General features: G+C 63.2%; 55 protein-coding genes (1 of these 55 running past the window's edge). 38 read left to right on the top strand and 17 right to left on the bottom strand.

Annotated features, from left to right (window positions below; translation table 11 throughout):
• Positions 1–253: 253 nt before the first annotated feature.
• The 3 genes from WA070_RS14045 to WA070_RS14055 form a co-directional block, all read right to left on the bottom strand.
• Complete coding sequence (locus WA070_RS14045; protein ID WP_422634552.1) at positions 254–505, bottom strand: hypothetical protein; 252 nt, start codon at positions 503–505, stop codon at positions 254–256.
• A gap of 67 nt (positions 506–572) precedes the next feature.
• Positions 573–1019, bottom strand: a complete 447-nt coding sequence (locus WA070_RS14050) for a hypothetical protein (protein WP_422634553.1) — start codon at positions 1017–1019, stop codon at positions 573–575.
• A 587-nt stretch (positions 1020–1606) separates the two neighbouring features.
• Positions 1607–2968: a cation:proton antiporter gene (locus tag WA070_RS14055; RefSeq protein ID WP_422634554.1), complete on the bottom strand. Its 1362-nt coding sequence runs from the start codon at positions 2966–2968 to the stop codon at positions 1607–1609.
• A 231-nt stretch (positions 2969–3199) separates the two neighbouring features.
• Here WA070_RS14055 and WA070_RS14060 point away from each other — a divergent pair, with 231 nt between their 5' ends.
• The 4 genes from WA070_RS14060 to WA070_RS14075 all read left to right on the top strand — a co-directional run bounded on the left by WA070_RS14060 (position 3200) and on the right by WA070_RS14075 (position 10577).
• The gene (locus WA070_RS14060) at positions 3200–4120 is read left to right on the top strand and encodes a glucokinase (protein WP_422634555.1); all 921 of its coding nucleotides are present in this window, start codon (positions 3200–3202) and stop codon (positions 4118–4120) included.
• Positions 4121–4183: 63 nt separating this feature from the next.
• Positions 4184–6070, top strand: coding sequence for a molecular chaperone HtpG (gene htpG / locus WA070_RS14065; protein ID WP_422634626.1), 1887 nt, complete (start codon positions 4184–4186; stop codon positions 6068–6070).
• Positions 6071–6255: 185 nt separating this feature from the next.
• Positions 6256–7662 (top strand): glycoside hydrolase family 43 protein, encoded by a 1407-nt coding sequence (locus WA070_RS14070; protein ID WP_422634556.1) that lies wholly within the window; start codon positions 6256–6258, stop codon positions 7660–7662.
• Positions 7663–7670: 8 nt separating this feature from the next.
• Entirely contained in the window at positions 7671–10577 is a 2907-nt protein-coding gene (locus WA070_RS14075) for a TIM-barrel domain-containing protein (RefSeq protein ID WP_422634557.1), read from the top strand.
• Between the two features lies 1 nt (position 10578).
• Here WA070_RS14075 and WA070_RS14080 read toward each other — a convergent pair whose 3' ends face one another.
• The 5 genes from WA070_RS14080 to WA070_RS14100 form a co-directional block, all read right to left on the bottom strand.
• On the bottom strand, positions 10579–11328 hold the full coding sequence (locus WA070_RS14080; protein ID WP_422634558.1) for a spermidine synthase: 750 nt from the start codon (positions 11326–11328) through the stop codon (positions 10579–10581).
• On the bottom strand, positions 11325–11654 hold the full coding sequence (locus WA070_RS14085) for a DUF6481 family protein (protein ID WP_422634559.1): 330 nt from the start codon (positions 11652–11654) through the stop codon (positions 11325–11327). The genes WA070_RS14080 and WA070_RS14085 overlap by 4 nt, the downstream gene beginning before the upstream one ends.
• Before the next feature lie 307 nt (positions 11655–11961).
• Positions 11962–12309, bottom strand: a complete 348-nt coding sequence (locus WA070_RS14090) for a BA14K family protein (protein ID WP_422634560.1) — start codon at positions 12307–12309, stop codon at positions 11962–11964.
• Positions 12310–12338: 29 nt separating this feature from the next.
• Positions 12339–13106: an EF-hand domain-containing protein gene (locus WA070_RS14095; protein ID WP_422634561.1), complete on the bottom strand. Its 768-nt coding sequence runs from the start codon at positions 13104–13106 to the stop codon at positions 12339–12341.
• Between the two features lie 73 nt (positions 13107–13179).
• The gene (locus tag WA070_RS14100) at positions 13180–14052 is read right to left on the bottom strand and encodes a LysR family transcriptional regulator (protein WP_422634562.1); all 873 of its coding nucleotides are present in this window, start codon (positions 14050–14052) and stop codon (positions 13180–13182) included.
• Between the two features lie 95 nt (positions 14053–14147).
• Here WA070_RS14100 and WA070_RS14105 point away from each other — a divergent pair, with 95 nt between their 5' ends.
• The 6 genes from WA070_RS14105 (at position 14148) to WA070_RS14130 (ending at position 20447) form a co-directional block, all read left to right on the top strand.
• Positions 14148–15293, top strand: a complete 1146-nt coding sequence (locus WA070_RS14105) for an isovaleryl-CoA dehydrogenase (RefSeq protein WP_422634563.1) — start codon at positions 14148–14150, stop codon at positions 15291–15293.
• Positions 15290–16891, top strand: a complete 1602-nt coding sequence (locus tag WA070_RS14110) for a carboxyl transferase domain-containing protein (protein ID WP_422634564.1) — start codon at positions 15290–15292, stop codon at positions 16889–16891. Before WA070_RS14105 ends, WA070_RS14110 begins: the two co-directional genes overlap by 4 nt.
• A 72-nt stretch (positions 16892–16963) precedes the next feature.
• Entirely contained in the window at positions 16964–17281 is a 318-nt protein-coding gene (locus WA070_RS14115) for a GIY-YIG nuclease family protein (protein ID WP_422634627.1), read from the top strand.
• A gap of 33 nt (positions 17282–17314) precedes the next feature.
• The gene (locus WA070_RS14120; RefSeq protein WP_422634565.1) at positions 17315–19162 is read left to right on the top strand and encodes an acetyl/propionyl/methylcrotonyl-CoA carboxylase subunit alpha; all 1848 of its coding nucleotides are present in this window, start codon (positions 17315–17317) and stop codon (positions 19160–19162) included.
• Positions 19162–19614, top strand: a complete 453-nt coding sequence (locus WA070_RS14125) for a MaoC family dehydratase (protein ID WP_422634566.1) — start codon at positions 19162–19164, stop codon at positions 19612–19614. Before WA070_RS14120 ends, WA070_RS14125 begins: the two co-directional genes overlap by 1 nt.
• Positions 19611–20447 carry an HpcH/HpaI aldolase/citrate lyase family protein gene (locus WA070_RS14130; RefSeq protein ID WP_422634567.1) on the top strand — a complete coding sequence of 279 codons (837 nt, stop codon included), beginning with the start codon at positions 19611–19613 and terminating at the stop codon, positions 20445–20447. Before WA070_RS14125 ends, WA070_RS14130 begins: the two co-directional genes overlap by 4 nt.
• A gap of 44 nt (positions 20448–20491) precedes the next feature.
• Here the strand turns inward: WA070_RS14130 and WA070_RS14135 are convergent, their stop codons facing one another.
• Positions 20492–21484, bottom strand: coding sequence for a glycosyltransferase (locus tag WA070_RS14135; RefSeq protein ID WP_422634568.1), 993 nt, complete (start codon positions 21482–21484; stop codon positions 20492–20494).
• A 357-nt stretch (positions 21485–21841) separates the two neighbouring features.
• Here WA070_RS14135 and WA070_RS14140 point away from each other — a divergent pair, with 357 nt between their 5' ends.
• Both WA070_RS14140 and WA070_RS14145 read left to right on the top strand, forming a co-directional pair.
• Positions 21842–22009 (top strand): hypothetical protein, encoded by a 168-nt coding sequence (locus tag WA070_RS14140; RefSeq protein WP_422634569.1) that lies wholly within the window; start codon positions 21842–21844, stop codon positions 22007–22009.
• Positions 22010–22285: 276 nt separating this feature from the next.
• Complete coding sequence (locus WA070_RS14145) at positions 22286–23614, top strand: sugar transferase (protein ID WP_422634570.1); 1329 nt, start codon at positions 22286–22288, stop codon at positions 23612–23614.
• A gap of 50 nt (positions 23615–23664) precedes the next feature.
• Here WA070_RS14145 and WA070_RS14150 read toward each other — a convergent pair whose 3' ends face one another.
• Positions 23665–23973: a hypothetical protein gene (locus WA070_RS14150; protein WP_422634571.1), complete on the bottom strand. Its 309-nt coding sequence runs from the start codon at positions 23971–23973 to the stop codon at positions 23665–23667.
• 122 nt (positions 23974–24095) lie between these two features.
• Entirely contained in the window at positions 24096–25064 is a 969-nt protein-coding gene (locus WA070_RS14155) for a magnesium and cobalt transport protein CorA (RefSeq protein ID WP_422634572.1), read from the bottom strand.
• Positions 25065–25325: 261 nt separating this feature from the next.
• Here WA070_RS14155 and WA070_RS14160 point away from each other — a divergent pair, with 261 nt between their 5' ends.
• From WA070_RS14160 to epsC, 8 genes are all read left to right on the top strand, one after another.
• Entirely contained in the window at positions 25326–25856 is a 531-nt protein-coding gene (locus tag WA070_RS14160) for a hypothetical protein (RefSeq protein WP_422634573.1), read from the top strand.
• Positions 25857–26064: 208 nt separating this feature from the next.
• The gene (locus WA070_RS14165) at positions 26065–26775 is read left to right on the top strand and encodes a response regulator transcription factor (protein WP_422634574.1); all 711 of its coding nucleotides are present in this window, start codon (positions 26065–26067) and stop codon (positions 26773–26775) included.
• Positions 26776–26952: 177 nt separating this feature from the next.
• Positions 26953–27651, top strand: a complete 699-nt coding sequence (locus tag WA070_RS14170) for a carbonic anhydrase (RefSeq protein WP_422634575.1) — start codon at positions 26953–26955, stop codon at positions 27649–27651.
• Between the two features lie 5 nt (positions 27652–27656).
• A complete protein-coding gene (locus WA070_RS14175; RefSeq protein ID WP_422634576.1) occupies positions 27657–29153 on the top strand; it encodes a SulP family inorganic anion transporter in 1497 nt (498 codons plus the stop codon).
• Positions 29154–29416: 263 nt separating this feature from the next.
• Positions 29417–30262: a TorF family putative porin gene (locus WA070_RS14180; RefSeq protein WP_422634577.1), complete on the top strand. Its 846-nt coding sequence runs from the start codon at positions 29417–29419 to the stop codon at positions 30260–30262.
• Positions 30263–30450: 188 nt separating this feature from the next.
• Positions 30451–31161 (top strand): response regulator, encoded by a 711-nt coding sequence (locus WA070_RS14185; protein ID WP_422634578.1) that lies wholly within the window; start codon positions 30451–30453, stop codon positions 31159–31161.
• Positions 31162–31169: 8 nt separating this feature from the next.
• Positions 31170–32489: an ATP-binding protein gene (locus WA070_RS14190; RefSeq protein WP_422634579.1), complete on the top strand. Its 1320-nt coding sequence runs from the start codon at positions 31170–31172 to the stop codon at positions 32487–32489.
• A 101-nt stretch (positions 32490–32590) separates the two neighbouring features.
• Positions 32591–33586 (top strand): serine O-acetyltransferase EpsC, encoded by a 996-nt coding sequence (gene epsC / locus WA070_RS14195; protein ID WP_422634580.1) that lies wholly within the window; start codon positions 32591–32593, stop codon positions 33584–33586.
• A gap of 83 nt (positions 33587–33669) precedes the next feature.
• Here epsC and WA070_RS14200 read toward each other — a convergent pair whose 3' ends face one another.
• On the bottom strand, positions 33670–35331 hold the full coding sequence (locus tag WA070_RS14200) for an alkaline phosphatase family protein (RefSeq protein WP_422634581.1): 1662 nt from the start codon (positions 35329–35331) through the stop codon (positions 33670–33672).
• 76 nt (positions 35332–35407) lie between these two features.
• On the opposite strand from WA070_RS14200, the gene WA070_RS14205 reads away from it, so the two are divergent.
• The 10 genes from WA070_RS14205 (at position 35408) to uraH (ending at position 45723) form a co-directional block, all read left to right on the top strand.
• Positions 35408–37450 (top strand): protein-disulfide reductase DsbD family protein, encoded by a 2043-nt coding sequence (locus tag WA070_RS14205; RefSeq protein WP_422634582.1) that lies wholly within the window; start codon positions 35408–35410, stop codon positions 37448–37450.
• Complete coding sequence (locus WA070_RS14210; protein WP_422634583.1) at positions 37450–38187, top strand: TlyA family RNA methyltransferase; 738 nt, start codon at positions 37450–37452, stop codon at positions 38185–38187. Before WA070_RS14205 ends, WA070_RS14210 begins: the two co-directional genes overlap by 1 nt.
• Before the next feature lie 89 nt (positions 38188–38276).
• On the top strand, positions 38277–39323 hold the full coding sequence (locus WA070_RS14215; protein WP_422634584.1) for an efflux RND transporter periplasmic adaptor subunit: 1047 nt from the start codon (positions 38277–38279) through the stop codon (positions 39321–39323).
• Between the two features lie 10 nt (positions 39324–39333).
• The gene (locus tag WA070_RS14220; protein ID WP_422634585.1) at positions 39334–42438 is read left to right on the top strand and encodes an efflux RND transporter permease subunit; all 3105 of its coding nucleotides are present in this window, start codon (positions 39334–39336) and stop codon (positions 42436–42438) included.
• A gap of 25 nt (positions 42439–42463) precedes the next feature.
• Positions 42464–43012 carry a TspO/MBR family protein gene (locus WA070_RS14225; protein WP_422634586.1) on the top strand — a complete coding sequence of 183 codons (549 nt, stop codon included), beginning with the start codon at positions 42464–42466 and terminating at the stop codon, positions 43010–43012.
• 41 nt (positions 43013–43053) lie between these two features.
• Positions 43054–43344, top strand: coding sequence for an accessory factor UbiK family protein (locus tag WA070_RS14230; RefSeq protein WP_422634587.1), 291 nt, complete (start codon positions 43054–43056; stop codon positions 43342–43344).
• Positions 43345–43386: 42 nt separating this feature from the next.
• Positions 43387–43893 (top strand): YbjN domain-containing protein, encoded by a 507-nt coding sequence (locus tag WA070_RS14235; RefSeq protein WP_422634588.1) that lies wholly within the window; start codon positions 43387–43389, stop codon positions 43891–43893.
• An 8-nt stretch (positions 43894–43901) separates the two neighbouring features.
• Positions 43902–44714 carry a pyrroline-5-carboxylate reductase family protein gene (locus WA070_RS14240; protein WP_422634589.1) on the top strand — a complete coding sequence of 271 codons (813 nt, stop codon included), beginning with the start codon at positions 43902–43904 and terminating at the stop codon, positions 44712–44714.
• 36 nt (positions 44715–44750) lie between these two features.
• Complete coding sequence (locus WA070_RS14245; RefSeq protein ID WP_422634590.1) at positions 44751–45254, top strand: asparaginase domain-containing protein; 504 nt, start codon at positions 44751–44753, stop codon at positions 45252–45254.
• Between the two features lie 67 nt (positions 45255–45321).
• The gene (gene uraH / locus WA070_RS14250; protein WP_422634591.1) at positions 45322–45723 is read left to right on the top strand and encodes a hydroxyisourate hydrolase; all 402 of its coding nucleotides are present in this window, start codon (positions 45322–45324) and stop codon (positions 45721–45723) included.
• Between the two features lie 98 nt (positions 45724–45821).
• On the opposite strand, the gene WA070_RS14255 is transcribed toward uraH, so the two are convergent.
• The 4 genes from WA070_RS14255 to WA070_RS14270 all read right to left on the bottom strand — a co-directional run bounded on the left by WA070_RS14255 (position 45822) and on the right by WA070_RS14270 (position 49996).
• The gene (locus tag WA070_RS14255) at positions 45822–46349 is read right to left on the bottom strand and encodes a CarD family transcriptional regulator (protein WP_422634592.1); all 528 of its coding nucleotides are present in this window, start codon (positions 46347–46349) and stop codon (positions 45822–45824) included.
• A 242-nt stretch (positions 46350–46591) separates the two neighbouring features.
• Positions 46592–46930 (bottom strand): ferredoxin FdxA, encoded by a 339-nt coding sequence (gene fdxA, locus WA070_RS14260; protein WP_422634593.1) that lies wholly within the window; start codon positions 46928–46930, stop codon positions 46592–46594.
• 116 nt (positions 46931–47046) lie between these two features.
• Positions 47047–47343: an RNA-binding S4 domain-containing protein gene (locus WA070_RS14265; protein WP_422634594.1), complete on the bottom strand. Its 297-nt coding sequence runs from the start codon at positions 47341–47343 to the stop codon at positions 47047–47049.
• Positions 47336–49996, bottom strand: coding sequence for a helicase-related protein (locus tag WA070_RS14270; protein ID WP_422634595.1), 2661 nt, complete (start codon positions 49994–49996; stop codon positions 47336–47338). The genes WA070_RS14265 and WA070_RS14270 overlap by 8 nt, the downstream gene beginning before the upstream one ends.
• 224 nt (positions 49997–50220) lie before the next feature.
• Between WA070_RS14270 and WA070_RS14275 the strand changes: the two genes are divergently transcribed.
• From WA070_RS14275 to WA070_RS14310, 8 genes are all read left to right on the top strand, one after another.
• Positions 50221–51741 (top strand): M23 family metallopeptidase, encoded by a 1521-nt coding sequence (locus WA070_RS14275; protein ID WP_422634628.1) that lies wholly within the window; start codon positions 50221–50223, stop codon positions 51739–51741.
• Between the two features lie 180 nt (positions 51742–51921).
• On the top strand, positions 51922–52710 hold the full coding sequence (locus WA070_RS14280) for a nucleotidyltransferase family protein (RefSeq protein WP_422634596.1): 789 nt from the start codon (positions 51922–51924) through the stop codon (positions 52708–52710).
• Positions 52711–52791: 81 nt separating this feature from the next.
• Positions 52792–52974, top strand: a complete 183-nt coding sequence (locus WA070_RS14285) for a CsbD family protein (protein ID WP_422634597.1) — start codon at positions 52792–52794, stop codon at positions 52972–52974.
• A 154-nt stretch (positions 52975–53128) separates the two neighbouring features.
• Positions 53129–54469 (top strand): phosphoglucosamine mutase, encoded by a 1341-nt coding sequence (glmM, locus tag WA070_RS14290; protein ID WP_422634629.1) that lies wholly within the window; start codon positions 53129–53131, stop codon positions 54467–54469.
• A gap of 12 nt (positions 54470–54481) precedes the next feature.
• Positions 54482–54706, top strand: coding sequence for a DUF1272 domain-containing protein (locus WA070_RS14295; RefSeq protein WP_422634598.1), 225 nt, complete (start codon positions 54482–54484; stop codon positions 54704–54706).
• Positions 54703–55464, top strand: coding sequence for a bifunctional hydroxymethylpyrimidine kinase/phosphomethylpyrimidine kinase (gene thiD, locus WA070_RS14300; RefSeq protein WP_422634599.1), 762 nt, complete (start codon positions 54703–54705; stop codon positions 55462–55464). Before WA070_RS14295 ends, thiD begins: the two co-directional genes overlap by 4 nt.
• Complete coding sequence (locus WA070_RS14305; RefSeq protein ID WP_422634600.1) at positions 55457–56056, top strand: ribonuclease HII; 600 nt, start codon at positions 55457–55459, stop codon at positions 56054–56056. Before thiD ends, WA070_RS14305 begins: the two co-directional genes overlap by 8 nt.
• A 206-nt stretch (positions 56057–56262) precedes the next feature.
• The gene (locus WA070_RS14310; RefSeq protein ID WP_422634601.1) at positions 56263–56925 is read left to right on the top strand and encodes a L,D-transpeptidase family protein; all 663 of its coding nucleotides are present in this window, start codon (positions 56263–56265) and stop codon (positions 56923–56925) included.
• Positions 56926–57098: 173 nt separating this feature from the next.
• Here WA070_RS14310 and WA070_RS14315 read toward each other — a convergent pair whose 3' ends face one another.
• Positions 57099–57671, bottom strand: partial view of a DUF4198 domain-containing protein gene (locus WA070_RS14315; protein WP_422634602.1) — the 3' portion only. Its footprint extends 57 nt past the window's final position; 573 of the gene's 630 nt are visible here — the last part of the coding sequence; the start codon falls outside the window, past its right edge — the gene reads right to left on this strand; it ends in the stop codon at positions 57099–57101.

Genomic DNA, 57671 nt, shown 5'->3' on the forward strand with positions numbered 1-57671 from the left:
TCGGGCTACGCCCTCCCTACGCCGCGCGCAGCGCAAGGAAGCCCGTCACATCAACGCTCCGCCATCCTGACAGGGGGTCCCTTTTGCGCGCCGATAAGGGGTCCCGTTTGCACGCCGATTGACAGCCAATCATAACAAGAACCCCAACAAGAAGGACAAAAGAAACGCTCTCGAAAATACTGCACGCTGGCAGACTGAACCCCTTTGCCCCCCGTATAGGCACGATCGCCTGGAAGGACCCAAAGGGGGGGCATCAATGCGGGCGCGGCTGATCGCCCGCCTGCCATTCGGCCAAGGTCGGGCCGATCAGCGCGACAAGCAGGCCCGGTGCAGCCAAGCGACCCACTTCCCGCTCAATGAGTACCGTCGCGGCCGTCATCATCGCTCCGATTTGCTCTGCCGCGTCCGGCGACACAAGATGAGCTTGGCGTAGCATATCCTCGGCGAGGGCCTTGTTCCGCTCGACTTGAGCCAGCAGGCCTGCACGTTCATTTATCTGTTTCATACCTTAGTCGCCTAGCTTGTTGGAAGGATGGAGCGGCGAGCGCCGACGTTGGATTGATGATGCAGGATCATGATCGACCGGACCCTTTCGGGGACAGCGCAAGTTTGATGCGAGCCATGCGAGCGCGCATCCCTTGCAGTTCAGTGATGATCTGATCGAGGTCGTCCAGCGTGACGCTTACAGCTTCGCGCACCTTGCGCCCGTCGGTTACTGGCATCGAGCGCGCAGGCACCGGCTGGCCCGCGAAGTCACCTAGCACTGCATCGCGGTAGAATACTGTGCTGGACTTCGAGTGGCGATGCCCGTTCGCTTCCATGAACGATCGGATGACACGCGGCGAACTGGTCGCGACGTCGTGCTTATCGGCCCAGACTTCATAGGCAGCCTTCAGCTGGTCAGCTGCGAGGCGAGCGCCCGGCGAATGACGGACATGATCGCGATAGAAGTCGGCGAAGGTATCCGATGGCGAGCCGGTCAAAAGCAGGCCTTCAAACTGCATTTGGGAGCTTATCATTTCTTCTTCCCTTTCAAGGGAGGGATAATGGGAGGATAGAAAGTAATAATATCAATAAGTTGATTGATGGAGGGAGCATGGGAGGAAGAAAGTAAGCTCCTACGTGCGCGCGCCTGTGCGTGCGTATGGGCGCGCACGCATGTGTGCGGACTTCTTGCTATTTGCCTCCCGCACGCTCCCACGCTCCCGCAACCGCAGATTTACGTGCTTCCCGCGTTGTCTGATCCTCCCGCGCAACGGTTGCGCGCGGGAGTGAGGGAGGATCGCCCGCGATCCAATTGGATTGAAGTATTCAAAAGGGGGTGAGGGGGTGCGCCGTGTTAGGACGCAATCTGGCGCAAGGAGAGCCGATGACAGGTTAGCCATCACATACTGAACCCCGCAGAAAAGCGTGGGTCGCTTTGACCGGGTTAGCCGACGTAAGTCTTTGAAATGACGAAGCTCAAGAAGCCCCGTCGGGTGCACCATTATTTGCCTCAAGCGTCGGCGCGGGCATCCGCTATCTTGGCTTTTTTCGCATAAGCTCGGGCGGCCGTTCGGCCTTGCGAACCCTTGCGGGTTCGAGCGCCCATTTGCGACAAGGGCCGTCAGGCGGCGACCAGCTCCGCGTCGCGTGCTTCCAGTTCGCCGGTCTGGCGGGCTTTGCGGCCATAGACGGCTTCGAACAGCGGGGTCGCCATCACGGTCGTCACGATCGCCATCAACACCAGCATCGAAAATAGCGTGGGGCCGATAATGCCCTTTTGCAGGCCAATGTTGATGATGATGAGTTCCATCAGTCCTCGCGAATTCATCAGTGCGCCGATGCCGAGCGCGGTCCGGTTGTCCTCCCCCGTTAGCCGCGCTGCGGCATAGCAGGCACCGAATTTGGCGAGGATGGAGGCAGTCAGGATCAGGCCAGCGGTCAGCAGCAGCACGACCGAGTTGACCATGTCCATGCGGGTATTGAGGCCCGAATAGGTGAAGAACATCGGCAGCAGCAGGACGACGGCGATCGGCTCCACCTTCTGCTTCAATTCCTCCACGAACCGCCCGCGCGGCATGCATACGCCCATCAGAAAGCCGCCAAAGATGGCGTGAATGCCGATCGCGTCCATCAGGAAAGCGGACAGGCAGAACAGCAGCATGGTGATGGCGAGGATATTCATGCTCATGGCCCCGCGCCTTTCGACGGCGCGACCCAGCGGCGCAAGCAGCTTGCGGCCAAAGAGCAGCATGAAAGCGGTGTAGAGTATCGCCCCGCCGATCGCGATCACCGCGACGCCCGCGCCCGCGCCAAAGGTTGCGAGCACGATGGCCAGCACGCACCAGGATGCGGCGTCGTCGAAAGCGCCCGCCGTCAGCGTCAATGTGCCTAGCGCCGAGTTGGACAGGCCGTTTTCGTTGATGATGCGCGCCAGCATCGGGAAGGCCGTCAACGCGATGCAGGCACCCATGAACAGGGTCGCGTTCGACTGGCTGATCCCCGGCGTGAAAAGGCCCGGCACGGTGATGAGCATCGGCGTGATGAGCGCTGCCAGAAGGAAGGGGGCGATTATGCCTGCGGCCGACACGGCGGCGGCGCTCTTCGCCTTGGATCGGAAATGATCGAGGCGCAGCGTCAGGCCGACCATGAACATGTAGAGGCCAACGCCCAGTTGCGCGCCGACATAAAGCATATTGCGCGTATCTTTGGGGAAGATCGCATTTTGCAGATCGGGGAAGATCAGGCCGAGCAGCGAGGGGCCAAGCAGAACGCCCGCGATCATTTCACCCACGACCTGCGGCTGTTTCAGCAGCCTTTGCCCCAGCCAGCCGACGATGCGGCAGGTGGCGATGATGATGGCGAGTTGCAGGAAGAAGTGGATGCTGAAATCGGACGGGGTGTAGCTTTGGCCCGTGTTGACGACAGGACCATGGGGGTTGAGCACGTCGGTCAATACCCGCCAGGCTTCGCTGAGCCAATTCATCCGCCATCCCCCCAAAAAATAAGCATCGGGCGCATCTGCGCGCGCCTTGTTCCGAAACCATGACCCCATTCGTTGCACGAACCACGAGCGATGACGAGTGGAAATAAGATAGCGCAATCATTTTCATGATGACGCGGGTTGGAATACCACCTTTCGCGCATTGCCTTCCGACGTAATATCGTTACGCAACCCTAAAGGCAAAAATGCCGACGGACAGAGAGGATGGGCAGAATGCGGCCGCTGTTGGCTTCTATCGAGCAGGATGAAGCGGCTATTTTGGCCTGCGTAGGATCGGACGGCGTGGAATTTGCGCTGCCTTCATCCACGCCGGGTGAAGTGCATGGCGTCGAATATATCGATGCCGCCGATTGTCCGACATTTACCGATGCCTTGATGCGCTTTGCTTCGGCCCATCGGCTGGTGCTCAGGGATTGTCGGCTGATCATGTCAGTCGCCGGAGCGGTCAACGGGGCGACGGTGCGCACGACCAATGGACGCTGGTTCATATCCCTGTCGGGCCTGCGCGCGGTGACGGGGGTCGAGCCGCTGATCCTCAACGATGTGGCGGCCATGGCATGGGCGACGGCGGAGCGGCCCAGGGCGGCACCCTATGGCGTCGCCGCCGATCATGGCCGACCGCAAAAGGGGCGGCACGCCGTCATCTCCGCTTGGCGGGGCGGTCTGGGCGCGGCCTGCGTCGACCGGTGCGACGGATTTCTGAAAATCGTCGAAAGCGAGGCGGGGCATATGCCTTTTGCCGCGCAGACGGAGGATCAATGGTTGATGGCGAAGGCGTGTATCGCCCGCCATGGCGATGCGTCATATGAGCGCATCCTGTTCGCCCTGATGGATGGGCAGGCGCTGCACCGGCCGATCGTCGGCAGCGAACTCAACGACCTGTTCGTCACCCTGCTGGGCCACTATAGCGCCGCCGTCACCCTGACCTATACGGCGTGGGATGGTCTGTATCTGTGCGGGTCGGTGTTCGAACGGATCGCGTCGCCCGCCTATGCCGGCGCATTCCGCACCGCGTTCGAGGGGCAGGGCAAGTTGCGCGCGATGTTGCAGCAGACGCCCAGCCAGATGTTTCAAATGCGCAACGGGTCGCTCAGCGGATTGTCGATCCTTTACAGCCGGACCCGCAAAGGCTGACTTGCAAAAAGCGCGTCGTCCCGCCATTTCCCCGCCATCGACCATTGCATGGGGCATAGCATGATGACGACAGAGACACAGACGACTGCCGCGACTCACGCTTTCGAAGCGGATGTTTCGAAGCTGCTGCACATGATGGTGCATTCGGTCTATTCCGATAAAGACGTGTTCCTGCGCGAGCTGATTTCCAATGCGGCCGACGCCTGCGAAAAGCTGCGCTATGAAGGCATCGCAAAACCGTCGTTGCTGGGTGACGATCCGCAGCCGCGTATCAGCATCATCCTTGACGCCGATCAGGGTCGCCTGACGATCGAAGATAATGGCATCGGCATGAGCGCCGCTGACATGGGCGAGACGCTTGGCACGATCGCGCGGTCGGGGACCAAGGCGTTCATGGACAAGCTGGCAGCCGAAGCGGGCAAGGAAGGGTCGCAGCTGATCGGCCAGTTCGGGGTCGGATTTTATTCCGCCTTCATGGTGGCTACTCAAGTGGAAGTGTTTTCCCGCAAGGCGGGGACGGACGAGGCGGCAAGCTGGACGTCCGACGGGTTGGGCACTTACACGATCGCGCCGGTCGATCTGGATCAGGCGCCCAAGCGCGGGACGCGGGTAGTGCTGCACCTGATGGATGACGCCAAAAGCTATGCCGAGCGATATACGGTCGAGCGGATCGTCAAGGCGCAGTCGGGCCATGTGCCGGTGCCAATCATCCTGTTCGAAAAGCCCGATGCGGAGGGCGCGGACATTGCCGATGGCGCGGCGCTGTGGCTGAAACCCAAGGCGGAGATCAGCGAAGAGGATTATGCCGATTTCTATCGTAGCGTCGCGGGGCAATATGACAGCCCGGCGCATACGATCCATTACCGGGCCGAGGGGCGGTATGAATATTCGGTCCTGACATTCATCCCGCAGACCAAGCCGTTCGACCTGTTCGATCCCGACCGCAAGGGGCATATCAAGCTATATGTCCGCCGGGTGTTCATCACCGACGAGGCGCAGATATTGCCGCGCTACCTGCGCTTCGTGCGGGGGCTGGTGGACTCGGCCGACCTGCCGCTCAACATGTCGCGTGAGATGATACAGGACAGCCCGGTGCTGGCCGCGATCCAGAAGGGTGTGACGGGGCGGTTGCTGACCGAACTGGAGAAGCTGGCTGCCAATGATGCCGACGCTTATCTCAAGATCTGGGACAATTTCGGCGCGGTCCTGAAGGAAGGGCTGTATGAGGATTTCGAGCGGCGTGAGGCGCTGCTGGGCCTTGCCCGGTTCCGCACCACGAGCGCGCAGGACAGCTGGCGTTCGCTCAAGGACTATGTCGCGGACTTCAAGGAAAACCAGACCGCCATCTATTATGCGACCGGCAGCGACCTGGATCGGCTGTCGACATCGCCGCAGTTGGAGGGGTTCCGGGCGCGCGGGATCGAGGTGCTGCTATTGCCCGATCAGGTGGACAATTTCTGGACCACGGTTGGCGTCGATTATGAGGGCAAGCCGTTCAAGTCGGTGACGCAGGGCGGCGCTGACCTCAGCCTCATTCCGCTGGCTGAAGGGGCGGACAAGCCTGCCGCTGCGGAGAGCGGGGCGGTCGATGGGTTCCTGGCTTTTGCGAAGGAAGCGCTGGCCGATGCGGTGTCGGACGTGCGGGTTTCGGATCGGTTGACGAGCAGCGCGGTGTGTCTGGTCGCGCCGGAAAGCGGGATGGACCGGCAGTTGGAGAAGCTGTTGGCGGGCGCGGGGCAGTTGCCGCAGGCGGCCAAGCCGGTGCTGGAAATCAACCCGGCCCATGCCCTGATCCAGAAGCTGGCGGCGAGCGATGACGCCGATGGGATGAAGTCGGATCTGGCGCATTTGCTGCTGGATCAGGCGCGAATTGCCGATGGCGAGCAGCCCCATGACGCGCGGGCCTTTGCCGAGCGGCTGGACCGGTTGATGAGCAAGGCTGTCGGGTAAAATCAGTCAGCATTAAGGGGCGACTGGACCGGTCGCCCCTTTTGCAATTTCCAGAGTGAGGACCACAGCTTTTGCGCATTGGTGGCGTAGGGCGTTCCTACATATGTCGGAGTAATTCGGCTGGCATGATCGGATCGATCATGTTACCGTTAACATACTGACGTCTGTAGGAGAGATTGCCAGCCATGCCGTTTACGCGCTCGTTTCTGGTTGCCGCTTGTCTGGCGGCCAGCCTGTCCATGACTGTTTCGATTCCGGCCGCGCGGGCCGACAATCCGATCATCCAGACCCGCTTTACCGCCGATCCCGCGCCGTTCGTGCATGATGGCGTGGTGTATCTCTACACCAGTCATGACGAGGACGACACGCAAAGCGGGTTCAAGATGCTGGACTGGCGGCTGTATAGTTCGACGGACATGGTGAACTGGACGGACAAGGGCGTCGTGGCATCGCTCAAGACATTTCCATGGGCCGTGCAGAGCAACGACGCCTGGGCACCGCAGGTGATCGAACGCGACGGCAAATTCTATCTTTATGCACCGATCAGCGTCGCGGGATCGCCCAAGAATGTGATCGCCGTCGCGGTGGCGGACAAGCCGGAGGGGCCATTCAGGGATGCGATCGGCAAGCCGCTGATCGCGCCGGGCAATGGCTATATCGACCCGACCGTGTGGATCGACGATGACGGTCAGGCCTATCTCTACTGGGGCAATCCCAGCCTGTGGTACGTCAAGCTGAACAGGGACATGATTTCCTATTCCGGCCCGATCCAGAAGGTCGTCCAGCCATCCGATTATCAGGAAGGGCCGTGGTTCTATAAACGGGCGGGCCATTATTACATGGCCTATGCATCGACCTGCTGCCCCGAAGGGATAGGCTATGCGATGAGCAAGGGGCCGACCGGGCCGTGGGTTCACAAGGGCAAGATCATGGACCCCAGCCCGCGTTCCACCGGCAACCATCCCGGCATCATCGACTATAAGGGCAAATCCTATCTGTTCGGATTTCACTATGAACTGAATTTCGACATGACGCCGATCCACCATGAGCGGCGGTCGATCAACGTCACCAGCTTCACCTATAATGCCGACGGCACCATCCCCAATCAGCCCTGGTGGGACACGAAGGGCGCGGCGCAGATCGCACCCGTCGATCCGTACAAGCGGGTAGAAGCGGAGACGATCGCCTGGACGTCGCGGATCAAGCGCGACCGGGACCGGCCCTATGACTGGGCACCGGGCGTGCTGACGGCGGCGGATGACGCGCGTGGAATGATTGTCACGCGCACCACGAACCGCAGCTATATCAAGGTGGCGGGGGTCGATTTCGGCAAGGACGGGGCCAGGACGTTCGTGGCCAATGTCGCCAACGCGCTGCCCGGTGCGCAAATCGAATTGCGGGTCGATGGCCTGACCGGGCCTGTGATCGGCACGCTGGCAGTTGGCGCGACCGGCGCGGCGGGGCAGTGGCGGGAGCAATCGACCAAAGTGTCCGGCGCGCGCGGGGTGCGCGACCTGTTCATCCTGTTCAAGGGGAAGGGGGACGACGAACGCTCGCTGCTCGATTTCGACTATTGGCGTTTTGCACGATGAGCCGCCGCATGATGACCCCTTTTGGCATGAGCGCGCTGGCGTTCGTTCTGGCCTTGACGCCTGCATGGGCGCAAGCTGCGCCGCCGACCGGGTTAGACAGGCTGGGGCAGATTCAGGCGCTGGTCCCGGCGGGGGACGCAGCGTTCCATTTTCAAAAGCTGCGCAGCGGGGTGCAGTTCCGGCTGAACGGCATCACCAAGTCAGTCATCTTCTATTCGCCCACGGTCGTGCGGGTGAATGCCAATCTGGGCGCGTCATACTGGACCCAGCACAGCCTGGTCGTCATTCGCGAACCTGAGGCGGTGCCTTTTACCGTACGCGAAAGTGCCGATACGCTGGAACTGGTCGGGCAGAAACTGCGCGTGAGCATCGACAAGGCAACCGGGGCGCTGACCTATCATGATCCGTCCGGGCGACTACTGACGCGCGAGAAGGCGGAGGCTCCGCAGTCGATCGAGAAGCGCACTATCTCTGACGCGCCTACCTATGAAGTGGAGAACAGCTTCACGTTGCAACCCGATGAAGGGATTTACGGGTTCGGCTTTACCGCCGATGATGCGGTCAATCGGCGGAACAAGGAATTGCTGCTGGTCCAGACCAATGTCGGCATCATCATCCCGGTGATGGTATCGACGCAACGTTACGGCATATTGTGGGACACATATTCCCAGATGCGGTTCAAGGATGATGCGCAGGGCGCGCGGTTGTGGGCCGAAAGCGCGCCGGGCGGGGTCGATTATTATTTCATGGCAGGCGATACGATGGATGGCGTCGTGGGCGCCTGTCGCTGGCTGACCGGGGACGCGCCGATGGTGCCCAAACAGGCGTTCGGCCTGTTCATGAGCAAGGAGCGTTACCCCACGCAGGACCGCATCGTCGAGGTCGCCCGGACGTTTCGCAAGGAAGGCTTCCCGCTCGATTATATCGTGCAGGACTGGCAATATTGGGGCAGCGACCGCGACGGCACATGGTCGGGCATGATATGGAACCCCGAACGCTTTCCCGATCCTGTGGGGATGAGCCGGGCGATCCACGACCTGCACATGAAGCTGATGGTGTCGATCTGGCCATCGGTGGGCAATGATACAGCGTTGGCGCGCGAACTGGACCAATATGGCCTGCGCTTCAAGCCGCTGCACTGGATTTCCAAAAAGGCGCGGGTTTACGACGCCTATAGCGCCAAGGGCCGGGAGATATATTTCAAGCATATCAAGTCCGGCCTGCTCGACAAGGGCGTGGACGCCTTGTGGATGGACGGGACGGAGGTCGAGGTGAGTTCTGCCATGTGGAACCCCGTCGACAATGTGCGTGACACCAAAGCGCTGGGGCATAATGCGATGGGCGATTTCACCCGTTATCTGAACCCCTATTCGCTGCTGACGACCCAGGGCACCTATGATGGCCAGCGTGCGACCAGCGACAAGCGGGTGTTCACGTTGACGCGATCAGCTTGGGCCGGGGCGCAGCGCACAGGCGCGGTGTCATGGTCGGGCGATATCTACGCCAGTTGGAAAACATTCGCACAGCAGGTGGCCGGTGGCGTCAATGTGACGGTGACGGGCAATCCCTACTGGACGCAGGATACCGGCGGATTCTTCGTCAGCGATTTTCCCGGCGGGGAAAAGAACCCGGCATGGCGCGAACTGTTCGCGCGCTGGTTTCAATATGCCGCGTTCAACCCGATCATGCGCGTGCATGGGACGAGTGTGGAGCGCGAACCCTATATCTTCAAGACGCTCGACCCGCCGGTGTATAAGACGCTGCTGGACACGGTGAAGCTGCGCTATCGGTTGCTGCCCTATATCTATAGTCTGAGTGCGCAGGTGACGGCGGATCGCTCCACGTTGATGCGGCCGCTGGCGATGGATTTCCCCGATGATGTGGCAGTGCGCAACATCAATGACAGTTTCATGTTTGGATCATCGTTGCTGGTGCATCCGGTGACGCGGGCGATGTATAATATCCTGCCATCCCTGCCGACGATGGTGCCCGCGCAGCATTTGCGCACGGCGGACGGGAAGCCGGGGCTGGATGTGCAATATTTCGCGGGTGAGAATTTCGAGACGCCGCGTGGCAAGGGCGTGGACGCGAAGATCGACCATACATGGCCCGATCCGCCACTGGCCGAAATGCCGCCGGGGCTGACCTCGCTCAGCCATTTTTCCGCGCGGTGGGACGGCACACTGATCGCGCCGGAGGATGGCGAATATGAGATCGGGCTGAACGGCAATGACGGGATGCGGATGTCGCTGGGCGGGACGGTCGCGATCGACGAATGGACCCGTAGCGCGACGCGTACGCGCACGGTGAAGCGGACGTTGAAGAAGGGCGAGGCGTTGCCGGTGCGGCTGGAGTTTTCCCATCCCGAAGGCGGGCGGGTGTTCCGCTTCGTATGGCGGACGCCGACCGAGTTGCAGCGGGATAAGGCTGCGATCAATGCGCCGCGCGACCTGACGATGCGGACCTATCTGCCGGTAGGGTCCGACTGGTATGATTATTGGACCAACCAGCGGTTGCATGGCGGCGAGACGGTCGCGCGGGAAGCGCCGCTCGACATCATGCCGCTTTATGTGCGGGCCGGGTCGATCGTGCCGATGGGACCGGTTATGCAATATGCGACGGAAAAGCCGGACGCGCCCTACGACGTGCGTGTCTATGCGGGTGCGGACGGGCGTTTCACGCTCTATGAGGATGACAACGAGACCTATGCCTATGAAAAGGGGCAGTCGGCGCGCTATGATTTGGCATGGGATGACGCGAAGCGGACGCTGACCATTGGCGCGCGGCGTGGCACGTTTCCGGGGCTGGTCAGGCAGCGGACGCTCAACATTCAGGTCATCGGTGCGGCCAATGGCTTGGCCGAGCGCAGTCTGACTTATGACGGGCGGGCGCAGACCGTGCGCTTTGGCGGCTGAATTATTGCAGGATGGAGAGGCGCAGTTCCGCGTCGATGCGGCGGGTGGCGAACCAGATGATGTGGGTCGCGTCTTCGCCGTCGATGACGACCGGGACGGTGACTTCATCGACATCGAACCCGGCTGTTTCAAGGCGGGTGACGAAATCGGCGTCGCCATAGGCGGACCAGATGGCGAGGATGCCCTGCGGGCGCAGGGCTGCATGGGCCGCGCGCAGGCCCCAGTTGCAGTAGAGCCGTTCGTTGGCGATGTGGATCAGCCCGTCCGGGCCATTGTCGACATCGAGCAGGATGGCGTCATAGCCGGTCGTTTCGCGCATGATGACATCGTGGACGTCGGCCATGACGAGCGAGACGCGGGCGTCGGTCAGATAATCGTGGAACAGATGTTCCAGCGGTCCCTTTGCCCATTTCACGATGCGCGGGATGAGTTCCGACACGGTCACGCTGGCAGTGGCGGGGAGCGCGCGTAGCGCGGCACCCAGCGTGAAACCCATGCCAAGACCACCGATGAGAATCCGGTCCTGACCATCGGTCAGCCGCTGGCAGGCGAGCGTGGCGAGCGCTTCTTCCGATCCACGTACCTGATTGCCCATCAGTTCGGTGTCGCGAAAACGGATCGAATAATCATCGCCCCGCCGCATCAACCGCAGGCGTCCGCCGTCAGGCAGATCGGCGGTGTCGAGGAGTTCGACGGGGATGTCGGCGCGGACGGTGATCGTGGTGAGAGTGTCGCTCGCCTGTTCGATCATCCCCGGTTTTTTCGCGCGAGATAACGCGCGTCGCGGGCGGCCTTGCGTTCTTCTTCGGTCAGCACTGGCTTTTGCTTGGCAGCCGCGGCGGCTTCCTTTTCGGCGGCCAATGCGCGCTTGGCCAGCTTTTCCTCTTTGGCGGCCTGCAATGCGGCCTGACGCTTTTCACGGGCGGCGGCTTCCTTGGCGAGGCGGCGTTCGGCGCGCTTTGCTGCTTCGGCATCGTCCACCTGTGGTTTGTCGCGCAGCTTTTCCAGAACCTCCGTCCTAGCGCGCGCTGCCGCAGCAATGCGATCTTGAAACTGTGGTTCTTTATATCTTTTCATACGGAGCAATTTCCTGTCTAAAATATGGTCGTAATAGTGCGCGGGTGGTCGCCGCGCGCATGAATTTTCGACTGGTGTCGCACGATCACCGGCACGCGCGGTAACCCGTGCATCCCGGCTTTGAGAGGCAGATATGGGATAAAGAAGAGCCTGAGGGCGGCCCAATATCCGTCACGCGCGACGTTCAGCAGGTCGCCCCTAGCACGGACCGGCGCAGTTTCAAAATCCGCCGTCGATCGGGCGGCGGCAGCGCCTGTTTCGGCGGCGGAAAGGCAGGCGGCGGCATAGTGCCACCGCCCTTTCCACATCAGAGCGTGCAGTGGCGACGGATGTTGCTGCGTACCACATACATGTCGGTCCGGCGGTCATAGCTGCGATAGCGGGCGGCGCAGCGATCGGCATGGCTGGATCGGCCAGGCCTGTTCGATGCCATGCCGCCGGACTGAGGGCGACGGGCATCGGGTTTGTTGCGATCAGCACCGCGATTGGCGGAGGGCATGGGTCGGGCGTCTTGTTGGCGGTCAGGCTGACGATCTCTTGCCTGTTCGGCAGTCGTTCTGTTCGATGAAGGACGCGCGCTGCGGTCCTGCGCATTGGCGGCGCCAGTTGCCAGTAGTGCGGCGAGCGTAAGCGTAAGGAAGGTGTAGTTCCGCAAGGTTGAAACTCCGGTTTCAGGGACGATATTTAACAGGTTTGTCCCGTTGGGCAGGGCATGGGTCGGGCGTCTTGCGGTCCGGGCCTCGGCCCTCGCCCTGGCCCTGCTCCCGGTCCACGTCGGGGGAGGGGGCGCAGTTCGTCCAGGGTCAGCCAGCCGTCATGGTTGGCGTCGGCGGCATCGAACCGCTTGCCTTCATAGTCGAGCAGTTCCTGAAGCGAGAGGCCCGCGTCATAATTGACGTTGGCCTGCGCGATCAGCGTGACGCTGAGCGGTTCGATGAAGGCGGCGAGGCTTTGCTGTGCCGGATCGTCGCCAGCGTCCGGCATGATGGCTTCGGCGATGGGACCGTTGCGATCGCCCAGCGCCTGCACTTCCGACGAGGCGACCGATCCCATCTGCGTTTGCCAGGCGATGAATTCGTCCTGGCTGATCGCGCCGTTTCGGTTGGTGTCGATCCGGGCGAAGCGGGCGCGGATGGCGTCGGCGCGGCGCGTTTCGAACAGGGTGCGCAGTTCGTCGATCGTCACCATGCCGTCGCGATTGACGTCGGCGGTGCGGAACATATCGGTGACCATCTTGTCGAAGCGATCGCGTTTGATCGGCTTGGGTAGAGCAGGACGGCGGGGGCCGCCCATTCCTCCGGGCGGGCCACCACCACCACCACCGGGTCGCCCGCCGCCGCCTTGCATGCCGCCGCTATCCATTCCACCCATTCCGCCCATACTGTCCTGCGCGAGGGCAGGGACCGAGCAGAACAGCAGGAGCGGGAATAGTCCCAAAGACAGTCCGCGCATCGATATTCACCCCTTAGACCAAGACACTGCTGTTCGAAGACGCTGTCAGCGGTTCAATCCAGTATATATGATCTCAAGGCTGCATAAGGGCGGCGCCAAGGGCGTTCAGCAGGGGCGGCGGTTCGGACTCCAGCCCTTCCTGTTTATGGGCGAAGGCGAATCCGATCGTGCGTTGGAGCGTGAAACCCGCAAGGCGCGGTCGGGCGACGCCGGGATAGTGGTAGCTGGACGGCATGACCGTGATGCCAAGGCCCGCCGCGACCATTTGCAATATGCGTTCGTCATTGGTGGTGCGCATGGCGAAATGGGGGCGGACGCCGCGTTCCGTGAAATAGCGGCTGGTTTCCGACAGGGCTTCGCAATGGCGGCGGATCATCATGACATTGTCGGACAGGTCTTCGGCGGCGATTTCCGCGCGCGCCGCAAGGGGGTGATGATCGGGGGCGGCCAGCGCATAGCCCTCCTGCATCAGCGGCTGTTCGAGGAAGCGGTCGCCGCCCCGGTCCACCAGCGTCAGTGCGACGTCGATGCGGCCGCGCGCCAGATGAGCGATCAGTTCGCGTTCGGTGGCGTAGATGATTTCGACCGGGGATGCGCGGTCGGCGGCGTGGGTCGCGGCGACGGCCGATGCGATGATGGCGCCCGATATGCTGTGCAATATGCCGATGCGAAGGGTGGGCGCGGTCGCGACGCTGGTCATCGCCTGCTGCGCCAGATTGAACTCCGTTTCGATGCGACGGGCGTGCGTCAGGAAGCGGGTGCCGTCGCTGGTCAGTTGCACGCGCTGGCTGGATCGGAAGAAAAGGGCGGTGCCGAGCGAGCGTTCCAGCTTTGCGATGCCCACGGACAGAGTGGGTTGCGACACGTTACATTGCACGGCGGCGCGGGAGAAGGTGCCATGATCGACCACAGCGAGAAAATAGCGAAGCAGATAGCGGTCCAGCATAGACGCCATCTATACAGTGCTTAGCCATCTTTCAATTTTTCTATTGGCGGCGACAAGGGTAGGATGCGGGCAAGGCCAAGGCCAGGGAGAGAGATATGAGCCATTTCGATTTTGCGCTGGGCGACAATGCGGACATGATCCGGGAGAGCGCGGCGCGCTTCGCCGACGACCGGATCGCGCCGCTGGCCGCCAGAATTGATGCGGACGACTGGTTCCCCCGCGACCTGTGGCGGGAAATGGGCGCGCTGGGCCTGCACGGCATAACAGTCGAAGAGGAATGGGGCGGGCTTGGCCTGGGCTATCTGGAACATGTGGTCGCGCAGGAAGAGGTGGCGCGGGCGTCTGCTTCGGTGGGGCTGAGCTATGGCGCGCATTCCAATCTGTGCGTCAATCAGGTGCGGCGCTGGGGCAATGCCGCGCAGAAGGCCAAATATCTGCCCAAGCTGATTTCGGGCGAGCATGTCGGCAGTCTGGCCATGTCGGAAGCGGGCGCGGGGTCGGACGTCGTGGGCATGAAGCTGAAAGCCGAAAAGCGCGGCGATCATTATGTTCTGAACGGCACGAAATATTGGATCACCAACGCGCCCTATGCCGACACGCTGGTCGTCTATGCTCGGACGGGCGAGGGGTCGCGGGGCATCACGACCTTCATCATCGAAAAGGACATGGCCGGATTTTCGATCGGGCAGAAGATCGACAAGATGGGGATGCGCGGGTCGCCCACGGCGGAACTGGTGTTCGACGATTGCGCGGTGCCGGAAGCCAATGTCATGGGCGATGTCGGCGGGGGCGTGGGCATATTGATGTCCGGGCTGGACTATGAGCGCACGGTGCTGGCGGGCATCCAGTTGGGCATCATGCAGGCGTGTCTGGACGTGGTGCTGCCCTATATTCGCGAGCGCAGGCAGTTCGGCAAGCCCATCGGCGCGTTCCAGTTGATGCAGGCGAAGGTGGCGGACATGTATGTCGCGCTCAATTCGGCGCGCGCCTATGTCTATGCGGTGGCCAAGGCGTGCGATGCGGGGCGCACGACGCGCTTCGATGCGGCCGGGGCGATATTGCTGGCCAGCGAAAATGCGGTGCGCGTGGCGCTGGAGGCGGTGCAGGCGCTGGGCGGGGCTGGCTATACGAAGGACTGGCCGGTGGAGCGGTTCGTGCGAGACGCCAAGTTGCTGGACATCGGCGCTGGCACCAATGAGATCAGGCGGATGCTGATCGGGCGGGAGTTGATCGGGGCATGAGCGCGCCGGTGATCGAGAGCAAGGTCGCGGTCGGTAGCGAAGGCTATGTCAAGGCCTATGCCCATAATCGCGCGCTGGCGCAGGGTTTGCGCGATCGCGTCGCGGCAGCGGCGCTGGGCGGGACGCAGGGCGCGCGCGACAAGCATGTGGCGCGGGGCAAGCTGTTGCCGCGTGAGCGGGTCGAGCGGCTGCTCGATCCGGGGTCGCCCTTTCTGGAGATCGGTCAACTGGCGGCCAATGGGCTGTATGGCGATGAGGTGCCGGGGGCCGGTATCATTGCGGGGATCGGGCGCGTTGCGGGGCGGCAGGTCATGATCGGGTGCAACGACGCGACGGTGAAGGGCGGCACCTATTATCCGCTGACGGTGAAAAAGCATCTGCGCGCGCAGGAGATCGCGCTGGAGAACCGCCTGCCGTGCATCTATCTGGTGGACAGCGGCGGCGCGAACCTGCCCAATCAGGCGGAGGTGTTTCCCGACAAGGAGCATTTCGGCCGCATCTTCTTTAATCAGGCGAACCTGTCCGCGCGCGGCATCCCGCAGGTCGCCTGCGTCATGGGTAGCTGCACGGCGGGCGGTGCTTATGTCCCGGCCATGTCGGACGAGACGGTGATCGTGCGCAATCAGGGGACGATATTCCTGGCCGGGCCGCCGCTGGTACAGGCGGCGACGGGCGAGGTCATCACTGCCGAAGCGCTGGGCGGGGGCGATCTGCATGGGCGCACGTCGGGCGTGGTCGATCATGTCGCGGACGATGACGACCATGCATTGACGATCGTGCGGGACATCGTGTCGACATTCCAGCCGGATCTGAAGGCCGACATCAATGTGCGCGATCCCATGCCGCCCCGCTATGCGGCAGAGGAGTTATACGGCCTGATCCCCGACGATGTGCGTGCGCCCTATGACGTGCGCGAAGTGATCGCGCGGATCGTGGATGGCAGCGAGTTCCACGAGTTCAAGGCGCTCTATGGCACGACATTGGTGTGCGGTTTTGCGCATATCTGGGGCATGCCGGTGGCCATTTTGGCCAATAATGGCGTGTTGTTCAGCGAGAGCGCGGTCAAGGGCGCGCACTTCATCGAACTGGCGTGCCAGCGGCGCATCCCGCTGCTGTTCCTGCAAAATATCTCCGGCTTCATGGTGGGGGGTAAATATGAGGCGGAGGGGATCGCCAAGAATGGCGCGAAGCTGGTGACGGCGGTCGCCACGGCGCAAGTGCCCAAGATCACCGTGCTGATCGGCGGGAGTTTCGGGGCGGGCAATTACGGCATGTGCGGGCGCGCCTATAGCCCGCGATTCCTGTTCACATGGCCCAATGCACGCATTTCCGTGATGGGCGGGGAGCAGGCGGCAAGCGTGCTGACGACGGTGCATCGCGATGCGGCGCACTGGACGCCCGAACAGGCCGAAGCGTTCAAGGCGCCGGTGCGGCAGAAATATGAGGAAGAGGGCAACCCCTATTACGCCACGGCGCGCCTGTGGGACGATGGCGTCATCGACCCCGCACAGACGCGCGACGTGCTGGGCCTCGCCTTCGCCGCGACGCTGAATGCGCCGATCGGGGATCGGGCGCAATTTGGCGTGTTTCGGATGTGATGGGGGTGGATTATATTCCTCGTCATGCTGAACTTGTTTCAGCATCCATTTGGCGGCACGCTCTGCCCCGCGATGGAAAAGCAACCGTGCGTCTATATTCTCAGCAGCGCGCCCTATGGTACGCTCTATATTGGCGTAACGTCCAACCTGATTGCACGCCTTTACCAACATCGCACCGGCAGCGTTCCGGGGTTTACCAGTCTCTATGCAGTTCATCGTCTGGTCCGGTTCGAGATGTTCGGCGATATGGAGGGCGCGATCCTGCGGGAAAAGCAGCTCAAGCGCTGGCATCGCCAGTGGAAAATCAACCTGATCGAGAGCGAGAATGTTCATTGGGTGGACCTTGCGCCGTCGATCGGGCTTCCGCCCTTGCTGCGCGATGGATGCTGAAACAAGTTCAGCATGACGGTTTGAGAGGTGTCGGTGCTTAAGTCTCTGCTCATCGCTAATCGTGGCGAAATCGCCTGTCGGATCATTCGCACGGCGCGGGCGATGGGTATTCGCACTATCGCGGTCTATTCCGATGCCGATGCGCAGGCGCTGCATGTGCGGCAGGCGGACGAATCGGTGCATATCGGGCCGTCGCCTGCGCGGGACAGCTATCTGGTGGGGGAGCGGATCATTGCCGCCGCGCGGACAAGCGGGGCGGAGGCGATCCATCCGGGCTATGGTTTCCTGTCGGAGAACGCCGCCTTTGCGCGGGCGGTACTGGACGCGGGGTTGATCTGGGTCGGTCCCGGCCCGGACTCCATCACCGCGATGGGCATGAAGGATGCGGCCAAGAGCCTGATGCAGGCGGCGGGCGTGCCGACGACGCCCGGCTATCTGGGCGAGGATCAGGGCGCGGAGCGGCTGGCGTGGGAGGCCGATGCGATCGGCTATCCGGTGCTCATCAAGGCAGTGGCCGGTGGCGGCGGCAAGGGGATGCGCAAGGTCGAGACGGCGGCCGACTTTGCCGATGCGCTGGCGTCCTGCCGCCGCGAGGCGCTGAGCGCGTTTGGCAACGACCATGTGCTGCTGGAAAAATGGGTGACGAACCCGCGCCATATCGAAGTGCAGATATTTGGCGATCATCATGGCAATGTCGTCCACCTGTTCGAACGCGACTGTTCGATGCAGCGGCGGCACCAGAAGGTGATCGAGGAAGCGCCTGCGCCCGGCATGGACGAGGCAACCCGGCAGGCGATCTGCGCAGCGGCGGTGCGGGCCGCCAAGGCGGTCGATTATGTCGGCGCTGGGACGATCGAGTTCATTGCGGATGGTAGCGAAGGGCTGCGCGCGGATCGCATCTGGTTCATGGAAATGAACACGCGGTTGCAGGTCGAACATCCCGTGACGGAGGAGATTACCGGGCAGGATCTGGTCGAATGGCAGTTGCGGGTCGCGTCGGGCGAGGCGTTGCCCAGGCGGCAGGACGAACTGGCTATCAACGGCTGGGCGATGGAGGCGCGGCTTTATGCCGAAGACCCGGCGAAGGGTTTCCTGCCGTCAACGGGCATGCTGGAGACATTCGATCTGGGCGATGCCTATCGCATCGATACCGGCGTGGAGCAGGGGGCGGCAATTTCGCCCTATTATGACCCGATGATCGCCAAGGTCATTGCGCATGGGGCGGATCGGGACACGGCGCGGGCATCGCTGGCGGGTAGTCTTGCGGATGCGGCGGTGTGGCCGGTGCGGACCAATGCGGGCTTTCTGGTCAAGCTGCTGGAGCATCCCGATTTCGTGGCGGCCAATCTGGATACCGGGCTGATCGGGCGGGAGGGGGATGGCCTGTTGCCGCCGTCTGCCCCGTCGGTCGAGGCTATGGAGGATGCGGCGGCTGTGCTGGCGCCTGCCGGGCCTATGGCGGGGTTTCGATTGAACGCGGTGGCGAAGCGGGACGCGCTGTTCCTGCTGGATGGCGCGCCGGTGTCCGTCATGCTGAGCGGGGACGACGAAGTGCGCGAGGCAATGTCGTCCGTACTGATCGCCGAGGGCGGGCAGGTGTGGGAATTGTCGTGCTGGCGGCATGCGGGCGGCGGGGCCGGCGCGGCGGGGGATGGTGCAATCATTTCGCCGATGCCCGGCCGGATCATCGCCGTTGCCGTGGCAGAGGGTGAGGCGGTGACGAAGGGGCAGAAGCTGATTACGCTGGAGGCGATGAAGATGGAGCATAGCCTGATCGCGCCCTTCGACGGGGTGGTGCGCGACCTGAACGTCGTGGAAGGCGGACAGGTCAGCGAAGGCCATGTTCTGGTCAAAATCGAAGCCGCGCCGGAGGACAAATAATGGCCGGGCGCTGGTTCGAGGATTGGGCCGTGGGCGACCGGATCGTCCATGACATTCGCCGCACCGTCACGGAAACCGACAATCTGCTGTTTTCCACGATGACGCATAATCCGCAGCCATTGCATATCGATGCGGAGGCGGCGCGGGCGTCCGAATTTGGCCAGATCCTCGTCAACGGCACCTTTACGTTCGCGCTGATGGTCGGGCTGTCGGTGGGGGATACGACATTGGGGACGCTGGTCGCCAATCTGGGCTATGACAGGCTGATCATGCCCAACCCGGTATTCATCGGCGATACGATGCGGGCGGAAACGCAGGTCGATGCGGTGAAAGAGAGCCGGTCGCGGCCGGGGGCGGGGATCGTCACCTTCGCCCATCAACTCATCAACCAGCGCGACCAGATCGTGTGCCAATGTCTGCGCAGCGCGCTCATCAACCGACGCCCGGCATGATGCTGCGTTCGCTGCTGTTCGTGCCCGCCGACCGGCCTGAACGCTTTGCCAAGGCGGTGGATAGTGGGGCGGATGCGATCATATTGGATCTGGAGGATTCGGTCGCGCCGGAGCGGAAAGCCTATGGACGGGGGGCGATTGCGGAGTGGCTGGCGGGGGACAGACCGACGCCAGCTTTCGTGCGGGTCAATCCGTTGGATGGTGAGGCTATTGCGGACGATCTGAACGCGGCTCTGGAGGCGCGGCCGGACGGATTGATGCTGCCCAAGGCGGAAGGCGCGGCGTCGATCGAGGCGTTGCTGCGCATGGCGGGCGGGCGGCCTGTGCCGCCGATCCTGCCCATTGCGACGGAAACGCCTGCTGCCATTTTCGAACTGGGCAGTTATCGGTCCGTCGCCCGGCATCTGGCGGGGATCACATGGGGGGCGGAAGATCTGCCCGCCGCGATCGGGGCATCGACGTCGCGGGAGGCGGATGGGCGTTATACGCCCCCTTATGAAATGGTGCGCGCGCTGACGTTGTTCGCGGCCCATGCCTGCGCCGTCCCGGCGATCGAGACGGTGTTTCCCACGATCGAGCCGGGGCATGATCTGTGCGCCTATATCGCGCGGGCGCGGCGCGATGGCTTTACCGGCATGATGGCCATCCATCCGCGACAGGTGGAGGCTATCAATGCGGGGTTCATGCCAACGGACGAAGAGATTGCCCATGCGCGGGCTGTCGTCGAGGCGTTTGCGGCGCATCCGGGCGCTGGCGCGCTCAAACTGGATGGCAGGATGATCGACCGGCCCCATTGGGTGCAGGCGCGGCGGATATTGGATATGGTGGGCTGATGGCTTCTTTCTGAACGGAAGGGTGGACTATGAAGTCTGAGCCTTTATCGGTTCGCCGTCAGGTCGATTGATCCGAGTGGCTGATCGGGTGACGTGCGTTTACGGAACAGGCCGGTCAGCAGGCCGAGCGCGCTGACATTCCAGGATGCGAGCGAATAGATGCCCAGACGCAGCGAGCCGCGACGGAGCGACAGCAGGGCCAGCGGTCCCAGCAGCAGGATGGCGAGCAGCAGCCAGCGGGCTGGCGTGAACAGGCTCACCACGATCGCCAGCCACCAGAGCATGACGGCAAATCCGTTGCGCACATGGCCAAGGCTGGTCAGAACGGTGGACAGATGTGCGTGGCCGATCGCGCCGCGCAGCACTTCGCCCGGCGCACCGGCATAGCCCGACCGGAACCGCTTCATCAGCAGACTGTAGCCGCCGGTCGTGTGGCCGAAATGATCGACGGCGGGATGATCGATGCGGGCCATCTGCCAGCCCCGGCTGCGGAGGCGCGCAGCGAGGTCAAATTCCTCGAACGCGTGCAGGTTGCGATCGGCGAAATAGCCGACCTGACGCAGGGCCGCCATGCGATACAGCCCGCCGCAGTCGAGCCGATCCACCGCGCCGGGCGACCAGTGTCCGTCGTCGCGGACTGCCTTGGCGCGAATCTGGAACTCTTCATTATCGACATTGCGTTCGTTGACGATGCCGCCGACCGCCGCGCATTGCGGATGCGCCTCCAGATAGGCGATGCCCGCTTTCAGAAAATCGGGGTGCAGCACCATGTCGCCGTCGAGGATGTAGAAATAATCCCCATCGGCATGCTGAAAGGCCAGTTGCGCGCCTGCGCCGCAGCAGCGTTCGGCAGGATTGGCCAGTTGCACGATGCGCACGGGAAAGGTCTGTGCGATCGCGACCGTGTCGTCGATCGACCCGCTGTCGGCCAGGATCACCGTGCCACCCATCGGCGCGACGGCGGCCACCGCGCTGCTTAATGTGCGCGCGATATTGCGACCTTCGTTCAATGCCTTGATGCCGACTGTTACGGACACGCCTGTCTCCCAATGATAAATGATACCATTCCTGCTCACGTCAAAGAGCGCAACACATAGTATTTTGCGGCAGCGGTTCGAGGTTCGATGAATATATTATGACTGATCCGCTGCTGGCCGACGAACCGTGTATCTTCGCAGATCAAAAGCGCGGCAGAACGCGGCACATAATGCCGAAATTTTGGCAGCGATGCTACGGGTTGAAAATAAAATATAGCTAATACAACACGATAACCGGCAAATTTTGCAGGCGATTAATTTTTTTCATGGGCGAAAAAACCGTGCCACTATGAAACAAAACTATGCTAGGCTCGTTTTAATAAGACATAATATTACATAATGAGAGGATGTTCAAAGATGTCGGGCTATCCAAGTCCAAGCTACCAGAATACCGGTCCTGCCTTCTATTCGATCGAGCAGACCCATGCGGCTGAGCCTTTGATTCACTGGGCTTCGCGTATGGCAGGATATGCGTCTTTGGCAGCTGGCCTGATCCTTGGGATCTGCGCGCTCTTCGTCTTTTAAGCACAGACTGGACCAAGATTAGGCCGGATCGTCGCTTAAAAGCACATAGTTGACGTCTTAGGGCAATATTGCACTTTGCCCGGCAATCGGATTTTGTTAGTTGAGCAGCGCTATAGGCAGCGGCGGGGTGACTTTTGAACCCTGATGTTGTCGGCGGCCCTGTAAGGGATATTGGCCAAAGGTCGTATCTCGATGAAACCGGGTGCTAGGGGTTGACGATTGACGGCGCAATTGGGTGTTCCAGCCAAGGCTGAACGTGCTTCACACGGTCGTCCGATGACGACCCAGACTGTCCGTGTCGTCATTTATTTCGCGCAGATGGGTTTTGACCTGTTGGCCATCCTGCTTGGTTTCATCGTGGCCGGCATGATCCGCCATGGCGCTATCCGGGTTGGTCTCGATACCACCGCTTTGCTGACCCTGCTGCCCGTATTCCTCGTCATCTCCATTTATGCTGACGCCTATTCACATGGGGGCGTGGCGTCGCGCATTGGCATCCAGCGGGTGCTGACGTCATTGGCGTTGGCGCTGGCGTTCAACATATTGGCGGCGTTCGCGATCAAGGAAGCGACGAACCTTTCACGCATGTTCCTGTTTCTGGGCGCTGCGGTGGCGGGTGTCCTGTTGATCGTGGAACGGCTGGCGATGGTCCGCTTCATCCGCGTGCATCTGGATACGCGTTTCATGCGGCGGGTATTGGTGATCGACGGCGAACCGATCGTCGCGCCAGCGGGTTTCCATGTGATCGACGTCGCGGACCATGGTGTGACGCCCGACCCGGATGACCCCCACGCGCTGCACAAAATTTCCAGCCTGCTGTTCGGCGCGGATCGCGTGCTGGTGTCGTCGGCCCCCGAGCGACGGGGCAACTGGTCGCTTTATCTGAAAGGGATCGGCTGCAACGGCGAACTGCTGCTGCCCGAACTCCATGCGATCGGCCAGCTTGACGCATCGGACGGGACCAGTCTGGTCGGGGTGCCGGTATCGACCGGCCCGCTCGACATTCGCAGCCGATTGCTCAAGCGCAGCTTCGACCTGTCGATCACGGTGCCTGCGATCATTGCGCTCGCGCCCGTGCTGCTGATCGTGGCGATCGCGATCAAGCTGACCAGTCCCGGTCCTGTCCTGTTCAAGCAGCCACGCATGGGGCGCGGCAATCGGCTGTTTCATGTCTATAAATTCCGCAGCATGCGGACGGAAACGACCGATAATGCGGGCGCGCGCTCCGCATCAATGGATGATGATCGCATCACGTCGGTAGGGCGGATCATTCGCCGGACCAGCCTGGACGAATTGCCGCAGCTTTTCAACGTGCTGGAAGGCGATATGAGTTTGGTCGGCCCGCGCCCCCATGCACTGGGTTCATTGGCGGGCGACGAGCTGTTCTGGCATGTCGACAAGCGCTACTGGCTGCGCCATGCGATCAAGCCGGGGATTACCGGACTGGCGCAGGTGCGCGGTTTTCGCGGCGCGACCGACCATCGCGACGATCTGATGCAGCGATTGCTGTCCGATCTGGAATATGTCGCCGACTGGTCGTTGATGAAGGACATCACCATCCTGGTCCGCACCCTGACTGTGGTGGTTCACAAGAAAGCCTATTGAGGGCGACGGGCCGGGCGGGCGGTTCGTCGGGCCGCCGCGCCTGTGACTGATTAATCTTCCGGGGGTGGCGCAAACAACATTTCGTCCGCCGGTCCCAGCTTTTGATCGCCGGCAAAAAGGTGATTGAGGCGCGTGCGCACTTCCTGACGATAATCGCGCCCGGCCACTGGCCTTGGCGCGCAGACGACGATTTCATCCGCGATGGCATCCTTGATCCGGCTGATCGCGCCTTCGTCCAGGACGCCGGCCCGGCGCAATTCGCTGCAAAGCTGCAATAGACCCACAGCGGTAGCCTGCGCGCGCAGGCCGACATTGGTCAGTTCATAATGTAGTTTTTTCTGGTCGCTCTTTTCGCTCATGTCCCGATCTCCCGATCCTGTTCGTTCATCATGGGAAGGCTCGCAGATAAAACGTGCTTAGGCCACCGAATATCCGCTGGTCGGCGATTGAAAGGGGCAACGCAGGATCCGGGAGGGCGTCCCTACAGCCAGTTGACCCTGCGGAAACGGACGTAAAGTGCGGTGCAGGCCGTGGCGATGACGCCTAGCACGATGAAATAGCCATATTGGGTACGCAGTTCGGGCATGTTCTGGAAATTCATGCCGTAAATCCCCGCGATGGCGGTGGGCACGGCCAGAATCGCGGCCCAGGCGGCCAGTTGGCGGGTAATCGCGCCAGTGCGCTGCTGTTCCAGCAGGTTGCTAAATTCGAATACCGACGTCAGCACTTCGCGCAGATCCTCGACCATCGTCTGGACCCGGCGCACATGGTCGCGCACGTCGTTGAAATAGGCGCGGGCCTCCGCATCGATGCAGGGCAGGTCCAGCTTCACGAATTTGGTCGCAACCTCGAACATCGGGGTCAGGATGCGGCGGAAGCGCAAAAGCTGACGTCGCAGATTGAAGATGCGGATGATTTCGTCGCGACCCAGGAAATCGTCGATCGTGTGCTGCTCCATCGCCAGCACTTCTTCTTCGATCCCCTCGATGATCGGCAGATATCCATCGACGATGAAATCGAGGATGGCGTGCAGCACATAGTCCACCCCCTGCGCCAGCCGGGACGGAACCGCCTCCAGATCGTGGCGCAGTTCCAGATGGGCGCGGGCCGACCCGTGGCGCACGCTGATGATATGACTGTGGCCCACGAAGATCGCGGTTTCGCCGTAACAGATGCTGCCGTCATCGACATGGGCCGTGCGGGCGACGACGAACAGTTGATCGCCATAGATATCGACCTTGGGCAACTGTTTCGCGTTGATCGCATCCTCGACCGCCAGCGGGTGAAGGTCGTAGGTTTGTTGCAGATTGCGCATTTCGTCGGGGGTCGGGTCGGCGACGCCGATCCAGACGAATTCGGACTTGTCGTGGGCGCAGTCGATCTTTTCATCGATGGACACGGCCCGCACGCGGATGCCGTTGCGGTAGAGATAGGCGGCGACGACGGTCATGAACTGGTCCGGGCGAAGGGCAGGGAAGGGAGGCGGAAGCAGGAACGCTTTGCGCCCGAATACCGGTTCCCATTTTTTGGCGTGATGCTCAAGCAGAAGTGTAGGGGCGTGTGCCGTTCGTCGGCCGTGCCGCACCGTTGGCATGATTTTCGCGCCAAGCGTCTGCCCATGACTTCAAGCTGACATAGTATCGGTCGAAGGGGGCGGGACGAAGCGCAGGCGGCTGGTCCGTCGGCGTCGCGTGAAAGCGGAGCCTGTATCTTGACCATCATCGCCATCGATTTCGAGGCGTCCTGCCTGCCACGCCATGGCCGGTCCTTTCCCATCGAGGTCGGCGTGGCGAGCGGCGGGATATCGCGAAGCTGGCTGATCCGTCCAAGCGCCCACTGGTCCGACTGGGACTGGAGGAGCCATGCGGAGGCGCTGCATGGGCTGAGTCGCGCGCGGATCGAGCGGGACGGACTGCCGGTCGAGCAGGTGTTGACGGAACTGGGTCATGCGATTGCCGGGCATCGAGTGGTGGCCGACAGCACCCTCGATCAGGTTTGGCTCGACACGCTGGCGGCTGCGGCGGGACGACCCGCCCCCTGTGCGATCGACCATGTCGCGCTCATTCTGGAAGAATGCCGGGCGAGCGAGGATCGCATCGCCCAGGCTGTGGCAAGGGCCGACCGCGCCTATCCCATGCGCCATCATGCAGCGGCGGATGCGCTGTGGCTGTCGGTCGTACTGGACCATATCGTGCAGGATCGCGATGCGCCCATGCCCATACCCATGATGGCCTGTTGCTAAAGTGAATGTGGCCGCATGAAGGTCTGTAGCAATAGTTTGTAACGTCCGGCAAATTTCAGAGACACTCATCCGCCCTAATCCCGGACATGACCGGACGTTCTGTACGGTTTGGGTTTGTGGGAGATGCGGACATGAAAGATAGCGTTGCGCAGGGCGTCGCGTCCGTCGCCCCCCCTTTCATGCTGACGCAATGGGGCGGGGGCAAGCGATGAACCCGCCACTGGTCCTGATCGCCGAAACACAGGCGGATTTGCGCCGGACGGCAGGCGCGTCGCTGGAGCAGGGCGGCTTTCGCGTGCTGCCTGCCACATCTGCCCATGATATTTTTCAGGCTCTGGGCACCGTGCCGGTCGGCGTCGTCGTGCTGGATGCGGCATTGCGCGGGGCCGATGGCATGGACCTGTGCCGCGACGTGCGCGAAGTCAGCGACGTGCCGGTCATTCTGGTCAGCGCCAACAGCAGCGAAGTCGATCGGGTCGTCGGGCTGGAACTGGGCGCGGACGATTATATGGCCAAGCCCTATTCCGGGCGCGAACTGGCCGCGCGGGTGCGTGCCGTCCTGCGTCGCGGGCGCGGAGAACGCGCGCTGGGTCTGCGGCGTCAGGCACAGGCTTTGTTCGATGGCTGGGTCATGGATTTCAGTCGGCGGGAGATTCGCAATCCGGTCGGCGAACCAGTGGACCTGACTGCGGCAGAGTTTTCGCTGCTGTCAGTATTGGTCGATCATCCCCAGACCGTGATTGCCCGGCTGCGTCTGATGGAACTGGCCGGGGTGCGCGACGCGCCTTCTTCCGACCGGAGCATCGATGTGCTGATCAGTCGTTTGCGGCGCAAGTTGCGCCATGGCGATCGCGCCGCGCCCATCGTTACAATCCGCAGCATCGGATATATGTTCGGCGCGATCGTGGAACGCCGCTAACAGCGCCAAAAATCGCGGGAATCCGCCATTTCTCCGCCATCATCGCCCTGCGGTCGCTTTTCGAGGCTCAGACACATTATTTAACAAACCCGCTGCGACGCAGCAAAAGCCAGACCCTATCCTTCATCATAAGCCGGTCCGCCCCCTGACTGGCAAAATAATTAGGAAGGACTTCCCATGAATGAACTCCTCGGTCGCGTATTCAATTTCGAAAAGCAGGTATTTGCTAACGAAAGCGCGCTTTACAACAGCCTGGCCAGCGAAGGGCAAAGCCCCAAGGCGCTGATGATTTCCTGCGCCGATTCGCGAATCGTGCCGGAACATATCGTTCAGGCACGCCCCGGCGACCTGTTCGTATGCCGCAATGCGGGCAACATCGTCCCGCCACATGCGACGCAGAATGGCGGCGTCACGTCCACCGTCGAATATGCCGTCATGGTGCTGGGCGTGCGCGACATCATCGTATGCGGGCATAGCGATTGCGGCGCGATGAAGGCGCTGTCCACCGAGGCCGACCTGACGTCGATGCCCAACGTCGCCGCCTGGTTGCGTCATAGCCGCGCCGCACAGCAGGTGTGCCGCCAAAGCTACACGGACGACCTGAGCGACGCGGAAAAGCTGCGTAACATGGCGCTGGAAAATGTCGTCGCCCAACTGGCCCATCTGCGCACCCATCCGTCGGTCGCATCGGGCATCGCGACCGGCGATATCGCTCTGCACGGCTGGTATGTCGATATTCACGCCGGGCAGGTGCTTGGTCTTGATGGCGAGACTGGCCGCTTCCTGCCGATGCGTGAAGACCAGCCCATGCCGATCGCGCTGCCCCACGCCCGTCGCCTCGCCGGCGAAGGCCAATACGCCATAGCGGCGGAGTAAACACCATGTTCAAATCCCTTTCCGGCGGCGTTATCGGCCGCGACTTCACGGCATCTATCGTCGTCTTTCTGGTCGCGATGCCGCTCTGCATGGGCATTGCCATCGCGTCCGGTGTGCCGCCGGAAAAGGGACTGATCACGGGCATCATCGGCGGCATCGTCGTGGGTATGCTGGCCGGTTCGCCGCTGCAAGTCAGCGGCCCGGCCGCTGGCCTTGCCGTCATCGTCTTTGAAATCGTGCGGGAACAGGGGCTGTCCGCCCTTGGTCCCATCCTGATTCTGGCTGGCGCGATTCAGGTCGTGGCTGGCCTTTGCCGCGTGGGCGGATGGTTCCGCGCCATTTCGCCAGCCGTCGTGCATGGCATGTTGGCGGGCATTGGCGTGCTGATCGTCGTGGGCCAGTTCCATGTGCTGTTCGATGACAAGCCCCTGTCGAGCGGCCTGCATAACCTGATCGCCATGCCCGGCCAGATTTTCGGCCTGACCAATGCGGATGCGGCCACGGCCTTTACGGTCGGTCTCATTACCATATTCTCCATGCTGGGTTGGGAAAAATTCCGCCCTGCTTCCATGAAGCAGGTGCCCGGCGCGCTGGTTGGCGTCGTCGCAGCCACGCTGGTGGCGTTCATTCTGGGCCTGCCCGTCGCGCGCGTCGCGGTGCCGGAATCGATCGTCGCCGCGATCAGCCTGCCCGAACAGGGTCTGCTGGCGCAGTTGGTCAATCCCGCCATTTTCACCACCGCGATCGCCATCGCCTTCATCGCCAGCGCGGAGACACTGCTGTCGGCCGCTGCCGTCGATCGGATGCATGATGGCGTGCGCACCAATTATAACCGGGAACTGAGCGCGCAGGGCGTCGGCAATCTGCTCTGCGGCTTTGCAGGCGCGCTGCCGATGACTGGCGTGATCGTGCGCAGTTCCGCCAACGTGCAGGCGGGTGCGACCACGCGCCTGTCGGCCATCCTGCATGGCGTGTGGATATTGGGCTTCGTTGCGCTGCTGCCCTGGCTGCTGCGGGAAATCCCGATGGCTGCACTGGCAGGCATATTGGTCGTCACCGGATTTCGTCTGGTCAGCGTCGCGCATGTCCGCCATCTGTTGCACCGCTATGGCCCGCTGCCCGCGATCGTGTGGGCCGCGACCCTGATCTGTGTCGTAACGACCGATCTGCTGACCGGCGTGCTGGTGGGTATCGGCCTGTCGCTGATCGAACTGGTCCCGCATTTCAGCCGCCTGCGGTTGAAGCTGGTCGATAAGATCCGTGGCGATGCGCATGAGGTCGATCTGAGCGGCACTGCAACATTCCTGACCCTGCCCAAACTGTCGGCAAAGCTGGAAGAATTGCCTGCCAGCGGCCTCGTCATCCTGAATGTCGAGCGGCTGCGCCATATCGACCATACCTGCGCCGAAATGGTGCGCGAATGGGTGGAGCGTCGCCGTAGTTCGGGCGCGTCGGTCGAACTGTTCGGAGCCACGGGCCGGATGCGCGAACTGGTCGCCTGACGACCAATGCCGTAACGATATGTGCGACGCCGCTGCATCCTGTGGGATGGAGCGGCGTTGCCGCGTCTATTTCAGAAACAATTCAGCAACAAACCGTGCCGTTGATGCAACAGCGATTTCGATCATTTCGCATGTGCGTCAAAAACCGGTTTGCCTTCGCGGGCCTTGCGCATAATCAGGGGGCGTCCACCGGCACCGAAAGCGCAACGACAGACTTTTGGGTCAGAGTGGAAGCAGGACGGAACATTCTTTCGTAAAGGGGAATGTTCATGAAGTATAAAATCGCTTGTGCCGCTCTTACGCTGTTGTCCAGCGTGCCCGCTTTCGCACAGGAAGCACCCACCAGCCCCGTGACCGTTACCGGCAGCGTTGGCTTGGTTTCCGACTATCGTTTCCGTGGCGTATCTCAGAGCGACAAGGGAATGGCTGTTCAGGGCGGCATCACTGCCACGCATGAAAGCGGCGTTTATGTCGGCACCTGGGGTTCCAACCTTGGTGGCTGGGGCCGGTTCGGCGGTTCCAACATGGAACTCGACTTGTTCGCGGGCTATGCCATTCCGCTGGGCGGCGCGACGCTGGACGTCGGCGCGACCTGGTACATGTATCCGTCGGGTGGCGACACCACCGACTTCGTCGAACCCTATGTCAAGCTGTCCAGCACGATGGGTCCCGTCAAGGGTCTGCTCGGTGTCGCTTATGCGCCCAAGCAGGAAGCGCTGGGCAAGGTGTGCAGCGATTCGGCCTGCACGATCTTCAATCCGGGTGTTAAGGGCGACAATCTCTACATCTGGGGTGACATCAGCGGTGCGGTTCCCAATACGCCTGTCTCGCTGAAGGCGCATCTGGGCTATTCGGACGGCAACTCAGGTCTTGGCCCTCGTGGCACCTCGATCGCGCCGACCGGCAAATATCTCGACTGGATGGTCGGCGCTGACGTCGCCATTTCGGGGACTCCGCTGACGGTAGGCGTTGCCTATGTCGACACAGACATCTCCAAGTCCGACCGCGCCTATCTGGCGGGGGCTTTCGAGGTTCTCGAAAACAGCAAGGGCAATGGCAAGTCGATTTCGAGCGGCCAGGTCGTATTCTCGGTGACCGCTGCTTTCTGATCCGATAAATGTCGGGGCTGCCCTGTAACAGGGTGGCCCCGCCTTTCGCAGGGCCGCGTGTCGGCCTGCGCACCATGACAAATTGTTTCTATGCCGCGCTTGCCGCCCATGCGCCGCGCGGCGAGGTTGACCCCCGATAGCGGCGGTCCTATCCCAAGCGTCATGATATTGAGCCTATGGTCACGCCGATGACCGCACCCACCATCATCCTGGTCGAAGACGATCCGCCGCTGCGCACGCTGACCGCGCGTGCCTTGCAGGAACATGGCTATCAGGTGCGGCCCGCTTCGTCCGGTCCCGAAATGTGGGTCGCGTTCGATGCTGGTCCCGTCGATCTGGTCGTGCTGGACGTCATGCTGCCGGGCACCAACGGCATCGACCTGTGTCGCCAGATCCGGCGCAAGAGCGACGTGCCGATCATCTTCATCAGTGCCAAGGGCAATGAGACCGACCGGATCGTAGGGCTGGAGCTGGGCGCGGACGATTATCTGCCCAAGCCTTTTGGCACACGCGAACTGATCGCGCGGATTCGCGCCATCCTGCGCCGCGCGGGGCTGGAGCGCGGACCGGATGAGCATCGCGAGAATGAAGCGCATTTCGATGGCTGGGTCGTGAACTTCCCCCGCCGCGAATTGCGGTCGCCCACCGGCGCGATCGTTGATCTGACGGGCGCGGAGTTCGACCTGCTGGGCAGTTTCCTGAGCCATCCGCAACGCGTCATCGCGCGTGAACGGCTGATCGAACTGTCGCGTACCCGCATGGGTGACAGCAGCGATCGCAGCATCGACGTGCTGGTCAGCCGCCTGCGCCGCAAATTGTCGAGCGAGGAGAAAGGCGCGCCGATCACCACCGTGCGCGGCGTCGGCTATATGTTCAATGCGGAGGTCAGCCGGGCTTGAAACGGCATATGAAAGGATCGCTGGGGCTGGTTGGCCGCATTTTTGCGATCCTTTTGCTGACGGTCACGCTGGAATTTGCGGTCGGCACGTTCATTTACGAACGGGCCAGCCAACTGTCGTTGCAGGATGACGAAGCGCGCCGCCTGGCCGAACATCTGATCATCGCGCGCAAGCTGCTGGCCGAACAGCCGATCGACGACCGGCAGGCGCTCGGCACGCAATTGACGACCGATCGATATGACGTCCACTGGTCGCGCGCGGCGCCGCCGCCGCCATCGCTGTCGCCCGAACTGGAAAGGATGCGACGGCAGATCGTGACATGGGAACCCAGTCTGGAGCAGTCGCATCTGTGGCTGCGGCTGGCGTCGCCCGGCCGCCATTCCATCATCAACGGCGGGTTGCAGTTGCCCGATGGCAGCTGGCTCTATTTCGGGATGCACCATAGCGGCGGCAAATGGGCCTTCACCATCGGGCGGATGGGATTGGCGCTGATCCCGGTGCTGGCGGTGCTGATCGTGGGCGGCCTGCTCATCCGGCGGACGTTGGCGCCCTTGCGCGACCTGACGCGGGCGACCGAGCGCATCGGGCTGGGGACGCAAGTGATCCTGCCCGAAGCTGGCACCAATGACGTGCGTAACCTGATCCGTGCGTTCAACGTGATGCAGACGCGCATCCACCGTCTGATTGACGAACGGACGGAAACGCTGGCGGCGGTGGGGCATGACATGCGCACGCCGCTCGCCCGGTTGCAGTTGCGGCTGGAAGCTGTACCGGACGACGAGACGCGTGACGCGATGGGCGGCGATCTGGACGAAATGGGCGCGATGATCGAATCGCTGCTGGCGTTTCTGGGCGGTGAGAAGAACCCCGAACCAGCGGTGCGCACCGATCTGGCCGTGACGATCGCCACGATCGTCGATGCGTTTCAGGACCATGGGCAGGATGTCGAATATGAGGGGCCGGATCATCTGGAAATGGCGATCCATTCACTGCCGCTGCGCCGGGCGATCCGCAACTTGATTGAAAATGCGCTGCATTATGGGCAGCGCGCGCGGGTGACATTGCTGCGTGCGGGCGCCGAGGTGCTGATCCGGGTCGATGATGATGGTCCCGGCATCCCGCGCGATCAAATGGAGATGGTGCTCAAGCCTTTCGCCCGGCTGGATACGGCGCGGCAACGCAATACCGGGGGGCTGGGTCTGGGGCTGGCCATCGTCGAGAAGGCGGTCGCGCTGGAGCGTGGGCAATTCATCCTGATCAACCGGCCCGGTGGCGGGCTGCGCGCGGAAATCTGCCTCTATCCCGATCGGCCGGTTGCGACAATTTAGGGTCTTTCGCCAACCAGAAATGTCAGGCCTGCAAGCAAAACTCATTATCCCGCTGCCCGGCGCACGGGTTACGCCTGCGCCAGATATGGAACGAGGCAGCGATGATGGCGGACGAACAGGATAGCGGCGGATATTGGGACATCGATCAATTGGTCGCTGACCTGAGCGCCGCGCGCACGCACTGGCGGCGCGAGCAGCAGCATCATGCCGAATATGGGGCAGAGGGTTTCCCGTCGCGCGCCAACCTCACCAAGATCATGCAGGCGCTGTGCGGTGCGCTGTTTCCGCTTCGCCTTGGCCCCGATTTCGTGCGGCTGCATAATGAGGATGCGTTCGTTGCCGAAACGCTGCAGACCGTGCTGTCGCGGCTGTATGGGCAGATCCGGCTGGAGCTGATCTATGCATTGAAAGGCGCGCCGATCACGCAGGTCGATGGGCAAGCGGCGCGGATCATCGCCGGGTTCGCCCAAAGCCTGCCGGAGTTGCGCGTGCTGCTCGACACCGATGTGGAGGCCGCGTTTCTGGGCGATCCGGCAGCGCGCAGCGTGGACGAGGTGCTGATCTGCTACCCATCCATGCTGGCGATCATCCATCATCGTCTGGCGCATCGGCTGCATCGGCTGGGCGCGCCGCTGGTGGCGCGGATCATGTCCGAAATCGCCCACGGCAAGACGGGGATCGACATCCATCCCGGCGCGACCATCGGCCCCAGCTTCTTCATCGACCATGGCACCGGGGTCGTCATCGGCGAAACCGCGATCGTGGGCCAGCGCGTGCGCCTGTATCAGGGCGTGACGCTGGGCGCGCGCAGCTTTCCGGCGGATGAGAAGGGCGCGCTGGAAAAGGCGCTGCCACGCCATCCGATCATCGAGGATGACGTGGTCATCTATGCCGGGGCGACGGTGCTGGGGCGGATCATCGTGGGCAGCCGGTCAGTGATCGGCGGCAATGTATGGCTGACCGGCAGCGTGCCCGCCGATTCCAACGTGCGGCAGGCCAAGGCGCAGTATGAAGTGACCAGCCGCGTCGAAGTGACCGCGCCGCATCGGGTTCACGCGATGCTGGACGGCACCGATGGGGTGGGTGAGAATATTTGAGGGGTGTCGCCCTCTCATCAGACGGTGACACCCCTCCGTCTGGCCTGCGGCCAGCCACCTCCCCTTGCAGGGGAGGATCTTTTTTACCGCACGCAGCTATCGCCATCCCCCGCGATCAGATCCAGACAGCGGCCGTCGATCTCGCTCTTGTTCACGGGCAGGCCGATGAGCGCGGCGAGGCTTGGCATGATATCGACGGTTTCCACGCCCAGCGGCTGTTCGAAGCCGCGCATGCCTTTGCGCCAGAACAGGATGGGCACGCGGCGGTCGGTGTCCCACGGGCTGCCATGGGTGGCGACCGAACCCATCACCGCGTTTTCTGGGATCGACATGACGCGCGCCTTGAGCAGGAGCATCAAGTCGCCCGACCGCTGGGGATCGAAGCTCGCGCGGGCTTCCTGGATCAGGGTCCAGTTTTCGGGCGGGCCGGATGGGGAGGGGGTGGCGGCGATCTGCGCTTTGGTGAACACCGCTTCGACCTGCGGGTTTGCGCGCAACAGGGCGAGGGTTGCGGTTTCGACCTTGGTGCGCTGTGCGGGCGTCAGGCTCTTGTCGAAATAGAGGTCGCCCTGCGGTCCGTCGCCCCAGATCAGTTTCTTGCCGGTAATGCCGGTCTTTTCCGCGACCGCCGCCGCGATCGCTTTGGGCAGCAGCGCCTTGTCCACGCGCTGTTCCATCGGCATGGCGTTCAGGCGATGGCGTTCGGGCAGGTCGTGGCCGCCATGATCGGCGGTCAGCATGACGACATAGTCGATGCCGTCGCGGTCCAGCCTGTCAAAGAAAGCGCCCAGTTCCTGATCGACGCGATCGACCTGGATGCAGCTTTCGGTGCCTTCGGTGCCATAGGTGTGGCCGACATAGTCGGTGGCGGACAGGCCGATGGAGATGATGTCGGTCTGGGCCTGCTTGCCCAGACCCATGGTCTCGATCGCGGCGGCGGCGAAGGCCAGCGTCATCGCATCCTGTTCGGGCGAGATGCGGAAGCCTTTATAATCGCCCGCCGCGCGCATGAAGCGCCCGGTGCCGACGGTGCGGTTGCCTGCCTGTACCGGGAAATCCTTGCCCACGCATTGGGGCGGCAGTTCAAAGCCTGGGTTGGGCTGGGCCAGACGATCCGCCAGCACCGCGTTGACCTTGGCCACCAGCGGCGGGGTCGCCACGCCTTTATAGCTGACATAGCCCTGCGGTCCGCCCAGCCACCAGACCTGATCGGCGGTCGGGCCGCCCATCATGATCGCCGCGCGATCCTTGCCCGCGACGGACACGACGCGCGTGGCGGGGTTGGCCAGCTTCATCCGCCCGCCCAGCGTCGGCACGCGCAGATGGACGGGGGATGCTTCATAATGATCGCTGTCGGTGCCGGGCCTGCTCTCATCCTCCGCGCAATAGACGGCCTTTTCGGCGCGGGGCGTGGACAGGTCGAACCAGCTATTGGCGATGATGCCGGTGCGCGACGGGCGGCTGCCGGTCAGGATGGTGCTGTGGCCGGGGCAGGTTTCGGTCGCCGCATGGCTTTGATAGCCGCGCGGGAACACGGCGCCCTGCGTCAGCCGCTTGAGGCCGCCGGTATAATATTGCCGATATTCGCTGAACAGGTCGGCGGAAAACTGGTCCACCGATATGGCGACGATCAGTTTGGGGCGGGTCGTCGGGGCTGCGACCGGAGCCGGCGCGGCTACGGGCGCCTGCGCCATCACGGGCATCGCGGTGGCGATTAACAGGGCGGCGGCGAATTTACGGAACATCTGCGAAACCTTCTCATGCCTTGACGGGCGATGCAGGGAGACCTAGCCCCGACACACTCACCCGACCAGAGGCCCGATGCGGATTTTTCAAGTCATATTGATGACGCTGGCTATGCTGGCGGCGATTCCTTCCGCTTTTGCCCAAGGAGTAGGAGCGGGTGCGTTCGGTGGTGGCCCGTCGCATATCGCGGCCAAGCTGGTGGCGGAAGGCGCGCAGCCCGCGCCGGGCGACGGCACGACCATCGCCTTTGCCATGACGCCGCAAAAGGGGTGGCACGGCTATTGGGAAAATCCCGGCGACGCTGGGCTGGGCATGACGGTGGAATGGACGCTGCCCAAGGGGGTGAGCGTTGGGCCATTGCGCTATCCGGTGCCCGAAACGCTGCTGATTTCGGGCCTGATGAACCATGTCTATGAGGGGCCATATGCGGTTCTGGCGTCGCTGAAGGTCGCCGCCGACGTTGCGCCCGGCACGCGCCTGCCGGTGCGGGTGAAGGCGCAATGGCTGGCCTGCACGGACAAGGTGTGCGTGCCCGAAAGCGGCGAGATGGCGGTCGATCTGGTTGCCGGGTCCGGCACGGTCGCGCCCGCCGATCGCGCGCAATTCGATGGGTGGCGCACGCATCTGCCCCGACCGCTGGGCAGTCAGGCGACCTATGCGCTGGTCGATGGCAAGCTGCGCCTGTCGGTGCCGTTCCCGGCCGATGCGCAGGTGCGCGACGTGCATCTGTTTCCGCTGGCCGAAGGGCTGGTCCGCTATGCTGCGCCGCAGAAAGTGACGCGCAACGGCGACCGGCTGCTGATCGAAACGGATGCGGGCGAGGGCGGCAGGGGCGGTCAGGTGCAGGCGGTATTGCGGACGGGCGATCATGTCGGATTCCTGCTGACCGGCGCGCCCGGCGTAGTGGAGGCTCCCCCAAGTGGCGGGCAGGCGAGGGCGATCCTGATCGCGCTGGGCGGCGCATTGCTGGGCGGGTTGCTGCTCAACATCATGCCCTGCGTCTTTCCGATTTTGGGCCTCAAAGTCATGAAGCTGGCCAAGGCCGGGGGCGACGAGCGGATCGTGCGGCGCGAAGCGCTGGCCTATACGGCGGGAGTCATCGCGACCTGTCTGGCGCTGGGCGGCGCGCTGATCGCGTTGCGGGCGGCGGGAACGGCGGCGGGATGGGCGTTTCAGTTGCAGGATCCGCGCATCATATTGGCGCTGCTGCTGCTGGTGACGGCCATCGCCTTCAATCTGGCGGGGTTGTTCGATCTGAACGCCGTGGGCGGCGGCGATAGGCTGGCGGGCAAGGGCGGGCTGGCCGGAGCATTCTGGACCGGGGCGCTGGTCGCGTTCGTCGCGACGCCCTGCACCGGGCCGTTCATGGCGGCGGCGATGGGGGCGGCGCTGCTGCTGCCTCTGGCCGCTGCGCTGGCGGTGTTCGCCGGGCTGGGGCTGGGGCTGGCGCTGCCGTTTCTGCTGCTGGCTTTCGTGCCTGCGCTGCGTCGCCGGTTGCCCAAGCCGGGGGCGTGGATGACGCGGCTGCAACGCATATTGGCGCTGCCGATGTTCCTGACCGCGCTCGGCCTTGCCTGGCTGCTGGGGCAGCAGCGGGGCGTGTCGGGCATGACCATCGGTATCGGCGCGGCTTTGGGCGTGGCGCTGCTGCTGTGGTGGCTGGGCGGTCGGCAGCGCAGCGGGCGCGGCGGTGGGCTGATCGTCGGGGTTGCCGCCATCGCGCTGGCGGGGGGGGCGGCGATGTTGCTGCCGGATCGTGCGCCTGCTGCGGCTACGGAAAACGGCAATAGCGTGCCGTTCGACGCAGCGCGGCTGGCGTCGTTGCGCGCAGCGAACAAGCCGGTGTTCCTCTACTTCACCGCCGACTGGTGCCTGACCTGCAAGGCGAACGAGGCCGCTGCGATCGACCGGGCGGAAACGCGCGACGCTTTCGACAAAGGCGGCGTCACGGTGATGATCGGCGACTGGACCAATGCCGATCCGGCGATCACCCGCTTTCTGGAGGCGCAGGGGCGGTCGGGCGTGCCGCTCTACCTCTGGTACGCGCCGGGCGGCAAGGGCGCGCAGACCCTGCCGCAATTGCTGTCGCCCGCGACGTTGACAGCGCTGGTGCGCTGATGGCGAAGGTGCGTGCCGATCAGTTGCTGGTGGACAATGGGCTGGTCGAAAGCCGCGCGCGCGCGCAGGCGCTGATCCTGGCGGGGCTGGTGTTTCTGGGCGAGAAGAAGATCGAGAAGGCGGGTCAGCAGGTCGCACCCGATGCGGATCTGGACGTGCGCGGGCGCGACCATCCATGGGTGTCGCGCGGCGGCATCAAGCTGGATCATGCCCTGAAAGAATATGCGATCGACGTGACCGGCGCGGTCGCGATCGACGTGGGCAGTTCCACCGGCGGCTTTACCGACGTGCTGCTGACCAATGGCGCGGCGCGGGTCTATGCAGTCGACAGCGGCACCAACCAGCTGGCGTGGAAACTGCGTTCCGACGATCGCGTCGTGGTGCATGAACAGACCAGCGCGCGCATCCTGACCGATGCGCATATCGTAGAGCCGGTGGACATCATCGTATGCGACGCCAGCTTCATTTCGCTGGCCAAGGTGCTGGAGCGACCGCTGACCTTCGCCCGCCCCGGCGCGGCGCTGGTCGCGCTGATCAAGCCGCAGTTCGAGGCAGGGCGCGAGGAAGTGGGCAAGGGCGGCGTCGTGCGCGATCCCGAAATCCACGCGCGTGTGTGCGACAAAGCAAGCGCATGGATCGGAACGCAGGGCTGGACCGTTATCGGCGTGACACAAAGTCCGATTACTGGTCCTCAGGGGAACGTCGAATTTCTGATCTACGCGCGACTTGGCGGATAACGCGGTGATGTTCGTTGTTCCCGGCAAGACCGTTGCCTAACACCAAAGCCCCTGTTGCGTCGCCCTGAAAGGCTCGATAACCCCCTGATATGCGTTGTTTTAATTCCCTCCTTCTCACCGCCCTTTGTCTCGCCGGATGCAGCGACGAAAAAGCGCCCAGAGCGCGGTCCGTCGCGTTGGTCGAAGTCGCCCCGATCAGGGCGACGACCTTTACAGATGCGGTCGAGGCCGTCGGGACGGCAGTGGCCAATGAGCAGGTCGTCCTGTCCGCCCCGGTGACGGAGCGGATCACGTCGATCAACTTTACCGACGGCGGTTATGTCAAAAAAGGGCAGGTGATCGCGACGATGGCGATCGCGACCGAACAGGCCGAACTGGCCGCGGCGCAGGCGCAGGCGTTGCAGGCCAAGCAGCAGCTCGATCGTATTCAGTCGCTCAAGACGCGCGGCTTTGCCACCGCTGCTTCGCTCGATCAGCAACTGGCGCTGTCAAATGCGGCGCGCGCCAATGCCGATCAGGCGCGGGCATCCATTGCCGACCGGGTGATTCGCGCACCCTTTGCCGGATGGGCCAGCCTGCGCACCATATCGACGGGCGCGATCGTCACGGCGGGCACCGCCATCGCCACGGTCAGCGATATCGCGCCGATCAAGCTGGACTTCACCATTCCCGAAACCCAGTTGTCGTTGATCCGGGAAGGGCAGGCGATCAGCGCCCGATCCGCCGCCTGGCCCGACCGGCCGTTCAATGGCACCATCGCCACGATCGACCCGGTGATCGACCCCAGCACCCGCGCAGTGCGCGTGCGCGCCATCCTGCCCAACGCGGATCGCGCGTTGAAACCGGGCATGTTGCTGACGGTCAGCATCACCGCGCGCCAGCGTCAGTCGCTCGCTTTGCCCGAACTTGCGGTCGTGGGCGATGGCGACGATCGCTACGCCTATCTGCTGGAGGGGCGCAAGGTGAAGCGGGTGAAGGTGGGCACCGGCATTCGCCAGAACGGTCTGGTCGAAATCACCAGCGGCCTGAAGGCCGGGCAGCAAGTCGTGACTGAAGGCGTCGTCAAACTGTCTGACGGCGTGACGGTGCGTCTGGCAGGCGACAAGACGCCGCCCCCGTCCAATAAAGCGGGCTGAGGCCAGACAGATGCAGTTATCCGACCTGTCCGTTCGTCGCCCGGTATTCGCCACGGTCATTGCGGTGTTGCTCTGCATCATCGGCGTGGTCGGCTATATGAGCCTGTCCGTCCGGGAATATCCCGATACCGATCCGCCGATCGTGTCGGTCGAAACCGCCTATACGGGTGCCGCTGCATCGGTCGTGGAAACCCGCATCACCCAGTTGATCGAAGATGCGGTCGCGGGCGTGCAGGGCATCCAGACGATTACCTCCACGTCGCAGGACGGCGCGTCGAACATCAACATAGAGTTCGACCCTTCGCGCGACATCGATACCGCCGCCAACGACGTGCGCGACCGGGTGGGGTCTGTGGTGGAGGATTTGCCGGAAGACGCGCTGGCGCCCGAAATCCGCAAGGTGGATTCGGACGCGCGCGCCATCCTCTTCCTGTCCTTTTCCCGTCCCGGCTGGTCGTCTATCCGCATCAGCGACTATCTGGATCGGAACGTTGTCGATCGTTTTGCGGCGATCGACGGCGTCGCCCGCGCCAATATCAGCGGCGAAGCGCGGCCATCGACCCGCATCTGGTTCAATGCGGAAAAGCTGGCCGCGTTCGGCCTGACCCCTGCCGATGTCGAAGCGGCGCTGCGCACCCAGAATGTCGAACTGCCTGCCGGCCGGTTCGAATCGAAGGATCAGAACCAGACCCTGCGCGTCGAGCGGCCCTTTGCAACGCCCGATCAGTTTGCCCGGCTGGTCGTGGGGCGCGGCACCGATGGCTATCAGGTGACGCTCGGCGATGTCGCGCGGATCGAGGAGGGGGCGGAAAATCCCTATAGCAGTTTCCGGTCCAACGGCGGCACCGCTATCGGCCTTGGCATCATTCGTCAGTCTGGCGCGAACACGCTGGACGTCGCGCAGAAGGCCAAGGCGCTGATCAAGGAGCTGGAACCCACGTTGCCGCAGGGGATGCGGGTTGCGGTGGGTACGGACGAATCGCTGTTCATCGAACGGGCGATTGACAATGTGTACGACACGCTGATCGAAGCGGCGCTGCTCGTCATTCTGGTCATTTTCCTGTTTCTGGGATCGGTGCGGGCGACGATCATCCCCGCGATCACGGTGCCGATCTGCCTGCTGGCGACCTGCGCGGTGATGTGGTTGCTGGGCCTGTCGATCAACCTGCTGACGCTGCTGGCCTTTGTCCTGGCCATCGGTCTGGTCGTCGATGACGCGATCGTCGTGCTGGAAAATGTCTATCACCGGATCGAACAGGGGGAAGACCCGCTCGTTGCATCCTATCTGGGCACGCGGCAGGTCGGCTTTGCGATCATTTCCACGACATTGGTGGTGTGTGCGGTGTTCGTGCCGGTCATGTTTCTGGCCGGGCAGACGGGGCTGCTGTTCCGCGAACTGGCCGTCGCAATGATTGCCGCGATTGCCTTTTCCGGCTTTATTTCGCTCAGCCTGGCACCGATGCTCTGTTCCAAGCTGCTCAACAATGCGGAGCGCGGGCGGCTGGCGCGCTGGGTCGATAGTCAGTTTCAGCGGTTGGAGCGCGGCTATACCCGCTGGCTTGACCATGTGCTGCGCAAGCCGTTGATCCCGCTGCTGGGTGTATTGCTGTTTTTGGGCATCGCCGGTTTCTGCTTCACCCTGTTGCCCAACGAATTGGCCCCGGCGGAAGATACCGGCGTAGTGGAGGCGCAGGTCAGCGCGCCCGAAGGCACCGGGTTCGACCGGATGCTGGCCTATATGCAGAAGATCGAGGACGACCTGACCTTTCTGCGCAAGGATGGCACGCTCCAGAATCTGGTCGTGCGCGCACCGGCTGGTTTTGGCACCACCGACGATTTCAATAGCGGCAACGTCATCGCCTTCCTGCGGCCATGGGAAGACCGGACCATCACCACGGCGGAAGTTGCGACCATCGTCAACAAGGTGATCGCCAACCAGCCCGGCGTGCGTGGCAATGCGGCGCCCCGGTCGGGGCTGGGCCGTGGACGCGGCCTGCCGGTCAATATCGTGCTGGCGGGGTCCACCTATGAAGGGCTGGTCGCCGCGCGCGATCGGATTATGGCGGCGGCGGCCGACTATCCCGGCCTCATCAACGTGGACAGCGATTATAAGGAAACCAAGCCGCAGATGCGGATCGAAACGAATCTGGCGCGTGCAGGCGATCTGGGCGTTTCGGTCAACGACATCAGCCAGGCGTTGCAAAGCCTGCTGGGGTCGCGGCGCGTGACCACCTATGTCGATCGCGGCGAGGAATATCGCGTGGTCGTGCAGGCGGAAAGCGAAGGCCGCCAGACGCAGGCGGGGCTGGAGCGTATTCAGGTGCGCAGCCGCACGGGCGCGCTGGTGCCGCTGTCGGCGCTGGTCACGCTGCGCGAAGTAGCGGGGCCACGTCAGCTCAACCGCTACAACAAGCTGCGCGCGATTACGCTGACAGCAGCGCTCGCGCCGGGCACGTCGCTGGGGCAGGGGCTGGCGTTTCTGGAAAATGAAGCGCGCCAGTCGCCCGAAGTTCTGGCCATCGGCTATCGCGGCGAAAGCCAGTCTTTGCGGGAAACGGGCGGGTCGATCTGGCTGATTTTCGGCATGACCATCCTCATCGTTTTCCTGTTGCTCGCGGCCCAGTTTGAAAGTTTCATCCACCCTGGCGTCATCATCGCCACGGTGCCGCTGGCGGTGGCGGGCGGGGTGCTGGGGCTGATCGTGACCGGTGGCACCATCAACCTCTACAGCCAGATCGGCATCGTCATGCTCGTGGGGCTGGCCGCCAAGAACGGCATCCTGATCGTCGAATTCGCCAACCAGTTGCGCGACGAGGGGATGGAGGTGGCGCAGGCCATTCGCGAAGCGGCCACGCGCCGTCTGCGCCCGATCCTCATGACGTCGATCGCGACCGTCATCGGCGCGGTGCCGCTGGTGCTGCGCGGCGGGGCGGGGGCGGCGGCGCGCCATTCGATCGGCGTGGTTATCGTGTTCGGTGTCAGCCTGGCGACGCTCATCACGCTGTTCCTGATCCCGATCTTTTATTCGCGTGTTGCGAAGCGCACCGTTTCTCCGCAAACCGTGGGTCGAAAGCTGGATTCGGCGCTCAAGGATTCGCCAGATCCCGCTGAATGACAGGCGTCGTGGAGCAGTATAGCCGATGAACGAAATCGCGTCCCCCGGCCAGCTGCGGCTTGCCTATCTGCGTTGGGCGCTGGTGACGGTGCCGGTCATCGTCGGGTTGGGCTTCCTGTCGGGAAAGGCCGCCAATAGCGGCTTTGGCAATCGCTGGTTCGACGCGCTGGAAAAACCCGCGCTGATGCCACCCGGCTGGGCGTTCGGCTTCGCCTGGACGATTCTTTACATCCTGATGGCGCTGGCCTTTGCGATGATCCTGCATGCGCGTGGCGCGCGCGGGCGGGGGCTGGCGATCGCGCTGTTTCTGGTGCAGTTGGGTCTCAACCTCGCATGGTCGCCGCTGTTTTTTCGCGCGCATCAGGTGGGACAGGCGCTGGCGCTGATCGCCGTGCTGATCCCTGTCGTGGCACTCACGGCCTTTCTGTTTGGGCGTATCCGGCGGGTGGCGGGGCTGATGCTGATCCCCTATCTGCTCTGGCTTATGTTCGCCACCTTCCTCAATTACGAGATCGGGCGGCTCAATCCGGGCGCATCCACCCTTGTCGCGCCAGCGCTGCGCACCCAGATATAACGTCAGGCGCCGGAAGTGGCGCCGCATAAAGGACCAAAGACATGCAAAGCGAGAACCGCCTTTTTGACGATCTGGCCAAGCTGGTGAACGGCGCGGCGGGCACAGTGGCAGGCGCCACGCGCGAGTTCGAAGCCAATGCGCGCGAACGGGCGAAGGAATGGATCGGCGGCATGGATTTCGTGTCGCGTGAGGAGTTCGATACGGTAAAGGCTCTGGCCGCCGCCGCGCGCGAAGAAGTCGAATTGCTCAAAGCCCGGATCGACGCGCTGGAAGGCCGGACTGGCGAGCCAGTGACCAAAAGCGTCAAGCCAAAGCCCGATATTGTCGGCTGATCGCGTCTGTCCTTTCGCCCTGTGCGGTGATACAGGGCGCCGATGATGGACAGCGACGAATTTGAACATGGCGGTCAGGAAGCCGCGCCGATCGACATGCTGGCGGCCTGGTTCGAAGCGCAGGGATGGACGTTCGAGCAGGTTGGCGAGGATGAGATCGTCGCCAACACGCAGGGGTCGTGGGCGCAATATGAGCTGCGTGGCATCTGGCGCGACGAAGATCAGGTATTGCAACTGCTGGCCATGCCCGACATCCGCGTTACGGATGAAAAGCGCAGTGTCATCTACGAAACGCTGGGCCTGATTAACGAACAGCTATGGCTTGGCCATTTCGAACTATGGTCGTCGAGCGGCATCATCCTGTTCCGCCACGGCGCGCTGCTGGGTGCGGGCGGCACATTGACGCTCGATCAGGCGCAGTTGCTGGTGGAAACCGCGCTGGACGAGTGCGAACGCTTTTACCCGGTGTTCCAGTTTGTCCTGTGGGGTGGCAAAAGCCCAAGCGAGGCGATCTCCGCCAGCCTGATCGAAACGCGCGGCGAAGCCTGAGATCGGTCATGACTATCGCCTGGCCCGATCATCTTTTTCTCGTTGGTTGCGGCAATATGGCGGGGCAGATGCTGCGCCGCTGGCTCGATTGCGGCCTCGATCCCGCGCGCGTCACCGTGCTGCGGCCCAGTGGGCGGGCAGTCGCCGATGGGGTGGCCGTGGTGACGGATTATCCAGCTTCGCTGCCAGCCGGGACGACGATCCTGCTGGGAATGAAGCCTTATCAACTGGCCGACGTCGCGGCGCAGCTTACGCCACTTTGCACAGCGGACATGACTATCGTCTCGATCCTTGCAGGAACGCCGCTGGCTGATCTGCGCGCGCGTTTTCCGGGCGTGCGCGACATGGTGCGCGCGATGCCCAACCTGCCGGTCGGACTGGGCGAGGGGGTTACGGCGCTGTTCGCCGATGATGCCACCACGCCGGACGCTAGAGCTGCGATCGACGCGCTCATTCAGCCTTTGGGGCTGGCCGAATGGATCGCCAGCGAGGATCTGTTCAATCAGGTGACGGCGCTGTCGGGTTGCGGTCCGGCTTTCCTGTTCCGCTTCATCGACGCTCTGGCTCGTGCGGGCGAGGCGCTGGGCGTCCCCGCCGATCAGGCTGCGCGCATGGCGCTGGCGACGGTGCAGGGTTCGGCGAATATGGCCTCGCGCGCTGATGCAGCGCCCGGCGTTTTGGCCGATCGCGTCGCCAGTCCGGGCGGCATGACGCGCGAGGGGATGAATATCCTCGACGCCGACGACCGTCTGGTCGCGCTGTTAACCGACACGCTGACCGCCGCCCGCGACCGGGGCGACGCGATGGCGCGCGGCGCGTAAAGCGCCCCCGCCGCTGCTTTCATACGGAGATTTGCCATGCTGTCCCCCGACACGCCAATTCTGATCCTGACCACCGGCGGCACGATCGACAAAATCTATTTCGATGCGCTATCCGATTATCAGGTTGGCGAAACGGTGATGGCCAAATTGCTGGACGTGGCGCGGGTCAAGCGTCCCTTCCGCATTGAGGAAGTCGCGCGCAAGGACAGCTTGGAACTGGACGACGCTGACCGCGCGCTAATCTATGCCCGCGTCGCGGCTGCGCCCGAAAACCATGTCATCATCACCCATGGCACCGACACGATGACCGATACGGCCAAGCTGCTGGCGGACATTCCGGGCAAGACGGTGGTGCTGGTCGGCGCACTATCCCCAGCTCGGTTTGGGGAAAGCGACGCAAGTTTCAATCTGGGCATGGCGTTCGCGACGGCGCAAGTGGCCGCGCCGGGCATTTACATCACGATGAGCGGATCGGTCTTTCCCGCCGCCCAGGTCGTGAAGGACAGGGCAAAGGGTGCGTTTGTCTCGCGCGCTGACTGATACGACCCAAGGGGCAGGTTGAGCGACACCCTGCCTTTGATAGGCATATAGTGTCAGGAGAGAGACTATGATCCGCTTATCCCTTGGTGCCGCCACGCTGCTGGCCACCATTATGCCCGGCAGCGCGACGGCGTCCGACATTTCCACCCACGTACTGGATCTGGCGCGCGGTGTGGGCGGGGCTGATATTCCAGCCACCTTGGAGCGCAAGGATGCGCAGGGGGCATGGCGCAAGGTTGCCGCCGCCCGCACCGACGCCAATGGTCGTGTCCGCAGCTTTGGCGACAAGATCGATACGCCGCCGGGCGTCTATCGCATCAGTTTCGACATGACCGCCTATGCCGGATCGTCGCCGCAGCCCTTCTTCCCGGAAATCAGCGTTACGTTTCGGGCGACCGATGCGCAGGGCCATTATCATGTGCCGGTGGTGGTCAGCCCCTATGGCTATAGCAGCTATCGGGGGAATTAACGCTGCTTCTCAGTCGGCACCGGACAATCAAAAGGGGCGCTCCGATCAGACCGGAGCGCCCCTTTCTATATCACCGGTTCAACCGAACCTAAATCCCGTCAGCCCTCGACCTTCACATATTTCGGGGCTGCTTCGTTCAGGATGCGCAGGATTTTCTTGAGCGCGCTTGGCTCGTCCGTCTCTTCCATCGCGGCGAGTTCACGGGCGAGGCGGCTGGATGCCGCTTCGAAAATCTGCCGTTCGGAATAGCTTTGTTCGGGCTGATCGTCGGCACGGAACAGGTCGCGGGTCACTTCAGCGATCGACACCAGGTCGCCCGAATTGATCTTCGCTTCATATTCCTGCGCACGGCGCGACCACATGGTACGCTTGACCTTGGGCTTGCCCTGAAGCGTGTCCATGGCCTCTTCCAGCGTCTTGTTGGAGGACAGCTTGCGCATGCCCACGCCTTCGGCTTTGTTGGTCGGCACGCGGAGCGTCATGCGCTCCTTTTCGAACCGGAGCACGTACAGCTCCAGTTCCATGCCCGCAATCTGCTCCTTCTGAAGCTCGATTACACGGCCAACGCCATGCTTGGGGTAAACGACATAATCACCAACGTCAAAGGACAGCGCCTTGGCAGCCATTTGATACCTTTCCAATCAACCGGGGAACGGGGCCGTCGCGGGGCATAAGCGCAAGGGGCAAATGCTTGAGGAGTCCGCAGCGCCACCGTCAGGACATGAAGGTTATTCTCCATCGGCGGACCTGTTATGTCCAACCGTTGGGTGTCCTTTAGCAGATTCGTAACAAAATTACCACCCCCGGACATGAACGTCGGGAGTGTCGCGCAAAATGGCACGGTGCGCGGCCGCAATGGCCGCCGCGATCAGTCGCCCTTGCCGGGTTCGGTGGAGAAAAACTGATCCAGCTTGTTCTCTACGCCGTTCATCGCTTCGGCGTCGGCGGGCGCATCGCCCTTCACCGTGATGTTGGGCCATTCGGCGGAATATTTGGTGTTGAGTTCCAGCCATTTTTCCAACCCGTTTTCGGTATCGGGCAGGATGGCTTCGGCCGGGCATTCCGGTTCGCACACGCCGCAATCAATGCACTCGCTGGGATTGATGACGAGCATATTCTCGCCCTCGTAGAAGCAATCCACGGGACAGACCTCGACGCAATCCATGAATTTGCAGCGGATGCAGTTGTCGGTCACGACATAGGTCATTGTCAGGGCACTCTTGGTTGGAAAAGCGCGGTCCTGCTATGACGGGCCACGCCGAACGTCAATGAGGATATTGTTGGCACGGGTTTAGGTTGCGTTGGGTCCGGCAGCGGCCAGGCTCAACTGCCGACCATCAGTTCCTCGTAACAGGCATTTGCTTCGGGCGCGGAACCGCGTCGGGCGGGGAGGGCGACCACGCGCACCACCCGCACTGCCTCGCCATGGGGAAAGGTAACGAGATCGCCCGTGCGCACCGGCGCATGGGCGCGCTCGATGCGGCGGCCGTTGACGCGGATATGCCCGTCCTCCGCCAGTTTCTGGGCGGTCGATCGGCTTTTGGATAGGCGCGCGAACCACAGATATTTGTCGATGCGCAAGCTGGGACCATGCCCCATGCCAGCCACCGGATCAGCCATTGCGACCGAGCAGATCGGCAAGACCAGCAAAGGCATTGTTGACTGGCGCCGGAGCAGGGCGCGGCGTAGATGCGCGGGGACGATCGTCGGCGGGCTTGCCGCCTTCGCGCCGGTCGCGCTGGGGCCGATCTTCACGCTTGGGCGCGCGGGCTTGCGGTGGCCGTGCCTTTTGCCGACCACGGAAGGCCCAGTTGGGACCGCCTTCTTCGGGTGCGTCGATGGGTTTGAACCCGGCGGCCTTCATGAGTTGCAGGAAGGATTCTTCCGACAGGCCCAGCGATACGATCTGCGGGCTGACATGGGTGAAGGCTTCGCCCTTGGCGATGGCTTCATGCGCAGTGCGAGCCATGCGTTCGGCCATATCGATGCGCAACATCTGTTCGCCAAAGCCGCGAAAGCCCGCGATGCGCGCGCCCATCTGCTCGAACTTTTCGCCTGCCGGGATCAGCGTGAGGCCGGGCAGCGGCAGGGGCAGGCAGGGTTTTGCGATGCGTGCGGCAAGCAGGGCAGAGCGCCAGCGCGCCGCGCCCGGCTTCAACAAACCGGGATGATAAATGTCCAATACGCCGATATCCAGACCCGCCCGGCGCAGCAGATGGCGCTGGTCCTTGTCCAGATGGCCCAATGCCGAATCGAGATCGGTGCGCGGGCTGACGCCGCCCGCATCGCCCAGTTGCGCGAACACGGCACGCACGACGGCGGGCACGACCGGGTCCGCGGCGCTTTGCGCCATCTTCACCAGCGGCAACAGATGCTTCTGCTTCTGCGCCTCGACCCAGTTGGCCAGGCGCGACGCGACCTGTTTCTGCACATCGGCGTCAAGCGCCAAAATCGCGCGATCCAGCCGGATTTCGGGCGTCATCAATGTCGGTCCGACCAGCAAAGCTGCGACCGGCGTGCCGTTCCACACAATGCCCGGCGCCTGTCCCGCTTCGTCCATCAGCGCGATGTCCGCGTCCGGCGCACCGATCAATTCGTCTGCCTTCACCCGTAATACCTTTCCAAGGCGGCGTTCGGCCGCCGCCAACAGCATCTTCCTGTCTGCAAGCCGCGTAGCGGGATCGACGGAGAATCGGAAGCCGTCAAGTCGCCCAATTGTCTCGCCATCGACACATACACTGCCATCGGCCTCCACCAAAACAGGCAGGGTGGCGACATTCTGGCCTATATCCCGCAGCAATATGGTGGTGCGCCGGTCCACAAAACGCTGCGTCAGCGCGCTGTGCAGCGCATCGGACAGTTTTTCCTCCAGCGCGCGCGTGCGCTCCGCCATTTCAGCCGGATCGGCCAGCCAGTCGGCGCGATGGGCGATATAGGACCATGTCCGCACCGCCGCGATCCGGCCCGACAGCGTGTCGATATCGCCCTGCACCGAATCGAGCCGGGCGATCGCCTGAGCAAACCAGTCGCGGGGGATATGGCCGGTGCCTTCGGACAGGAAGCGCCATATGCGCCCCACCGTGCGGGCATGATGATCCGCACCCAGCTTCTGGAAATCGGGCAGGCCACATGCGTCCCACAGCCGGGCGACCTGCCGCTGGCCACGCACGCGGGCGATGACGTCGGGGTCTTCGGCCAGCTTTTTCAGCACCGCCAGATCGACCGCCTGCGGCGCGGCGCGCAGTTCGGGACGTTCGGGCCGCGCCTCCAGATCATCGATCAGCGTGGCGATACTGTCCAGCCGGGGCGTCCCATCGCGCCAGAACAGATGTTCGATGGGCGGAAAGCGATGGCCCTCGATCGCCTCTATCTCTTCTGGCGTGAAGGCGGCGTCGCTCTCCTCCGACCCCAGACTGCCGAAGGTGCCGTCCTTGTGATGGCGCCCCGCGCGCCCGGCTATCTGCGCCATTTCCGCGACGGTCAGCCGCCGCGTGCGCCGCCCATCGAACTTGCGCAACGACGCAAAGGCGACATGCGCGACGTCCAGGTTCAGCCCCATGCCGATCGCGTCGGTTGCGACCAGATAATCGACCTCGCCATTTAAAAACATCTGCACCTGCGCATTGCGGGTGCGGGGGGACAGCGCGCCCATCACCACCGCTGCGCCGCCGCGAAACCGCCGCAGCATTTCAGCGACGGCATAGACTTCCTCGGCGGAGAAGGCGACGATGGCGGATCGCTTGGGCAGGCGGGACAGTTTCTTCGCGCCTGCATAGGACAGGGTGGAAAAGCGTGGCCGCCCGATGATGTCGACATCGGGAACCAGCGACCGGACGATCCGGCTCATGCTGGCGGACCCCAGGATCATCGTTTCCTCCCGACCCCGTGCGCGCAGCAGGCGGTCGGTGAAGATATGCCCGCGCTCCGGGTCAGCGCCGATCTGCGCCTCGTCCAGCGCGACGAACGCATATTCCTTCGCGTCTTTGTCGGCGGCTCCGGCCTGCCGACCTACGCCGATCGGCATGGATTCGGCGGTGCAGAGATAATAACGCGCGTTGGGCGGGACGATCTTTTCCTCGCCGGTAATCAATGCGACCTGCGCCGCCCCTTTGATCGCGACGACCCGGTCATAGACTTCGCGGGCCAGCAGCCGCAGGGGAAAGCCCATCATGCCGCTGCTATGGCCGCACATCCGTTCGACGGCCAGATGCGTCTTTCCGGTGTTCGTCGGCCCAAGGACGGCGGTAACGGGCGATCGGGCGAACTGGACCATGGCGTGGGCTTGTCGGGTATGGCGCGGGTGCGGGCAAGCGGATTCGCCGGTTCCCCCGCCCGGAACGAACCCGTCCGGCATGCGGCACGGCTCACCGCATCATACTGCGCGACCGGCAGGTGTTAAATTGACTTTAACCCTGTGCGTTCACAAGGGGCTGGTCCTGAGCACGGCGCACGGGGTAGTTGCCGCTGCAACGATTCAAGACCTTGGGGGTCGCAGGTTTGTTTCAGGAAACGTCTTTCGGATCGCAGCAGGGCGGGGCGTCTGTGTCCCTGTGGCTGGCCGATTCGATGGCGCGGGGCGTGGTGACGCCCCCGCAGGACTGGCGTAGCCGCCTGCGCGACTGGGCCGATGCCGTCGATCTTGTCCCTGATCTTGGCCAGCGTGTCGGCAGCCGGACATGGTTCCGGGGTCTGGCCACCTGCTTTGGCCTGTGCGCCACGGCGCTTTATCTCTCCCCCGGTTTTCATCCCGTCCCCGGCGCGCCGGGCGCGACGATGGGCGACGCGCAATATGATGAAGTGCGCAGCCAGATGATTACGCCGCTGGCGCTCGGCGCGGACAGCGGGCATCGCATGGGTTCGACCGATGCGGTGCAACCGCTGCGCCAGACGCCGGAACGGCCGCAGATCGAACTCAATGCCCAGATCGGCAGCAGCGACACGCTGGCCCGTGCCCTGTCGCGTGCAGGCGTCAGCAGCAGCGATGTCGCGACGATCGGCGCGCTGGTCGGCGGCGACATATCCAGCGGCGTGAAACCCGGCACGCGGCTCGACATCGTCCTTGGCCGCCGCGCCAGTCGCGACCGGCCCCGGCCGCTCGATCGGCTGGCGTTCCGCGCGCGGCTCGACCTTGCGCTCGAACTCAGCCGGGCGGGCGGCGTCCTGTCGGTCAAGCGCGTCCCCATCCGCGTGGACAACACCCCGCTGCGCATTCAGGGCGTGGTCGGCGACAGCATTTATCGGTCCGCCCGTGCGGCGGGTGCGCCACCCAAGGCGGTGCAGGCTTTCCTGCGCGTCATCGCGGCGCAGGTCGATCTGGGCGGCATCGGTGCTGGCGACCGCTATGACATAGTGACCGAATATCATCGCGCCGAAACCGGCGATGTGGAGGTCGGCGACCTGCTTTACGCCGGGCTGCACCGCGCGCGTGGCAAGTCGATCGACATGCTCAAATGGACGACCGACGGTCGCACCGAATGGTATGAAGCATCGGGCGTTGGTGAACGGCGCGGCGTCCTGTCGCAACCGGTCGCTGGACGCATGTCGTCGGGCTTTGGCATGCGCCGTCACCCGATATTGGGCTATACGCGGATGCATGCGGGCATCGATTTTGCCGCCCGTTACGGATCGCCCATCTATGCCGTGACCGATGGCGTCATCACCTTTGCCGGGCGGCATGGCGGCCATGGCAATTATGTCCGCATCCAGCATGGCGGCAACCTCGCCACCGGCTATGCGCATATGAGCCGCATTGCCGCCTATTCGGGACAGCGCGTACGGCGGGGTCAGGTAATCGGCTATGTCGGATCGACCGGCCTGTCGACTGGCCCGCACCTCCATTACGAACTCTATCGCGGCGGGCAGACGATCAACCCGCTGTCGGTCACGTTCACCACCACCTCGCAACTGGCCGGGCGTGATCTGGCTGCATTCCGCGCGCGGTTGGCACAATATAAGGGGCTTCGCGTCGGGCAGTCGGAGAGATTCGCGCAATCCGGGGTTGTATTGAGCGGTAAGTAATGCCTTCCAAGATCCTCCCCCAAGGGGGAGGTGGCAGCACGCAGTGCTGACGGAGGGGTGTCCCCCTCTCGATAGGGCGACACCCCTCCGTCTGGCCTTTGGCCATCCACCTCCCCTTGCAGGGGAGGATGCCCGAACAACCCGCTTTGCCGGCGCCATCTCCCCGGCTAAAGACCATCCATGACTGCCACACCCCCCATTACCGCTATCCTTCTGGCCGGGTCACGTCCCGGTGCCGATCCACTCGCGGTGGCGATGGGCGTGTCGATCAAGCCGCTGGCCCCGGTCGCGGGTGAAGCCATGATCAACCGTCCCGCCCGCGCCCTGCTGGCGCATCGTGCGGTGGGGCAGGTCATCGTCCTCACTCAGTCGTCCGCGCCCTTCGCTGCCGATCCTGCGACCGCGTGGATGACAGACCATCCGCGCATCCGGTTCGAGGCAAGCGGCGCTGGGATCGCATCTTCGCTGATCGCGCTGCTGGATCGCGGCGATGTGCCGTTTCCGATGCTTGTCACGACCGCCGACCATGTGCTGCTCGATGGCGCGATGCTGGACCAGTTCGTTGCGGAGGCACAGGGCAGTGACATCGCGGTCGCCATGGTGGATCGCACGACGCTGCTGGCCCGCTATCCGCAGTCGCGCCGCACCTGGTTGAAATTTCGCGATGGCTGGTGGTCGGGCGCGAACATCTTCTGGTTCGGCAGCGCCAAGGCCCAGCCCGTCATCGCCCTGTGGCAGGAAGTCGAGCAGGATCGCAAGAAGGGGTGGAAGATATTGTCCGCGTTCGGCCCGGTCGCGCTGGTCGGCGCACTGCTGCGCATATCGACCCTGCGTGGTGGCATCGCGCGTGTCGGTCGCCGCTTCAACCTGACCGCACGACTGGTGGCGATGGCGCAGGCGCAAGCCTGTATCGACGCGGACAAGCTGTCTGACGTTGAACTGATCGAACAGATTATCGCGCAAAAATAAACGTTTCGTTTCCGTATCGGGGGAAACTCTATTTCGCATTGTCGGTTAATCCATGTGAACTTAACACAAGGAGTGCATCACATGGGCGAAGCAACCGACAAGCTGAAGGCCGCTGCCAACAAGGCCGCTGGTGCTGTCAAAGAAGGTATCGGCAACGCAACCGACAATGACAAACTGGTAGCCGAAGGCAAGGCGCAGAAGGCCAAGGGCACGGCGCAGGACGTCGCCGGTTCGGTCAAGGGCGCGCTCGGTGACAAGGTCTGATTGGATCTGTTGAGTAAGCAAAAGAGCCTCGCCCGAAAGGGCGGGGCTTTTTCGTGTCCGCGCCGGATCGGCCATTTGATCCGGTGGCATGTCCGCCAAACCTTGCTATGGGCGTGACAGCGCGCAACGCGCGGCCCAATGGCGTGAGGCACATGTGAGCAGACGATATTTCGGCACCGACGGCATCCGGGGACGCACCAACCAATCGCCGATGACCGCGCAAATGGCGATGAAGGTCGGCATGGCGGCTGGCACCCATTTCCTGCGCGGCAGCCACCGACATCGCGTGGTGATCGGCAAGGATACGCGCCTGTCGGGCTATATGGTCGAAAATGCACTGGTCGCAGGGTTCACCGCCGTGGGCATGGACGTGGTCCAGTTCGGCCCGATCCCGACGCCTGCCGTCGCGCTGCTCGCCCATTCGATGCGCGCGGATCTGGGCGTCATGATCTCTGCCAGCCACAATCCCTATTATGACAATGGTATCAAGCTGTTCGGGCCGGACGGCTACAAACTGTCGGACGAGGATGAGCTGAAGATCGAAGCGCTGCTGGATCAGGATATTCCGCTCGCCCCGTCGAAGGACATCGGCCGTGCTCGCCGGGTGGAGGATGCCCGTGGCCGTTACATCCATGCGGTCAAATCCAGCTTTCCCGCCGACCTGCGGCTCGATGGGCTGAAGATCGTGGTCGATTGCGCCAATGGCGCCGCCTATCAGGTCGCGCCGTCCGCTTTTTGGGAACTGGGCGCAAAGGTCATTGCGGTCGGCGTCGATCCCAATGGCACGAACATCAACGACGGCTGCGGATCGACATCGCCGCTGCTGTGTCAGGAAACCGTCGTGTCCTCGGGCGCGGACATCGGCATCGCGCTGGACGGCGATGCGGACCGGCTGATCGTGGTCGATGAAAAGGGGCAGATCGTCGATGGCGACCAGATCATGGCGCTGATCGCGGCCAATTTCGCGCGCGCGGGCACGCTGCGCGGCGGCGGGCTGGTGGCGACGGTCATGTCGAATCTGGGCCTCGAACGGTTCCTCACCGGGCAGGGCATAAAGCTGGAACGCACGAAGGTTGGCGACCGCTATGTGCTGGAACGCATGCGGGAGGGCGGTTTCAACGTCGGTGGCGAACAGTCGGGCCATATGATCCTGTCCGACTATGCAACCACCGGCGATGGCACGGTGGCTGCGTTGCAGGTGCTGGCCGCGCTGGTCCGCGCGGGTAAACCTGCCAGCGAAGTGCTGCATCAGTTCGACCCTGTGCCGCAATTGCTCAAGAATGTGCGCTTCGCCGGTGGCAAGCCGCTGGAGCATGAGGACGTAATCCGTACGATCGCGCAGGCGGAGGCCGAACTGGTGGGCGTTGGCCGTCTGGTCATCCGCCCGTCCGGCACGGAGCCGGTCATCCGCGTCATGGCGGAGGGCGACCGGGAGGATCAGGTTCATGATGTCGTCAACCGCATCTGCGCCGCCGTGGAAAAGGCAGCGGCGTGATGGGCACGACCGATGCTTGACATGCGCCCGGATTGCGAACGCTGCGGCACGGACCTGCCCGCCGACAGGCCCGGCGCCTTCATCTGCTCGTTCGAATGTAGTTTCTGCGCGCCCTGTGCCGAAGCGCTGGATGATCGTTGCCCCAATTGCGGCGGCGAACTGATGGATCGCCCGACTCGCACGGGGAAGGCGCTGGCCGCCAACCCCGCCTCTACCCAGCGGCGCTTTACTGCATGACCCCGGCCCGCATCCTCATCATCGCCGGGTCCGACAGCGGCGGCGGCGCTGGTATACAGGCGGACCTCAAGACCGTCACCCTGCTGGGGGGCTATGGCATGACCGCGATCACTGCGATCACGGCGCAAAACACGCTGGGCGTGCAGGGCGTCCACCCGATACCGACCGCCATGGTACTGGCGCAGATGGAAAGCTGCATCGGCGACATCGGCGTGGATGCGGTCAAGATCGGCATGATCGGATCGGCGGAAACGGCCAACGCCGTCGCCGACCGGCTCGCCACGCTCGACAATATCCCCATCGTCTTCGACCCCGTGATGGTCGCGACCAGCGGATCGACGCTGGCGGACGACGCAACCATCGCTGCGTTCGAGCGGTTGATCGCCATCGCGACGCTGGTGACGCCCAACCTGCCCGAACTCGACGCACTGGGTGGCGACGGGATCGCCGCGCATTTCAACACGCATGTACTGGCCAAGGGCGGCCATGGCACCGGCCCGATGCTGACCGACCGGCTGATCGGGCCGCGCGGCGTGCGCAAGGCGTGGAGCAACGCGCGTATCGACACGCCCCACACGCACGGCACCGGCTGCACACTGGCCAGCGCCATTGCGACCGGATTGGGCCAGGGACTGGACCTGATGGAGGCGATCGAGCGGGGCCGCAAATATGTGCGGGAGGCGCTGGCCCTCGCGCCCGGCCTGGGCAACGGCCATGGCCCGATGGGCGCGCCATTCGGCTTTCACGCCTATGCCTGATTTCGCGCACGAAACGCTGCATCATCCCGGCCTCGTCGCTGGCGTGGACGAGGCCGGACGCGGGCCGCTGGCCGGGCCGGTGGTCGCCGCCGCCGTCATCCTGCGTGCCGACGATTTCCCCGATGGGCTGGACGACAGCAAGAAGCTGACCGCCGCCCGCCGCGCCGCGCTGGAGCCGCAGATCAAGGCGCGTGCGGTGTGCTGGGGCATCGGCATCGCCAGCGTGGCGGAAATCGACAGCCTCAACATATTATGGGCGACGATGCTGGCGATGACCCGCGCCGTGGAATCGCTCAGCGCCGATTGCGCGCATGTTCTGGTGGATGGAAATCGCTGCCCGCAGTGGCGCTGGGCATCGACCGCGATCGTGGAGGGCGACGCGAAATGTCTGTCGATCGCCGCCGCCTCCATTCTGGCGAAGGAAGCACGCGACCGCCTGATGGTGGAAGCCGCCGCTGCGCATCCGCATTATGGGTGGGACAGCAACAAGGGCTATGGCAGCAAGCATCACCTTGCCGCGCTGCGGATGCATGGTCCCACGCCACTGCACAGGCGCAGCTTCGCGCCGGTCGCGCAGATGCTGTTGCTTTAACGCGACCTCTGTTCGCGCGCGAAATTGCCCGACATCCGTTCGTTTCGAGCCAAGTCGAGAAACCTTGCGCACTGGTTTCTCGACTTCGCTCGAAACGAACGGATGGGGAAATAAGCCCACCTTCACGCGTCCCAAGCCGGGACCATGCTGCGCCTCGTCCGTATCGACAGACTGGCGCTCCGCCAACTTGTGGTTAAGAAAGGGTTATGCGCGCGTCACTTCTGTTCCTGCCTGCCCTGCTGCTGCTGGGGTCCGCCAATCCCCTGCCTGCCGCATCGCCCGCCGATGCTCTGGCGCCCGGCGGCTTTCGCTGGCTGGAGGAGGGGGCAGGCGACGGGCCGCTCTATATGGTCATCTCGATCGACCGGCAGATGGTCCATGTCTATCGCGGCGATCGGCTGATCGGGCAGGCGCGCGTATCGACCGGAACGAAGGGGCATCGCACGCCCACCGGCCAGTTTCCGATCCTGCAAAAACGGCAATGGCACCGCTCCAACCTGTACAGCAATGCGCCCATGCCGTTCATGCAGCGGCTGACATGGGACGGCATCGCACTGCACGCCGGGCATGATCCGGGCTATCCCGCCAGCCATGGCTGCATCCGCCTGCCCTACGCCTTTGCGCGTCAACTTTTCGCCCTGACGCGGATCGGCACGCCGGTCGAAGTCACGACGAACCGGCTGAACCCCGCGCTGCTGCTCGACCCGCTGGTGCTGGGCGATCCGGGCCATAGCGTCGTGACATTCACGCCGGCGAACAGCGCCACCCCGCGCGGCAACGCCATGCCGCCGCCAGCTGAAACTGATAATGGCGTGCCGATGCTGGAGGTCGATCCTGCGATCTTCGGCCTGCGCTTCGTTCGTTATTAAAGCGTGACAGCCCTCCGTCGATCAACAAACATCCGTTCGTTTCGAGCAAAGTCGAGAAACCCAAGCACAGCGCTATCGGCTTCTCGACTTCGCTCGAAGTGAACGGGTTAGGGTCAGGTCATCAGCTTTTAACGCGGCAATAAACTAGCCTTAAAAGAGGGAAGCCAACCCCTTCACCGCACGAAGGTCAGCGTCGCGATATGATAGATTTTCGCGACCTTCGCGCTGCCCAGCGTCAGGTCGCCGGTCTCTTCCTGCGACGTCGTGACGATATAGCGGCCCTTGCCCTGCACCGGCAAAGTGACACGGCCCTGCGCATCGGTGGTGACGATCTTGGACCATTTGTCGGGCGATATGACGGTCAGCTTGGCGGCGGGAACTGGCTTGCCATCATGCATCAGCACGACGCTGTCCCCATTGGCGGCCGTGGGCACGATCTCCCATGGCAACGCGGCCTTGGCGTCGGCCCGTCCGGCGCGGGCGTAATAGACGACGCCTTCCTTCTTGCCCTCTTCGCCCCATGGCGCGAACACGGTGTCGTCTATGACACGCACGTCGCCTGCGGGCACGGCCACCTCGATATAGCCAGCCTTGCGCGCCTGTGCCGCACTGGAGGCGGGGACAATGCGCGGCGCTTTCAGCTTCTCGAACTCCGGGTCGCCACCGGGGGGCAGGGCGTCGGCCGGTTCGCCCAGATAGATGCGCGCAGGGCCAGCGCCATCGCGTTCGACCCATATTTCATGGGC

Source organism: Sphingobium sp., from assembly GCF_049304695.1.
Taxonomy (GTDB): domain Bacteria; phylum Pseudomonadota; class Alphaproteobacteria; order Sphingomonadales; family Sphingomonadaceae; genus Sphingobium.

Bases quoted from the DNA above. Each gene is read 5' to 3' on its own strand.
- WA070_RS14140 (WP_422634569.1), top strand. From the start codon at position 21,842: ATGTCGGGCTATCCAAGTCCAAGCTACCAGAATACCGGTCCTGCCTTC.
- WA070_RS14285 (WP_422634597.1), top strand. From the start codon at position 52,792: ATGGGCGAAGCAACCGACAAGCTGAAGGCCGCTGCCAACAAGGCCGCT.
- WA070_RS14105 (WP_422634563.1), top strand. From the start codon at position 14,148: ATGAGCCATTTCGATTTTGCGCTGGGCGACAATGCGGACATGATCCGG.
- WA070_RS14150 (WP_422634571.1), bottom strand. From the start codon at position 23,973: ATGAGCGAAAAGAGCGACCAGAAAAAACTACATTATGAACTGACCAAT.
- WA070_RS14215 (WP_422634584.1), top strand. From the start codon at position 38,277: ATGCGTTGTTTTAATTCCCTCCTTCTCACCGCCCTTTGTCTCGCCGGA.
- WA070_RS14180 (WP_422634577.1), top strand. From the start codon at position 29,417: ATGTTCATGAAGTATAAAATCGCTTGTGCCGCTCTTACGCTGTTGTCC.
- WA070_RS14175 (WP_422634576.1), top strand. From the start codon at position 27,657: ATGTTCAAATCCCTTTCCGGCGGCGTTATCGGCCGCGACTTCACGGCA.
- WA070_RS14205 (WP_422634582.1), top strand. From the start codon at position 35,408: ATGCGGATTTTTCAAGTCATATTGATGACGCTGGCTATGCTGGCGGCG.
- htpG (WP_422634626.1), top strand. From the start codon at position 4,184: ATGACGACAGAGACACAGACGACTGCCGCGACTCACGCTTTCGAAGCG.
- WA070_RS14085 (WP_422634559.1), bottom strand. From the start codon at position 11,654: ATGAAAAGATATAAAGAACCACAGTTTCAAGATCGCATTGCTGCGGCA.
- WA070_RS14305 (WP_422634600.1), top strand. From the start codon at position 55,457: ATGCCTGATTTCGCGCACGAAACGCTGCATCATCCCGGCCTCGTCGCT.
- WA070_RS14095 (WP_422634561.1), bottom strand. From the start codon at position 13,106: ATGCGCGGACTGTCTTTGGGACTATTCCCGCTCCTGCTGTTCTGCTCG.
- WA070_RS14235 (WP_422634588.1), top strand. From the start codon at position 43,387: ATGATGGACAGCGACGAATTTGAACATGGCGGTCAGGAAGCCGCGCCG.
- WA070_RS14280 (WP_422634596.1), top strand. From the start codon at position 51,922: ATGACTGCCACACCCCCCATTACCGCTATCCTTCTGGCCGGGTCACGT.
- WA070_RS14225 (WP_422634586.1), top strand. From the start codon at position 42,464: ATGAACGAAATCGCGTCCCCCGGCCAGCTGCGGCTTGCCTATCTGCGT.
- thiD (WP_422634599.1), top strand. From the start codon at position 54,703: ATGACCCCGGCCCGCATCCTCATCATCGCCGGGTCCGACAGCGGCGGC.
- WA070_RS14050 (WP_422634553.1), bottom strand. From the start codon at position 1,019: ATGATAAGCTCCCAAATGCAGTTTGAAGGCCTGCTTTTGACCGGCTCG.
- WA070_RS14220 (WP_422634585.1), top strand. From the start codon at position 39,334: ATGCAGTTATCCGACCTGTCCGTTCGTCGCCCGGTATTCGCCACGGTC.
- WA070_RS14210 (WP_422634583.1), top strand. From the start codon at position 37,450: ATGGCGAAGGTGCGTGCCGATCAGTTGCTGGTGGACAATGGGCTGGTC.
- WA070_RS14155 (WP_422634572.1), bottom strand. From the start codon at position 25,064: ATGACCGTCGTCGCCGCCTATCTCTACCGCAACGGCATCCGCGTGCGG.
- WA070_RS14295 (WP_422634598.1), top strand. From the start codon at position 54,482: ATGCTTGACATGCGCCCGGATTGCGAACGCTGCGGCACGGACCTGCCC.
- WA070_RS14200 (WP_422634581.1), bottom strand. From the start codon at position 35,331: ATGTTCCGTAAATTCGCCGCCGCCCTGTTAATCGCCACCGCGATGCCC.
- WA070_RS14310 (WP_422634601.1), top strand. From the start codon at position 56,263: ATGCGCGCGTCACTTCTGTTCCTGCCTGCCCTGCTGCTGCTGGGGTCC.
- WA070_RS14185 (WP_422634578.1), top strand. From the start codon at position 30,451: ATGACCGCACCCACCATCATCCTGGTCGAAGACGATCCGCCGCTGCGC.
- WA070_RS14145 (WP_422634570.1), top strand. From the start codon at position 22,286: ATGACGACCCAGACTGTCCGTGTCGTCATTTATTTCGCGCAGATGGGT.
- WA070_RS14190 (WP_422634579.1), top strand. From the start codon at position 31,170: ATGAAAGGATCGCTGGGGCTGGTTGGCCGCATTTTTGCGATCCTTTTG.
- WA070_RS14115 (WP_422634627.1), top strand. From the start codon at position 16,964: ATGGAAAAGCAACCGTGCGTCTATATTCTCAGCAGCGCGCCCTATGGT.
- WA070_RS14070 (WP_422634556.1), top strand. From the start codon at position 6,256: ATGCCGTTTACGCGCTCGTTTCTGGTTGCCGCTTGTCTGGCGGCCAGC.
- WA070_RS14270 (WP_422634595.1), bottom strand. From the start codon at position 49,996: ATGGTCCAGTTCGCCCGATCGCCCGTTACCGCCGTCCTTGGGCCGACG.
- WA070_RS14125 (WP_422634566.1), top strand. From the start codon at position 19,162: ATGGCCGGGCGCTGGTTCGAGGATTGGGCCGTGGGCGACCGGATCGTC.
- epsC (WP_422634580.1), top strand. From the start codon at position 32,591: ATGATGGCGGACGAACAGGATAGCGGCGGATATTGGGACATCGATCAA.
- WA070_RS14130 (WP_422634567.1), top strand. From the start codon at position 19,611: ATGATGCTGCGTTCGCTGCTGTTCGTGCCCGCCGACCGGCCTGAACGC.
- WA070_RS14060 (WP_422634555.1), top strand. From the start codon at position 3,200: ATGCGGCCGCTGTTGGCTTCTATCGAGCAGGATGAAGCGGCTATTTTG.
- WA070_RS14170 (WP_422634575.1), top strand. From the start codon at position 26,953: ATGAATGAACTCCTCGGTCGCGTATTCAATTTCGAAAAGCAGGTATTT.
- WA070_RS14165 (WP_422634574.1), top strand. From the start codon at position 26,065: ATGAACCCGCCACTGGTCCTGATCGCCGAAACACAGGCGGATTTGCGC.
- WA070_RS14245 (WP_422634590.1), top strand. From the start codon at position 44,751: ATGCTGTCCCCCGACACGCCAATTCTGATCCTGACCACCGGCGGCACG.
- WA070_RS14080 (WP_422634558.1), bottom strand. From the start codon at position 11,328: ATGATCGAACAGGCGAGCGACACTCTCACCACGATCACCGTCCGCGCC.
- WA070_RS14265 (WP_422634594.1), bottom strand. From the start codon at position 47,343: ATGGCTGATCCGGTGGCTGGCATGGGGCATGGTCCCAGCTTGCGCATC.
- WA070_RS14110 (WP_422634564.1), top strand. From the start codon at position 15,290: ATGAGCGCGCCGGTGATCGAGAGCAAGGTCGCGGTCGGTAGCGAAGGC.
- WA070_RS14100 (WP_422634562.1), bottom strand. From the start codon at position 14,052: ATGCTGGACCGCTATCTGCTTCGCTATTTTCTCGCTGTGGTCGATCAT.
- uraH (WP_422634591.1), top strand. From the start codon at position 45,322: ATGATCCGCTTATCCCTTGGTGCCGCCACGCTGCTGGCCACCATTATG.
- WA070_RS14240 (WP_422634589.1), top strand. From the start codon at position 43,902: ATGACTATCGCCTGGCCCGATCATCTTTTTCTCGTTGGTTGCGGCAAT.
- WA070_RS14055 (WP_422634554.1), bottom strand. From the start codon at position 2,968: ATGAATTGGCTCAGCGAAGCCTGGCGGGTATTGACCGACGTGCTCAAC.
- WA070_RS14255 (WP_422634592.1), bottom strand. From the start codon at position 46,349: ATGGCTGCCAAGGCGCTGTCCTTTGACGTTGGTGATTATGTCGTTTAC.
- WA070_RS14230 (WP_422634587.1), top strand. From the start codon at position 43,054: ATGCAAAGCGAGAACCGCCTTTTTGACGATCTGGCCAAGCTGGTGAAC.
- WA070_RS14075 (WP_422634557.1), top strand. From the start codon at position 7,671: ATGATGACCCCTTTTGGCATGAGCGCGCTGGCGTTCGTTCTGGCCTTG.
- fdxA (WP_422634593.1), bottom strand. From the start codon at position 46,930: ATGACCTATGTCGTGACCGACAACTGCATCCGCTGCAAATTCATGGAT.
- WA070_RS14045 (WP_422634552.1), bottom strand. From the start codon at position 505: ATGAAACAGATAAATGAACGTGCAGGCCTGCTGGCTCAAGTCGAGCGG.